Below are 56003 nucleotides of genomic sequence, written 5' to 3'. Positions count from 1 at the left end.
GGCGAGGCCCGCGGTCGGCTTCCCGAAGAGCCGGAGCCCGTCGGCGACGCCGAACAGTTTGATGATGTCGGCCGAGAAGCACAGCGGGTCCGCGATGAAGTCAGCTGCGGTCTGCGGATCGCGGCTCAGCCACTCGAATCCGTTCGCACCGTCGCCGGCCCAGTGGGCGTTGAGGTCGCCGCTCTCCATGTGCCGGAAGGTGCGGAACGCGCTCCCGCTCAGCACAAGGGCATCCCACGCTTGTGGGTGCTCGTTCAGGATCCTCTGCGCCATCAGGGATCCCCACGAGTGGGCGTACATCACGACGGGAAGGCCGGGGTGCCGCTCCCGGATGATCCCGGTGAGCTGCAGCACCTCGGCCTCGGTGGCGACGAGCCCGCCGGGGCCCAGCTTGCCGAGCCTGCGGAGGTCGCCGCCGGTCTGCCTGCGGCCCGTTTCGCCGTGGCCGCGGTGGTCGTCGGCGTAGACGGCGAACCCGGCGCCCGCGAGGTGTGCGGCGAAGGCGTCGTAGCGGCCGGCGTGCTCACCGATGCCGTGCGCGATCTGCACCGCGGCGATCGGCTCGTCGGGAATCCAGGAGTACGCGCTGATTTCGACGCCCTGGGCGTCGGTGTAGCTGAACTCGGATCGCGCGAACGCGGGCCGGTGGGTCTCGTGCTCGGGGGTCATGCGCCCATTCTGGCGCGTCGGGCTGGGTGTCGCCAGCGCGGCGTCGAGCGCCGGGGTGTGCCAGGATCCTCGACGCGATCGGGGATCGCGGATCCGGGATCAGCGCTGCAGGCGGAACGCCTCTGCACCGTCGACCACGGTGAGCGCGGCCGACTTGTCGAGGAGCGTGGCGGGATCGTCGGTGATGGGGTTCGCGTCCCAGACCACGAAGGTCGCGCGGTACCCGCTCGCGATGCGCCCGAACTCGCTGTCCCGACCGGTCGCCCACGCTGGCCCTAGGGTGAACGCCTCAAGCGCCTGCTCGGGGGAGAAGACGCGCTCCGGGTTGTAGGGCGCGCGGGCCCGGTCCAGCGCGGACTTCGCGGTGAGCGCGATGAACAGGTTGTTCGGGGCCTCGTGCGGCCCGGTCGGGGCGTCGGTGCCGAGAGCGAGCGCGACGCCGGATTCGCGGAACTTGTGCCACGGGAAGCCGTTGACGGCGCGCTCGTCGCCGAGCACGGCCTGCCAGTTGTCGAGCACGGCCGGATCGCAGTGCACGGGCTGCATCGAGGCGGTCACGCCGAGTGCGGCCATGCGGGCGATCGTGTCGTCCGCAACGTACTCGAGGTGCTCGACGCGGGCGCGACGGTCGGCGCGCGGGCCGTTCACGCGGATGCACTCCTGCACCATGTCGAGGGCGATCGTGCTCGCCTCGTCGCCGATCGCGTGCAGCGCGAGTTCGAGGCCGGCAGCGTCGGCGGCGACCGCGACGGGGAGCGCGAACTCCCGTTCCCAGATGGGACCGGGCATCGCCCCGTTCTTGTAAGGGGCGCGCATTGTGGCGGTGCAGGCGTCGATGACACCGTCGAGGATGAACTTCACGCCGGCGATGCGCAGCCAGCGGTCGCCGTAGGCGGCGGAAACCTCGTCGCGGATCCGCGCCACCTTCGCCACCTCGGCGAGGTCCGTCTCGAGATCCCCCGATGCGGTGAGCAGCCAGTGCGCGTTCACCGGGAAGGGGAGCCGGCCGTCGCGGTCAAGGAGGCGGCGGTACGCGCCGAGCTCAGCGTCGCCGAACGACATTTCGGTCGCCGCGGTGACCCCGGTCTCGAGGTAGGCATCGAACGCCGCCTGCAGGAAGCCGTCGCGGTCCGCGTCGGTCGCCACCGAGTCCAGGTAGCCCCACCCGTACTTCACGGCGGCGGTCTCGAGCAGGAAGCCGGTGGCGTCGCCGTTCTCGTCGCGCACGATCTCGCCGCCGACGGGATCGGGGGTGTCCCGGGTGATGCCCATCGCCTCGAGGGCGGCGGTGTTCACCCACGCGGAGTGCAGATCGTTCGCGTCGAGAATCACGGGGACGTCGGCCACGGCGGCGTCGAGCATCGCGGCGGTGGGATGCTCGCCCGGGCCAAAGATGTCGAACATCCAGCTCACGCCGAGAACGCGCGGGGCGTCTGGCTCGGCGGCGCGGCGGGCGGCGAGCCGCTCCTGCACCTCGGAGACGCTCTTCGCGTCGCGCAGCTGCACCTTCGACAGCGCCTCGCCGAGCATGAGCATGTGCGAGTGCCCCTCGGTGACGCCCGGCGTCACGAGCGCGCCGCCCAGATCGATCTCCTCGGCCCCCTCGCCGGCCGCGAGCCGCACCGCGTCGAGGTCTCCGGCCGCGACGATCAGGCCGTCCCGCACCGCGAACGCCTCGCGCATCGGAACGCTCGCCTCGCCCGTGAACACGGACGCGTTGCGGAAGAGTGTGGTGGGGGAGGACATGCGGTGGCTCGCTTTCTCGGGGCGGTGGGCGGAGACGAGGATCCTGGGCGCTGCCAGGCCGGACTCCGAACTCGCGTGCGCGGCGTCGCGCACCGGTTCCGATGCTACGCGGTTCGGGCGCGCGGGGCAGCCTGACAGACGCCTGCCTGATCGCGGTGAAAATCGGGGAGGCTCTGAGGTGCGGCTGTCTACACTGACCGCGTGACTCCCCGCTCGCTGCCCTCCCGCTCCGCTCCGCGTCGCTTTCGCGCCCGCGCGATCACCGCGTCCGTCGCAATCCTCGTCTGCGGGATCGCCGCGGTCGGCTGCTCCGCCTCGCCGCCGCAGCACAGTGAGGCGGTCAGCCCGGATACCGCGGACACCGCGGCGAACCCTGAGAGCGTGCGGGTGACGAACCTCACCGTTCCCGGGTGGGCGAGCGCCGATGAGGTTTCCGGCGCGACGGAGGACGAGCCGAATCGCACGGGGTCCGAGAAGATCCCGGTCCGCCAGTACGAGCCGAGCGGGAAACCGTGGGCGGTGCTCGTGTGGGCGCACGGCGGATCGTTCCTCGCCGGTGATCTCGATGGCCCTGAGCCCGACTGGGTGGCCCGCCAGTTCGCGGCGCTCGGGATCCGCGTGTACACGGTCGACTACGTGCTCGCGTCGGACACCGTGAAGGCCCCAGCCCCGGCGAACGATGTCGCCGCGGTCCTCGGCTGGGCGGGGGAGCAGAGCGAGCTCCCGCTCGCGGTCGGCGGGGCGAGCGCCGGTGGCCAGCTCGCGGGGTATGCGGCCCTCGAGCGGAACCTTGCGGCCCGCGGGCAGCACTCGGCAGCGAGCGGCCATCCCGGCCGGGGTGTGGCGCGGGCGCTGCTCCTCGAGTATCCGACGCTGCACCGGGTGCAGCGGGAGGATCCGGAGGTTGCCGCACTGGTCAAGGACCTGCCCGATGCGAAGCGCGAGGACGCCGATCTCGTGGCCCAGATGTATGACTACTATCTCGGTCCGGTCAGCGACGCGGACGTGGCATCGAAACACCTGGTCATGGGGGAGTTGCCCGCCGGGACGCTGCGGGCGCTTCCGCCGACCGTGATCGTCAACGCCGAGGCCGACGACCTGCGCCCCTCGGGCGAGGAGTTCGCCGATCAGCTGACGAGCGCTGGGGTGCGCGTGGCCACCTCGCTCCAAGCGGACACGACGCACGGCTATCTGAGCTTCCCGGAAGACTCTCCGGAGGCCGTCACCGCGTCGACGGAGACGATGAACACGCTCGCTGCGGGGCTGCGGGCGATCGTCGAGTGAGGGGCGGCTGGCTACTCGCCCTTCGCGCTCCTCCTGGCCCGCCACTCGTCGGCCAGCATCGCGTACAAGACCCCGTCGATCCAGCCGAGATCGCGGTGCAGGGACTCGCGCACCGCGTAGTACTCGCGCCGCATCCCCACGCGATCCATGAGGCGCCACGATGGCTCGTTGTCCGCGAAGGCGCCGGCCTGGACGCGGCGGAGCCCGAGGTCCTGGAAGCAGAGCCCCAGCAGGTCCTCAACTGCCTCGGTGGCGAGGCCGCGTCCGCCGGAGTCGGGGTGGAAGACCCAGCCGATCTCCGCCTGCACCTGTGTGGCCCGCTCGGCCACCTCGCGCTGTGCCCAGGCGTCCTCGATGTGCAGCATGAGGTTCCCGATCACGCGACCCTCGTGCTCGACGATCAGGAAGTCCGCGAGCTTTGCGGGGAGCGTGGCGTCCCAGTCCTCCCGGTCGACGGGCGCCCAGCCGAGCCACTTGCCCACCTCGGGGAGCCGCCAGAACTCCCACAGCGCCGAGGAGTCCGCGGGAGTCGCGAGCCGGATCGTGAGGCGTTCTGTCGAGCGCGGCCACGCCTGGGAGAGGAGCCTCGGCGCGGGGCTGCCGAGCGCACTCGATTCCGTGGTCGATTCCGTGGAAGACATGTGAACAGGGTAATCGGCGGCGCAGGCCGGCGCGGGATCCGGCCCGCGCAGAAGCTCCGCCTTGCCCGGGGCCTCTGCCGCAGACGAGTGCCGGGTGTTCTCGGCGCTCCCGCCGCTCCCGGCGCTCCGTTCGCCGCTCGATCCGGCTGCTCAGGCGCGTCCGGTGCCCGGCGCGGGCCGGAGCTCGCCGGCATCGATGCGCACGGGCAGCCGGTTCTCGGCGGGAGGGAACGGGCAGGTTGCCGCGGCGGAGTAGGCGGCGGGCGGGTTGACGGCCCGGTTGAAGTCGATGACGAGCGTTCCGTCCGGGCCGGGTTTCACGTCGACGAAGCGCGCGGCGGGGAAGGTCGCGTCTGCTCCGCTCGCGTCGGCGAAGATCGCGCGCAGATCGTCTCCCTCGAACGACCCGAACAGGGTCAGCTCGACGGTCGCGTCGCCCACGCTGAAGCGGGCGATCCCCGGCGAGGAGTAGTGCTGTTGCCGATCGGGCCCCGCTGCGGAGGAAACGCTCACATCCGCGCGCGGACGGGCCTTGAACTCGGCGCTGATCAGCCATTTCTCACTCGGAGCGAAGGTGGAGGTTCCCGCGTAGTCGGCGCGCGCCTGCGAGGCAGGGTCGCGCGGCCGGACCGCGATCTGGCCGCTCCGCGCGGCGACCTCGACCCGGATCGATCCCCAGCCGAGCAGCTCCGACTCGGTCCCGGTGAGCGGACCGAGTTCGACCCGGCCCTCGACCGGATCTCCTGAGCCGAGCGTCACCCCGTCGGCGGCGCTGAGCTCGACGATCACGAGCCCGTCGGCGTCGGCGCGCCACACCCCCGGCAGCCCGGGAAGGGTGCGAGGTTCGCGGGAGAGCCAGAAGATTGCGGTCGGGGAGAGCGGCCCGTAGGGGTGCCGGCGTGACTCCTCGACGCCGGCGTGCCAGCGCGCATGCGCCTCGGCGAACGCGGGATCGCTGGCGCCCGTGGCGCCTTCCGCAGAGCCCGCCGGGCGTTCGAATTCGGTGCTGCCCTCGCTCATGATTCCTCCTCGGCGTTTCGACCATCACAGCACAGACGCCGAGCGTGCGCACGAGGATGACTCGATGTTGCGGGCGGGGCCTTCGGGGTCTCCTTCAACGTTCACAAGATACGTTGCGCAAGATTTCTTGTGGAATTAGGATCTGGTGCATGAGGCACCGTCACGCTCACGTCAACATCACGGATCCGTCGGCACTTCGCGCGCTCGCGCACCCGCTCCGCCTCCGGATCCTGGGCTCGCTGCGCGCCGACGGACCTCAGACCGTCGGGAAGCTGAGCGGCAGGCTGGACGCAGCGCCTGGCTCGATCAGCTACCACCTCGGCACGCTCGAGAAGCACGGGCTGATCGAGCTGGCGCCCGAGCTCGCGCGGGACCGGCGCGAGCGGTGGTGGCGGGCAACCGCGGAATCGACACGCTTCGATCCCGCCGCGGCGCATGAGAATCCGGAGCAACAAGCGGCGGGTCGCGCCATGCGTACGACCATCGTGCACGGGTACGCCGCAGCCTTGCTCGCCTATCTCGAGTCTGAGGAGACCCTCGACCGCGCCTGGGTCGCGGCGGGCACGATCGGTGACTCGCTCGCGTGGCTGACCGTCGAAGAACTCGCCGAAATGAGCCGTGAACTCGAAGAACTCTCGACCCGCTGGGCGGGGCGCTCTGCGCGCGATACGGGGGGAGCCCGCACGGGTGCGCATCCAGTCACCATCCAATACGCGGCGTACCGACGACCATGAGCCTCCCGCCGTCCCGCCGAAGAGCCCCGCTCGTCGCGTTGCTCGCGGGGGACGGCTGCTCCCGAGCCGGGAACGCGGTCACGGTGGTCGCCATACCGTTGCTCGCTCTGCAACTCGATCCGTCACCGTGGTCGGTCACCATCGCGGGCGTCGCCGCAACGGCCCCGATCGTGATCGGAGGCACCATGGGCGGAGTCCTCGTCGATCGTTTCGGGTTCCGCTCTGCGAGTATCGTCGCGGATGCCGCAAGTGGGATCACCGTCCTCGCGATCCCGGTGCTCGCCGCAGCCGGCCTGTTGCCGATCTGGGTGCTCCTGCTCCTGGTGTTCGCATCGAACCTCCTGGATGCGCCGGGGAACGCCGCCAGGTTGAGTCAGCTCCCCGAACTTGCCGCGCTCGCCGGCGTCCCGCTCGAGAAGGCCGCCGCCGCCCAGGCGACGGTGTCACGAACCGCGGCCATGCTCGGAGTCTCCGCGGCCGGCGTGGTCGTTGCCTTCGCGAGCGCAGCTGGAGCGTTGCTCCTCACCGCTGGGGCCTTTTGCTGCGCGATTCTCCTGACGGTGCGATGCATCCCGCGGTCCGATGCGCCCGCAAGCACCGGGCCGCGTTCGAGCAACAGGGAGGGAATGCTGGCGGGATTCGCGTTCATCTGGCGGACGCCGCTCTTCCGCGCGGTGGTGATGATGGTGGTCCTCACGAACGCGATCGACATCGCCGGCGCCACGGTCCTCAGGCCTCTCTACGCGGATCGGACGGGCGACCCGAGCGTGCTGGGGCTGATGGCGGCGTGTATTGCCGGGGGCGGACTCGTCGGGGCGGCTGCCTCTGGGCTTCTCGGCGACCGGGTTCCCCGGCGGCCGCTGTTCCTCGTCCTCTTCGTCCTTGCCGGGGCGCCTCCGTATGTGATTCTCGCGTGTGAACCCCCGCTTCCGGTGGCGCTTGGCGCGCTCGCGATCGCAGGGCTGGCCGGTGGGCCCCTCAACCCGCTCATCGATTCGGCGATCTTGCATCTTGTCCCGCCCGGGATCCGCGCGCGGGTGCTGGCGGCGATCTCAGCCTGTGTGACGAGCGCGATGCCGCTGGGGAGCTTCTTCGCGGGTGCGGCGGTCGGGGGCTTCGGTCTGGACGGGGCGATGCTGGCGGCAGCCGCGCTCTACATTGCAGTGCTCGCCGCGACGGGATTCGGGGCACGATGGCGGGAGTTCTGAGATGACCGCCTCGGACGGCCACCGCGGGCCTCGACCCCGGCGCTTCCGCGTGCCACGATGGGAGCACCGGCGGCTCCGCGCGCAGCTCGCGGGCGGGTGAGCCGCCAGGATCCGGAGGCTGTCATGCGATTTCTGCTGCTGCATCACGAGACCGAGGAGGACCTCGCGGCGCGTCCCGCCGAGGAGGTCGAGTCCGCTGTCGCGTTCGCGGCCCGCTTCGAGGACGAACTGGCGGCGCGATCGGAGCTGGAGTGGGGCGAGGTGCTCGGTGCGGACGAGGCGGCGATCGTGGTGTCGCCTGGCGGTTCGGTTGAACCGGCGAGTGCCGGACCGGGGGCCGTGCGAACCGGGTCGGGCGCGGGATCAGCGCCGCTGTTGCGGCGCGTGTGGGCCGTCCGTGTCGCCGATGAGGCGCGTGCGCGTGAGCTCGCCGCCGACCTCGCCGACGGGATCGCGGCTCGGATCGAGCTGCGCGAGTGTCTGCCGGCGTCGCAGCGTCCGTAGTATCGAGATATGGCTCTTGAGCATCCCGGGACGCTGCGCGGCCGCATCGTCACCCTGGAACCCTTGTCGCTGGACCATCTGCGCGGGCTCCAGGAGGCGGCGCGCGACGGCGAGCTGTGGAAGCTCTGGTACACGTCGGTGCCGGAACCGGCGGGGATGGCGGCCGAGATTCGGCGTCGGCTCGAGCTGCAGGAGCGGGGCTCGATGATCCCGTTCGCTGCGAGGCGAAACGACACCGGGGCGATCATCGGGATGACGACGTTCATGAACATCGATGCCGCGACGCCCCGGGTCGAGATTGGTTCCACGTGGAACGGGGCGAGCGCGCACGGTTCCGGCACGAATCCGGAGTCGAAGCTCCTGCTTCTGGACCACGCATTTACCGTGTGGGGGTGCCCGGCCGTGGAGTTCCGCACGGATTTCCACAATCATCAATCGCGCGCGGCGATCGCCAGGTTGGGGGCGAAGCAGGACGGGATTCTGCGTTCGCACCTGCGGCGGCCCGCCGGGTATGTGCGCGACACGGTGGTGTTCTCGATCATCGCGAGCGAGTGGCCGGGTGTGCGGATCGGCCTGGAGCGGCGGGTGGCGGCGCATCTTCCTGACGGCGAGGATCCTGGCCGGCTCGGCTGAGCAACTTGTCGCTTCCCGTGACGGTACGGCTCCCCAGCGATCGAGGGCCCGTACCCCCCGGTGGGACCCCCGATCAGGAACTCAGTCTGCCAGAGCCGGGGTCGCTGTGCCACGGGAAGTGTGAAGCGCCCGGATCGACGTCTGGCGTTCTTCTCGCATTCACCCGGAACTGGAGGGCGCCTCGGTGCGGGTGTGGGCCCAGACGACGGCCTGGATCCGATCACGAACCCCGAGTTTCTGCAGCACATTGGAGACGTGGGTTTTGACGGTTGCCTCGCCGAGGAACAGCTGCTTCGCGATCTCGCCGTTCGAGCGGCCGAGTGCGAGAAGCTCGAGAACCTCGCGCTCTCGCTCCGTGAGCCCCGCCGCGGCAATCGCCTCGGCGAGCGGGTCGGTTTTGCCCCCGCTCGGCTCCGGCTCAGGCTCAACTTCCCCCTCCGGGCCCGCCGCCGCCGCTGGCTCGCCCGCGCCGCTCCCGGTGAGCGAAGCGGGGGTGTGTGTAACGGCGGGCGCGAGTGCCCCACCGGCGGGCGCGAGCGCCTCGCCGGGGGCCGCCGATGGCGCGTCGATTTCACCGGAGCCGCCCTCGGCCGACAGCCGCGCGAGGACCGCACGCGTGACATCCGGCCCGAGGAGGGCGCGGCCGGCCGCGAGCTCCCGCACCGCCTCGATGAGCTGTTCGGCCCTGGAGGTTTTCAGCAGGAACCCGCTCACGCCGGCCGCGATCGCCTCGAAGAGGTAGCGGTCATGACCGAACGTCGTGAGGATGAGGATGGCAGGCCCACCCGCAGAGACGTCGCCCAGAATCTCTCTCGCAGCCTCGATTCCATTCATGATCGGCATCTCAACATCCATGCAGATCACGTCGGGGGAGAGTTCCGCGGCGAGTTCGACGGCGCGCTGCCCGTTCTCGGCCTCGCCCACGATTTCGAAGTCCGGCTCCGACTCGAGGATGATGCGGAAGCCGGAGCGCACGAGGCCCTGGTCGTCGACGAGCATGATCCGGATCATGCGGCTGCTCCGCTCAGGATCTGGGCCGCGGGGGCCTCCGGCCGTTCGCTGAGGGGGACGCGGGCGCGCACCATGAATCCGCCGCGCTCGCGCCGTTCCGTGTGGACCGAACCCCCGACGGCGCCGATCCGCTCACGCATTCCACGAAGCCCGAGCCCCGATCCACCGCTGCTCCCTGGCGTCTTCGGAAGTTCACGGCGAACGCCGTCGTCGCCGATCTCCACCTCGACGGCGTCCCGCTCGAAGCGCAATCGCACCTCAGCGGAGGCGCCGCGTCCGGCGTGCTTCCTGACGTTCGTGAGCGCCTCCTGCACCACGCGATAGAGCGCAATATCGACGAGCATCGGAACCGGCCGCGGCTCGCCGGCGATGATGAGCGTTGCTGGCACCTCCGCCTGCTGCGATTCTGCGACGAGATCAGCGAGATTCGCGAGCCCGACCGTGGTGGCGCCGTCGCCGTGATCCGGTGATCTGAGGGTGCGCACGAGCCCTCGAAGCTCCTCGATCGCGGTCTGTGCGCTGTCCTCGACGACGCCGAGCGCCGACACCGTGGCGTCCGGGTTCCGGTCCAGGGTGCGTCGGGCTGCTCCGGCCTGGATGCCCATGACCGAGACATGGTGCGCCACGACATCGTGGAGTTCACGGGCGATCGCGATCCGGTCGAGGGCGACGGCCTGCGCCGCGCTCGTCTCGCGCTCGCGCTCGAGCTCCCGGCCCTGCGCCTCGAGCCGGGCCTGCAGGCGGGCCGTGCGCCAGGCGCGCTCACCGAAGATATACGCGCCGCCGAAGTAGAGCAGGTTCGTGATGATCTGCAGGACGGCAAACGTGGCGTAGGCGGAGAAAAGCCCCGATCGAGAGAAATTCGGCAGGGTCTCGGTCGAGGACGAGGACACGATGAGTGAGACGACGAGCCAGATCATGAGCGCGGTGGCGAGGCCGAGCTGCGTCCAGAGCGCGACGGAGCGGCGAGGCTCCCACGCGCCCACGGTGTAGAGCGCGAGGAACAGGCAGATGTTGACGATGAGCACCTCGGGCACCGCGAACTGCCCAACGACGAAGAAGCCGATCGCGACCACGACCGCGACGGGCGCTGGGGCGACGCGTCGGAGCGCAAGCGGCAGGGTGCAGAGCGCGAGACCCAGGATCCACACCCAGAGCTCGGCGGGCTTCTCGTAGTACCCCATGCGGTGGTAGAGCAGCGAGGTGGTCGTGGCCGCGAGGGCGAGCGCGCCGGCGAGTGCGGCATCGCCGCGCAGCCCGGCGGTCGTGGGGCGGGGGCGCGACCAGTTGTATCCGTCTGCTCGAGTCATGTCCTCCAGCGTATGGCGGTGCGCGGAGCGCGGATATCCCCCGCGCGGGGGAGTGCTGAGGCGTTTGCCCAAATTCGATCCGAAAAGTTACGAAAAAGATTCCGTCGCCCGGCGGAGGTGCCAGTTTCAGCGCTCGAATACCGTGGAAGCAACGGGCCGGGATCCGAACCCCCGGCGCAGTACAGGAGGGAGTCGACGCGATGATTGACGTGCAGAACATCTCGCGAAGCTTCGGTGATCGCCGCGTCCTCGATGGCGTGAGCTTCGAGGTGGCAAGCGGCCGGATGACGGGTTTCGTCGGCGGCAACGGCGCGGGCAAGACGACGACGATGCGGATCATCCTCGGCGTGCTCGCGAAGGACGCCGGTGAGGTGCGCTTCGAAGGCGAGCCGATCACGGCCGAGCAGCGGTCCCGAATCGGTTACATGCCGGAGGAGCGGGGCCTCTACCCCAAGATGAAGGTGCTCGAGCAGCTGATCTACCTGGGTCGACTGCACGGAATGAGCTCGCATGACGCGAAGCGCTCGGCGCAGGGTCTGCTCGCCCGCCTCGGACTCGAGGAGCGCGAGAACGAGACGCTCGAGAGCCTCTCGCTCGGCAACCAGCAGCGCGCACAGATCGCGGCGGCCCTCGTGCACGAGCCGATCGCACTGGTCCTCGACGAGCCGTTCTCGGGCCTCGACCCGATGGCGGTAGAGGTCGTCGTCGGAGTGCTGCGGGACTACGCGGCGCAGGGCGCGCCCGTCCTCTTCTCCTCGCACCAGCTCGACATCGTCGAGCGACTGTGCGACGACCTCGTCGTGATCGGCGGGGGCAAGATCCTCGCCTCCGGCTCGCGCGAGGCGCTGCGCGCCGAGCACGCCGGGCGCGAATTCGAACTCGAACTCGCCGGCCCCGCAGCGGACGCCGGCTGGCTGCGCGAGCAGCCCGGCATCACCGTCACCCACCTCGACGGCGGCCGCGCCCGCTTCGAGGCCGCAGCGGACTCCGACGCGCAGGCGGTCCTCGCCCGCGCCGTCGCCGCAGGGCCCGACGCCCAGATCCGCAGCTTCGCCCCCGTCGTCCCCACCCTCGCGCAGATCTTCAAGGAGGTCGTCCGATGAGCACCACCGAGACCCGCCGTCGCACCGCAGGCACCGATGCCCTCGCGGGCGCCAACGGCATGAGCGGCCCGAAGGGCGCCTGGATCGTCGCCGAACGGGAAATCACCACCCGGCTCCGCAGCAAGGCGTTCCTCATTTCGACCGGAGTCCTCCTCCTCCTCGTGCTCGTGAGCGTCGTCGGGAGCGGTCTCCTCGCGAAGGCCGGTCCGATCGGCGGGCCCGCGAAGGTCGCCGTGACCGAGGAGGTCGCCTCCGATCCCGCCACGGCCGCGCTGCAGACGGACGCTTTCGCCACCACGACGGTCGCGGACCGCGCCGCGGCGGAGGAACTCGTGCGCAGCGGGAAGGTCGAGGCCGCGGTCGTCGCGGGCGGCGACACCCCTGTTCACCTGACGGTGCTCGCGAAGGACAGCGCCCCGTCCGACCTGATGATGTCGCTCTCGGCGCAGCCCGCGGTTACCCTGCTCGAGCCGACCGGCACCAATCCGATGGTCGGCTACTTCATCGCGATCGGCTTCGGCCTCGTGTTCATGATGAGCGCGATGACGTTCGGAACCACGATCGCGCAGAGCGTTGTCGAGGAGAAGCAGACCCGCATCGTGGAGATCCTGCTCGCCACCGTCAGCGCGCCGACGCTGCTCGCGGGCAAGATCCTCGGCAACTCGATCCTCGCCTTCGCGCAAGTGGCCCTGATCGCGACCCTGGCCTCGGTCGGCATGCTCGCGACCGGGCAGGATCTCCTGATGGGAGAGCTCGGCGGCGCGCTGATCTGGTTCGCGATCCTGTTCGCCTTCGGCTTCGTGCTGCTCGCCGCGCTCTACGCGGCGCTCGCCTCACTGGTCTCGCGACAGGAGGACATCGGATCGGTGACGAGCCCCGTCCTGATGCTCGTCATGTTCCCCTACATCGGCGTCATCCTGTTCAACGACAACCCGCAGATGCTCGCCATCATGAGCTACATCCCCTTCTCCGCCCCCGTCGGAATGCCGATGCGCCTCTACCTCGGCACCGCAGAGTGGTGGGAGCCGATCCTCTCGCTCGGGATCCTCGCCGTGTCCATCGCGGTCGTGCTGTGGATCGGATCCCGCATCTACAGCAACTCGATCCTCCGCACCGGGGCCCGCGTCAAGCTGGCCGACGCCATCAAGGGCTGAGGCCCGGCCACGGGGCTCCCGAACGGATCGGCCGCGGAACCGCACGGGTTTCCGCGGCCGATCCGCGTTTCCGCCCCGTGCTGCCCCGCGCGTGTGCGTCCGGTGCGCACCCGCGGCCGCTGCACGTTTTTGCCCAGTTCAACCCAGCGGCTGCGAGTGCGGGTAGCCTGAGCACGTGAGTACCGAACACGCGTCAGCGGCCGTCCCGCCGGTCGACTGGGCTGCGCTGCGCGATGCCGCGCTCGTCGCGACTGCGGGATCCTACGCCCCGTATTCGGGACTTCGCGTCGGCTGCGCCGCGCTCGTCGACGACGGCCGGATCGTGTCCGGCTGCAACGTCGAGAACGCGAGCTACGGCCTCACGCTGTGCGCGGAGTGCGTGCTCGTCGGGTCGCTTCACCTCGGGGGCGGCGGGCGTCTCACCGCGTTCGTCTGCGTCGACGGCGAGGGAAACACGCTGATGCCGTGCGGCCGGTGCCGCCAGCTCCTCCTCGAGGCCGCGGCGCCCGATTTCCGGATCGAGACCCCGCGCGGCGTCCGCACGATGCCCGACATCCTCCCCGACGCCTTCGGCCCAGAAGACCTCCCGGCGTAACCGCGCGCCGGGCCGATCACACCCGATCACACCCGATTACTCAAGGAGCGACCAGCATGATCCTCGCCTTCTCCGTTGCCCCGAGCGGCCCCGCCCGCAACGGCGCCGAAAGTCCGGACGGCTCCGTCTCGGCGGCCGTCGCCGAGGCGATCAAGGTCGTCCGCGCCTCGGGCCTGCCGCACCGCACCTCGAGCATGTTCACCGAGATCGAGGGTGATTGGGACGAGGTATTCGACGTCGTCAAGCGCGCAACCGAGGCGGTCGCCCCGTTCGGATCGCGCGTCTCGCTCGTCATGAAGGCCGACATCCGCCCCGGGTACGAGGGCGAGCTCGACGGGAAGCTCGAGCGCCTCGAGCGCGCGATCGAGCACGGGGCCGAGTAGCCGGCCTCCGCGCAGGCCCGGGGACCGGCACCGGCCGCACGCCTCCCAGGAAACTCATGGAGTGCCGAAAGAGGCTAGTCGGTGCTGACGCCGCACCCCCGCGGCGAACCGTTCCGACCGCGTGAGGGAGTGCGCCCATGCTCGAGGCCTCGATCACTGAACCGTGGCTGCTCCTCGGGGCCACCGCCCTCTGCGCGGCGCTCTCGATCTACCTCCTGATCAGGAAAACATGGAGGCGAGTCCTCGCCTCTGCTGTGGGTCTCATCGTGGGCGGCGCGATCGGCCTCGGCGTGTTCTGGTGGCTCGTCGACCTGAACGACGTGTTCGGCGTGACCCTCTCCGATTACACGCGCCTGTGGGTCGCGCTCGGGTTCGCGGGCCTGGCGCTCGCGCTCGTCAACCTGTTCCGCTCCCGCTGGTGGCGGAAGGTGATCGCGATCGTCTCGATCCCGATCTTCCTCGCCACCGCTGCCCTCCAGATCAATGCCGATTTCGGGGCCTACCAAACGCTCAATCAGGTGTTCGGCGGCGCGACCTACGGCAAGCTCTCCCTGGTGAAGGGCGAGCGCGGCGAGGTGGTGAAGGGCATGGCCGACTACTCTCGCTGGCGCCCGCCGAAGGACATGCCCCAGCACGGCAGAATGGGCGAGGTCACGATTCCCGGCACGAAGTCCGGTTTCCCCGCCCGCTCCGCGATCGTGTGGCTTCCGCCGGCCGCGCTCGTCGACCACCCGCCGGTGCTCCCCGTGCTGATCGCGATGTCGGGTCAGCCGGGGGCGCCCGACACGAACTTCACCTCTGGACATCTCGACAGGGCGCTCGACCGGTATCAGGCGTCGCACCACGGCATCGCGCCGATCCTGATCGCCGCCGATCAGCTCTCCGCGCCGGGTGTGAACCCGATGTGCGTCGACTCCCAGAAGTTCGGGAACTCCGCCACCTACATCACGCAGGACGTCCCCGACTGGGTGCGCGCGAACTATCGGGTGAGCAGCGATCCGAGGATGTGGGGGCTGACGGGCTTCTCGCAGGGCGGCACGTGCGTGACCCAGTTCGTGACCGGGTATCCGGAGCTGTTCGGGTCGGGCATCGCGACCCTCAGCCAGATCGGGCCGCGCCTGAGCTGGATTCCCGACTCGATCGCGGGTGGCTTCAACGGCTCGACCGCGGCGTTCGAGGCGGCCCAGCCGATCGCCATCATGCGGAAGCACGGCACCTACGCGGACACCATGCTGTACTTCGGCAGCGGGGCGGAGGACCAGCGGTACACCGGGTTCGCCCGCGAACTCCACCGTGAGGCGCTCGCGGCCGGCATCACCTCCGAGCTCATCCTCGAGCAGGGCGGGCACGACTGGCCCACGGTGCAGGCGGTGTTCGACCGAGCCTTCCCCGCGATGGCGAAGCGGATGGGGATCGACCGGACGTGATCATCTCGCCCGTTCGCCGTTCACCGCTCCGCCCTCCCGCTTCCCGTTCGCTGGGAGCATGCTGGACGCGGCGGCGGAGGTCGCGGCGGAGCTGAACGCGTCCGTCGCGGAGGAACCCCAGTTCACTGGGGCGGTGGCCGCGGGTGCGGAATGACCGGCGCCGGCGCTGGCGGAAATGACCCCGGGAAAGCCGGACGCGCTCCCAGGCAAATGATTGATTCGACGGTCATGCTGACACCCGCTGCCGCCCAGCACTTCCGCACTGGGCTCGAACCCCGCGAGGTGAGCCGCCGATGCCTGAGGTGCCGATCACGAACTCCGGGCTCCTCATCGGAGCCTCGCTGCTCTGCGGCTCGCTGACCGTCTACCTCCTGAGTAGCGAGACCTGGCGGCGGCTCGCCCTGACGTTCGGCGGGCTTGCCGCGGGCGGCCTGATCGGCCTCGGCGTGTTCTGGTTCGCGGTCGATGTGCGAGACCTCTTCGGGGTCACGCTCTCGGACCTGACGCGGCTGTGGGTCGTGCTCGGCTTCGCGGGGATCGGCCTCTCGATCGTCAACCTGTTCCGCACCCGCTGGTGGCGGAAGACGGTCGCTGCGATCGCGGTCGTGATCTTTGCGATGACCTCCGCACTGCAGATCAACGCTGATTTCGGGGCGTTTCAGAACCTGAGCCAGGTGTTCGGGAAGACGGATGTCGCGCCGCTTGAGGAGGTCACGGGCGAGCGCGGCGAGGTCGTCGCGGGGCTCGCCGACTTCCGGGACTGGCAGCCACCGAAGGACATGCCGGCGCACGGGCAGCGCGGGGCGGTCATGATTCCCGGCGCGACCTCCGGTTTTCCCGCGCGGCAGGCGATCGTGTGGCTTCCTCCCGCCGCCCTCGTCGATCATCCGCCAGTGCTCCCGGTGCTCATCGCGATGTCCGGCCAGCCGGGCGGGCCGTACGCGAACTTCGACTCCGGCCACATGGACGAGGCGCTGGACCGGTATCAGGCGGCGCACCACGGGATCGCGCCGATCCTCGTCGCGGCCGATCAGCTCTCAGCTGGCGACGTCAACCCGATGTGCGTCGACTCGCACACCCTCGGAAACTCGGCCAGCTACATGACCATCGACGTGCCCAACTGGGTCAGGGCGCACTACCGGGTGAGCTCCGATCCGAAGATGTGGGGACTGACCGGATTCTCGCAGGGCGGCACCTGCGTCTCCCAGTTCATGGCGGGTCACCCGGAGATCTTCGGTTCCGGGATCGCGACACTGAGCGAGATCGGTCCCCGTCTGAGCTCGATCCCCGAGGCCGTTCAGAAGGGATTCGGCGGCTCGCAGGCCGCGTTCGACGCTGCCCAGCCGATCGCGATCATGCAGGCGCACGGCCGCTATCGCGACACGATGCTCCTCTTCGGCTCGGGCGAGAAGGATCAGCGCTACACGGGGTACGCCCGCGAGCTCCACGCCGCGGCGCGGGCCGCCGGGATGCAGACCGAACTCATTCTCGAACCGGCCGGGCACGATTGGCACACCACGCAGGCGGTCTTCGACCGGGCCTTTCCCCTGATGGCGGCGCGCATGGGGATCGATCGCGTCGGTCGCTGAGTATGGCGCCTCAGCGGCCAGCGGGGTCTTCCGGCACCGTAATGTCCGCGACGATCGCGCCGTAGGCGCCGATCAGCTCGTCGGCGTCGACGAAGAGGCTGTGCCCGTGCGCGCCAGCGCCGAGGGCGACCCTGCGGCCGACGATCGTCTCGTCGGCGTAGACGGGCCACGCCGTCGTGCTGCCGATCGGGGTGATCGTGCCGCGCTCGAAACCGGTGGCCTCGAGCGCGAGCGCCGGCTCGGGCATGCGGAGCTTGTTGACGCCAACGAGCGCGCGCAGTTTCGGCCACGAGATCGCGCGGCCGCCCGGCACGAGCGCGAAGAGGTAGCTGCCGTCCGATCGCTTCACGACCAGGGTTTTCACGATCTCGAACGGCGCGATCCCCAGGAGTGCCGCCGCCTCCTCGAGCGAGTTCGCGTCGGGGCGTTCCCGGATATCGATGTCGAGGCCGCGCTCCGCGGCTGCGGCGCGGACGCGGTCGAGGGAATCGGACATGCTGGCTCCTCGGGAATCGGTGATGCCCCATCCTCGCAGAAGGGGCTGGGCTTCAGGCGCCGAGGTAGGCGAGCACGGCGAGCACGCGGCGGTTGTCGGTTCCGCTGGGCGGGAGGCCGAGCTTGTCGAAGATCGCGGAGATGTGCTTCGTCGTCGCGCTCTCGCTGAGGAACAGCCGCTCGCCGATGGCGGCGTTCGAGCGGCCCTCGGCGAGGAGCTGTATCACCTCGGTCTCGCGGGGCGTGAGCGCGGCGAGGCCCGACGAGCGTCCCTGCCCGTCTCCTGTCCGTCGGCCCGGCGTCTGCTCGGTGGCATCGCCCCCGATCAGCGAGGCGATCACGGTCGGATCGATGACCGTCCCGCCGTCGGCGACGCGCTGCATCGCGTCGAGGAACTCGCGCGGATCCGAGACCCGATCCTTGAGGAGATAGCCGACCCCGCCCGCGCCGTCGGTGAGGAGCTCCCGCACGTAGAGCCGCTCGACGTACTGCGAGAACAGCAGCACGGGCAGCCCTGGGCGGGCGGAACGTGCGGCGAGCGCGGCGCGCAGGCCCTCGTCGGTGCCGGTCGGCGGCATACGGATGTCGACGACCGCGAGGTCGGCGTCCCACTCCGCAAACACCCGCTCGAGTTCCGGGCCGCTCGCCACGGACGCCACGACCTCGTGCCCCGAGGCCTTGAGCAGCAGCGCGAGCCCCTCGCGGAGCATCGCGAGGTCCTCCGCGATCACGACCCGCACGGGACCTCCACGGTGATCCGGGTCGGGCCGCCCGCGGGGCTCGACACCGTCAGCGTGCCGTCGAAGGCCGCGAGCCGCTCGGCGAGGCCGGCGAGGCCGTGGCCCGGCGTCTCCCGCGCCCCGCCAGCGCCGTCGTCGAGCACGACGAGCTGCAGGCGCTCCGGCGATTCGGTCGCCGTGACCGTGATCCGTTCGGCGCGCGCGTGCTTCAGGGCGTTCGTGACGAGCTCGCGCGCGGCGAAATACACCGCGGACTCGATGTCGGGGGCGTAATTCCCGCTCAGGGCCGCGTACGCCGTGACCGAGGTGGAGCCGGGACCCGCGGAGCCGGAGGCGATGGCGAGGTCCTCGAGTGCGGCGGCGAGCCCCCGATCGGCGAGCACCGGCGGCCTGATCCCCCGCATCAGCGCCCGCAGTTCGTCGAGCGCGGCTGAGGCGTCCCCGCGGGCCTCCTCCACGATCGCGCGCGCCCGATCCGGATCCGAGTCCCACAGCGCGTCGGCCGTGCCGAGTCGCAGGCCGATCGTCGCGAGCTGCGCCTGCGTGCCGTCGTGCACCTCGCGCTCGATCCGCTTGAGCTCGGCGGCCGCGTCGCGTCGCGAACCCGCGCGGCTGCGGGTGAGCTGATCGACGCGGGCGCGGAGTTCGGTGCGCCTGCTTCCGATCGCAGCCGAGGAGAGGCGCGCGTGCTGGCGAAGCCAGAACGTCGCGGTCAGCCATCCGACGATGACGAGCAGGAGGCCGAGGGTCATCGCCGCGACCAGGCTCATGCCGTCGGCGACCCGCACCCACAGGTACCACTCGTCCGGTTGCCAGCCCATGATCACGGTGAGCAGTGGCGCGACGAGGAGGCCGCGCAGGCCCTCACCGATGAGGAGGAGCGGCATGGTCGCCACGATGATCCCGACGAGCGACTCGACGAGTCCCCACCACAGGAGCTGCCAGGCCTCCTCCGAGGCGAGGAGGCGGATGCCCTCGGTGCGACGGAGCTTCTCCAGGACACCGTCCGCGGGGTCCGCGGGTTCTTCCGGGCGCGCGGGCAACTCCGGGAGCCTGAGCGGGCGGCCGAGGTACGGCTCGCACCGGGCCGAGACGCGCACGAGTTGCCGGTGGAGCGCCCGGTACAGCGCCGGGAGGACGAGCAGCCCGACCCAGAGCCACGACAGCCCGATGGCGGTCGCGATTCCGAGGATCAGGACCGCCACGTACAGCAGTTCGCCCAGCAGGATCAGCGCGTCGAGAAGCGCGCGGCCGCGGGCGCGAACCCGGTCGGCGAGGCGGTTCTGCCGCGCGCTGGGGGGCGTGGGCTGCGCGGTCATGCGTCCATCTTTCCACTGGGAGCGTATTCCGTGACGGAGGGTACGGCCGCGAGTTTTCCCCGCGGGGCGGGGGAGGTCGCCGCGCGAGCCGCCGCTCGCAGCGATCCCTGAACCGAGCCCCGGGCCGCCTGCCGCGCGCGGAACCGCTGCGCCGCGAGCACCGCGAGGCCGAAGGGCAGCAGGTAGAGGATGGGCAGCGGGATCGCGCCGCGCGTCGCCGCCTCCTGGTCGAGGCCGAGGAACAGGGTGATGTTCACGATGCCGTGCATCACGCCGGCGATGATCCCGCGCTGCAGGGGGTTCCCCACGGCGATCTTGCCGTACACGATCGACAGGCCGACGCAGGAGAGGGTGAACATGATCGTCGAGAGCACGCTCGCGAAGATCTGCACGTGCCAGAACGACCACAGCACGCCCGTCACGATGCAGGACGCGAGCCAGTTCATCCGCGTCGCGAGCAGCGGCTGCAGGAAGCCGTGCCAGCCGATCTCCTCGCCGATCGCGCCGACAATCTGCAGCGCGACGAATAGCGCGACGAGCCAGCCGGAGTGGAACGGCTGATCCGAGCGAAGATCCTGGGTCAGGGCTGCCGTCGCGAGCAGCATGGCGGCGTAGCCGGCGATCGCGAGCAGGGCGATGCCGAGGCGCCCCCAGGCTCGACGATGCGAGACCCGCGGCGGGAGAAATACGCTGCGCCGCACCCGGGGCAGCGCGAACAGCAGGAGCAGACCGATCGTCGGTGCGAACTGGACAATCTGGATCAGATCCGGATCGATGCCCGCGAACTGCTGGATCACGTTGAGCGCGCCCGAGACGAGCAGGGTGACCACGTACCAGGCGCAGACGATCGCGAGCACGGGACGGTCGCGCGCCGGGACGCGGCGCCGGGATGCGCCGCCCGGATCCGCGCCGCGCCGTGTCGGGGCTGGCGCGACGTCTGATTCGGTCTGCGGTGCGGAGGGGTGCCTGGGGCGGATGTTGTGCATGCTTCCAGGGTTCCGTCGGGAGCGAGCCGGCACCACGCAGAAAAGTCCCCGGTCAGGGTGGGGGAAACTGCACTATTCGCCTGAAAAAGACCACAGGGCTAGCGTCTCGGCCACACGGTGAGCGGTCCAGCCTGGGACCCGCTTCGGATAGGCCTCACAAGCTTCACCGGCATCATGACTTCGCTGGACCGGATCTTCGTTGGCGACCGCGACGTGCGAATATCCCAATCAGTCCGCAACTGTGTCCTGAACCTGGAACCACCAAACCACCGGGAAGGAGTCCCCGCATGAAGCAGCCCAGTGCGCGGCAAGTCTTTACGGGGGAGGCGCTCATCCACGGGGTGATGTGGACCCGTACTTCACCGACGCACTCGTGGAGTGCGCAAGCCACTTCCGGTACGGAAGCGACCGTTCTGAACCGGCTGAAAGCTGACAGCGTCTTCTGGCGCGAAAGGCCATCACTTGGCAGTGGCGTTTACGCCACCACACACCCGAAGACCCTGGCGGCGGACAGCGCCCACACGAACGGTCAGTCTCCATACGCGGCCGACAAACGTGCCCGCCAACTCACGGCGGCTCATGATTCGACCGCGCATGTCTGAGCGTCTCGGGCCCCTCACTGCGACGAGCGAGGGCCTCGCTATCGGCGACGTTCCCGGACGCAACGTGCTCCTTGCCCGCCAGCGGATCGTGTACCGCGATGGGGAAGTTGCCCTGGAGCAGTTTTCATGGGAGTCCCTGGAACGCCTGGATCTGAAAGTGCCCGTTACGCGATGGCTGCATCCCTGGATCGGCGACTTCGTACTGCCGCTCGCGTTCGCGGCGGTGGCATGGGTCATCGAAATGCCTGAACCGAAGACGGTCTCGCTTGAAGTGAGTAGTGGGGATTTACGCCGATCCTTCGAACTCGCGCCCCACCACGCCGTCGGCTACTCGCGGACAGGGGCGCGCCGCGCTCAGGCACTTGTCCGCGATCTTCTCGGCAGCGCGGACCTCCGCCGGGACCTTGATGACTCGCGGTCGCTGCTGAGACAGGTCCGACCGCCGAATCCAAACTGGTAGGGCCCGCGCCCGCGGGCGCAGCGATCCGCCGGGTGCGAGCCAACACCACGGATAAAAGCCCCGGTCAGGGTGGGGGAAACTGCACTATTCGCTAGCGGAACCCGCGCGGCAGGTGGACCGTCGTGACGGCGGTGTCGCTGCTCACGTTGCGGGTGACGAGGAAGCCCCCGGAGAAGGAGGGCGCCAGGTTGGTGCCCGCTTCCGTGTCGAAGGCGGTGTCGATCCGGCCCACCTCGCTGCCGTCGTTCTTGAGGATCTTGAGCGTGTCGCCGAGGGCTGTCGGGCTGACGGCGACGGTTGATCCGTCTGCCGTGACGCCCCAGTACGCCGTGCCGACGCTGAAGTCGGTGAACGGGGCGCCCGTCGCGGTGAAGACGTAGTCGAGGGGGGCTTCGAGTGCCGAGAGCACCGGTGCGCCCGTCCGGTCGACCGCGAGCGGAGCGGACGGATCCGCGAAGGACTGCAGCGCGTACCGGGCGCCCGCCGCGACCGAGGGCAGCCTCGGGGCCGCGGGAGGGAGAGAACCGAACTGCACGGCTTCGCCGGAGAAGCGGTACGCGCGTGCGGCGCTCTCTGACTCCGATCGGTAGGCGTAGCCGTCGCGCGCCCACGACACCTCGCTGAGTGCCCGGGGCTGGAAGGTCGTGCGGGTCGAGCCCGTTTTCGCGTCGAGCACCCAGGCCCGCTCGGTGCTTTCGCAGCCGATTGCCTCGCCGAGGAGCAGGCAGCGGGCCTTGATGGTGTCGGCGGGAACGGGTTCTGACCACTCGACGGCGCCGTCTGGGGTGATCGCCGTGATCTTGTTGGCGTCGCGGTCCTGCAGGAGCACGACGAGCCGTGACTCGTCCGCCCCGATGAGCTCGACGTGCCCGGAGTATTCGGTGAGGGCCTCTGACGTGATCCGCGCGGTGCCGGTGCGGGGATCCACGAGCTCGGCCGTGAGCTCGTGCTTTCCGCCCGGCTTGGCCGTGCGGACGCTGAGCAGGGCCGCGTCGGCGGTCGTGGCGTCCTCGCCGCAGGCGGTCTGGTCCCGCTGCCACAGCTGCTTTCCCGTCGCGAGGTCGGTTCCGGTGGCGTGCACGCTCGTGGCGGTCGTGGCGGAGGTGACGGCGACGCCGTCGGCGATCCCGCACAGATCCTCCGGCGACTCCCACGTCTCGCCGAGGCCGTCGGCGTAGCCGGGGTGGAGCCAGGCGCTGTCGGGTGCCGCGGGGGCACTCGTTCGCGACGCATCCCCGCCATCCTGCTCGCCGTCCGGCCCGATCCCCGGCGGGGGCCCGCCGACGAGGGTCCGAACGCCTCCCGCGACGAGGATGCAGCCGGACAGTGAGAGGCCGAGGGCCGTCGCGAGGGCGAGGGCGAGCGCACCCGCGCGGGCGGCGCGTCGCCTTCCCGGAATCTGGTGGCTCATCAGCTGTTCCTCCACTGGGGTCAGATAGCAGCACCCTAGCCGACGGCCGCGGCAGCGCGCGCGGGCGCAGCGCGCGGGGTATTCCCTCGTTCCGCGCTGGGCGGAAGCGTCGCCACCGGACCTGACCAGGGACTATCCTCCGAATCATGAGTATGAGCGGTGGTGGCGGGCGCGGGACGCGAGTGTCCGGCGGCGACATCGCCGCGCAGAAGGAGCGCAACCGGGAGGCGCCGGTCATCGCGAACCTCGGTGGCCGGATCGCCGCGCTGTTCCGGCCGTATCGCGCAGCGCTCGCGGTGATCATCGGCCTCGTGCTGATCACGGCCGCGCTCGGAATCCTGCCGCCCCTGCTCACCCAGCGGGTCTTCGACGACGGCCTCTTCCCCAAGGCGGGCGGCCCGAACCTCCCGGTCCTCGGCTGGCTCGTCGGCGCGATGATTCTCGTGTTCGTGCTGTCCTCCGGGATTGGGATCTGGCAGACCTTCCTCACGGCGCGGGTGGGCAACCGCGTGATGGGCGATCTGCGGGTCAAGCTGTTCGCGCACCTGCAGGCCATGGAGCTGGGGTTCTTCACCCGCACGAAGACGGGTGTGATCCAGTCGCGGCTGCAGAACGACGTCGGCGGCGTCGCGAACGTGCTCACGAACACGGTGTCGAACATCGTCGGCAACACGGTCACGGTGATCGCGGCGGCCGTGGCGATGGTGCTGCTGAGCTGGCAGCTCACGATCATCGCGCTCATTCTGCTGCCGGTGCTCGTATTCGCGCAGCGTCGCGTCGGTCAGGTGCGGGCGCGGATCGCGGGGCGCACGCAGGAGTCGCTGTCGGAGATGTCGGCGATCACGCAGGAGGCGCTGTCGGTGTCGGGCGTGCTGCTCGCGAAGACGTATTCGAGGCAGGGCGCGGAGACGGAGCGCTACGCCGCGGAGAATCGCACGCAGATCGAGCTGCAGGTGAAGCAGACGATGAGCGGGCAGGTGTTCTTCGCCGTTGTGCAGGTGTTCCTGTCGGCGGTTCCCGCGATCGTGTACCTCGTCTCGGGCTGGATCATGGCGCGGGCGCAGGGGACCGGGTACGACCCGGGGATCACGGCAGGCACGATCGTCGCGTTCACGACAGTGCAGTCGCGGCTGCTCTTCCCGCTGATGGCGCTGATGCGGATCGCGCTCGACCTGCAGACCTCGAAAGCCCTGTTCGCGCGCATCTTCGAGTATCTGGATCTGCGGCCAGCGATCGTCGACGCGCCCGATGCTGCGGAGCCGTCGGACGAGCCGGGTCTCGCTGGCCGCGTCGAGTTCACGGACGTGACGTTCCGGTACCCGGACGTCGGTCTGGACGATCGCCCGACCCTCGACCGGGTCTCGTTTCACGTGGAACCCGGGGAGTTCGTCGCGTTCGTCGGCGCGTCGGGCTCGGGGAAAACGACGATCGGGAACCTCGTGCCGCGGCTCTACGACGCGAGCTCTGGCACCGTGAGCTACGCCGGAACCGACGTGCGCGACCTCAAACAGGAGTCCCTCATGGACCGGATCGGCGTCGTCACCCAGGAGCCCTACCTCTTCCACGCGTCGATCGCCGCGAACCTCCGCTACGGACGCCCCGACGCGACCCAGGAGGAGCTCGAGACGGCCGCCAGGCTCGCGAACATCCACGACACGATCGAGAGCTTCGCCGACGGCTACGACACGGTCGTCGGCGAGCGCGGCTACCGCCTCTCGGGCGGTGAGAAGCAGCGCATCGCGATCGCGCGCGTGCTCCTCAAGAACCCGAACGTGCTCGTGCTCGACGAGGCGACGAGCGCGCTCGACACGGTCAACGAGCGGGCCGTCCAGCGCGCCCTCGACGACGCGCGCAGCGGCCGCACCACGATCGCGATCGCGCACCGGCTCTCCACCGTGGTGGACGCCGACCGGATCTACGTCGTCGGCGCAGGACGAATCCTCGAGCAGGGCACCCACGCCGAGCTCCTCGCGCTCGGCGGCAGCTACGCCGAGCTCTACGCGCAGCAGCAGTAGGGTTGGGGCCGCGCGGCGAATGGGCTGCGACCCGGCGGGCCGGAGCAGTACACTCACCGCGTGAACGCCATCACCCAGTCCAGCAAGCTCGCGGGGGTCCGCTACGACGTGCGGGGCCCGATCCTGCAGGAGGCCGAACGCCTCGAACGCGCGGGCAGGCAGATCCTGAAACTCAACATCGGGAATCCGGCGCCGTTCGGATTCGAGGCGCCGCCCGAGATCGTCGAGGCCGTCAGGCGCGCGCTCCCCGTGGCCCAGGGCTACAGCGACTCGCGGGGCATCCTCCCCGCACGCGAGGCGGTCGCAGCGTACTACGCGGGGGTGGGGGTGCCCGACATCGGGCCGGATGACGTGATCATCGGCAACGGCGTCAGCGAACTCATCTCGCTCGTCCTGCAGGCCCTCGTCGGACCGGGCGACGAGATCCTCGTCCCCGCACCCGACTACCCGCTGTGGACCGCGCAGGTCACTCTCTCCGGCGGGCGGGCCGTGCACTACCCGTGCGACGAGTCGAACGGCTGGATGCCCGATCTCGCCGCGGTCGAGGCCCTCATCACGCCCGCGACCAAGGGGCTCGTGCTCATCAACCCGAACAATCCCACCGGTGCGGTCTACTCGGCGGAACTCGTCCGCGGCTTCGCCGCGATCGCCGAGCGGCACGGCCTCGTGCTCATGTCGGACGAGATCTACGAGCACATCCGCTACGACGGTGCGCACCACGAGCACTCAGCGCCGCACGCGACGGGCACCCTCTGCCTCACCTTCGGCGGCCTGTCCAAGGCGCAACGCGTTGCCGGGTACCGGGCCGGGTGGCTGCTCGTCTCCGGCGACCGGGAACTCGGGCGCGACTTCCTCGAGGGGCTCACCCTGCTCGCGAACATGCGGATGTGCTCCAACGCGCCGGCCCAGTTCGCCATTCCGGCGGCGTTCTCCGAGGCCTCGCTGTGGACGGGGATCGCTGAGCTGTGCGCGCCGGGAGGGCGACTCCGCGAGCAGCGGGACACGGCCCACCGTCTGCTCACCGAGATTCCGGGGGTGAGCTGCGTGGCGCCGAGCGGGGCCCTGTACCTGTTCCCCCGGCTCGATCCCGAGCGCTACCCGATCGCCGACGATCAGGAATTCGTGATCGAGCTGTTGCGGGCGACCAGCGTCCTCGTGACGAACGGCCGGGGCTTCAACCTGCCCACACCCGACCACCTCCGCTTCGTCTCGCTTCCGGCGGTGTCGGTGCTGAGCGAGGCCATCGGCAGGATCGCCGAGCACCTCGACGCGATCAGGATCGACTGAGGAGTCCCAGATGAGCGTACGGATTTTCGCCGTTGGAAAGAAGCATGAGAGCTGGGTTTCCGAGGGGATCGGCCGCTACGAGAAGCGGCTGCGCAAGCCCTTCGATGCGTCGTGGCAGTTGCTCTCGCACTCGTCGCGGAATGGCGAGGCCGCGCGCGCGGAGGAATCCGAGCGGATCCTCGCGAAGCTCGGGCGCGACGAGTTCGTCCTGCTGCTGGACGAGCGCGGCAGGAACGTGGATTCGCTGGCGCTCGCCGCGACCCTGCGCGGGGCGTTTGACGCGGGACGCTCGGTGACGGTGCTGATCGGCGGGGCGTTCGGGGTGGACGATCGGGTGCGATCGCGCGCGGACTTCGTGTGGAGCCTGTCGAAGCTCGTGTTCCCGCATCAGCTCGTGCGCCTGATCCTCGCGGAGCAGCTGTACCGGGCGCAGGAAATCGCCGCGGGGCGGCCCTACCATCACGTCTAAGTTCCCGTTCCTGACAGTTTTCTTCGCCCTGCGCGAATAACGTGCACAATGGTGTGCAAGTTATTACACTGGTGGTCATGAGTACCACCACCCCCGCGCGTCGCCGCGATGCCGAGGCCAATCGCGAAGCGATCCTCGAGGCCGCCGAGCGCATCATCTCCGGCGATCCGGCGGCGTCGATCGACCTGATCGCCCGCGGCGCAGGCCTCACCCGCCGCGCCGTCTACGGCCACTTCGCCGACCGCACCGCGCTCGTCCACGAGGTCATCGCGCGCTGCGCCGAACGCATCGCCGGCATTGCCGTGCGCAACCGCGCCGAGTCCCTCGCCTCCGACCCCATCCTCGCGATCGCCGACCTCGCCGACGCGCTCTGGCGCGAGGCCGATCGCATCCGCGTCGTCGCCGCCCTCGCCCGCGATGGCGAGCACGGCGACGCCGTGAACGAGGCGCTCCGGCCGCTCCGCGAGCGCCTGCTCGAGGTCTGCCGCACCGGCCGGGACCAGAACGTCGTCCGTGCCGACCTGCCCGCCGTGCAGACCGCGCGCCTCCTCGAGGAGGTCGCCCGCGGGGCGATCCTCGGCACCGATGACTCGGACCCGCAGCACTTCCCCACGGCCTCTCTCGCCGTGCTCGGCGCCGCCGGCTGCGGCTGGCGCGAGGCGGACGCCGCACTCACCCGCCGCGCTGCCCTCCGTCAGGAACGGCAGGCCGCCGCGTGATCATCGAGCTGAAAGACGTCGCGAAGGGCGGCAAGTCGCGCGCGCTCCCGCCCACGAGCGTGGAGTTCCGCACGGGAGAGGCGACGCTCGTGCAGGCCGAAACCGAGCAGCGACCCACCGTGCTCGGGCTCATCGCGACCGGGCGCATGCGGCCCGACTCTGGCGAGGTGCTCGTCGACGGCAAGCGGGACACCCGGCGCCTGCGCCGCGCGTGCGCGCTCGTCGACGCCCCGATCGTGAGCGAACCCGACGCGGAGGTCCCCTCGGTGGGCGTCGTCACCGAAGAACTCATGTTCGCCGGCAACGCCGCGAACCCCATCACTGCCCGCCGCTGGATGGCCGACCACGATTTCGCGGACCTCACCATGGTCCCGATCGGCCAGGTCGAGCCGTCGCGACGCATCCGCATGCTCGCGGAACTCGCCGCCGATCGACCCGGCGTCGAGGCGCTCGTGATCGTCGCCCCCGATCGCCACGGCGGACGACCGCGCGCCTGGTGGCGCGTCGCCGAGGACCTCGCGGAGCGCGGCTACGCCGTGCTCGTGGTCGCCGGCCGCGCCTCGTGGGAGAACCTGACCGGAGAAGTTGAGGCCGTCGTATGAAAATCTTCCAGATCGTCACCGCCGAATTCCGGCGTCTCCTGTCCACCAAGATGTCCGTGCTCGCGCTCGTCGCGCTCATCTGCGTGCCGATCCTCTACGGCGGCCTGTACCTCTGGGCCAACCAGGACCCTTACGCGAAGCTCACGAACGTCCCCGTCGCACTCATCGTCGAGGACGAGGGCGCGAACGTCGCGGGAAAGCACCGCACCATCGGGCGTGAGGTCGCCGACGAACTCCTGAAGAGCGACACCTTCGACTGGCACGACGTCGACGAGCGCACCGCCAAGGCTGGGCTCGACGACGGCGGCTACGACTTCGCCGTCAAGATTCCCGCCGACTTCACCGAGTCGATCACCTCGATCCAGGGCAAGGACCCGCACGCCGCCGACATCGTGCTGCTCACGAACGACGCGAACAACTACCTCGCCTCCACGATCGGCAAGCAGGCCGTCGAGAAGATCCGCACCACCGTCGCCGAGAAGGTCGTCGACGAGGCTGGCCTCACGATGCTCGACGCCCTGAACACGATCCGGATCAGCCTCGTCGACGCCGCCAAGGGCGCTGGTCAGCTGCACGACGGCCTCGGCGACGCCGTCGACGGCGCGGGCAAACTGCACGATGGCGCCTCGAAACTGGCTGATGGCAACGCCCAGATCCACGACGGGGCGAAGCAGCTCGCGGCGGGCAACGCGCAGCTCTCCGACGGGCTCGTCACGCTCACGGACGGCGCCCAGCAGGTGCACGGAGGCACGGCGAAGCTCGCCCAGATCGCCGACTCGATCGACGACGAAGTGCAGGGCGCAGCAGGCAAGCTCCCCGGCGTTCGCACCGACATCCAGAAGCGGCTCACGGATCGCGGCTACACGCAGGCCGAAGTGAACGACGTGCTCGCCGCAATCGACCCGATCGGCAGCGACCTCACCGCCGCGGCCGGCCGCGTGCAGAACGCCCGCTCCGAGATCGATCGCCTGAACAGCGGCGCCGATCAGGTCGCCGGCGGAGCGGCGCAGCTCTCCGCCGGAGCCAAGACCGCGGCGAGCGGATCGGCGCAGCTCGCGGACGCCACGGGCACGGCGGCGGCCGGATCGGCCGAGCTCCGCGACGGCATCGGGACCCTGCAGACGGGACTCAAAACCGCAGAGGACGGCGCGGGGAAGCTCGCGACGGGCCTTTCCGACGGCGCGAAGAAGATCCCGGACACCGACGAGGCGACCCGAAAGGCGCAGGCCAAGACGCTCGCGGATCCGGTCTCGATCTCGAACAACGCGATCACGCAGGCCCAGAACTACGGGGCGGGGCTCGCCCCGTTCTTCGCCGCGCTCGCGGCGTGGATCGGCATCTACGCGCTGTTCCTCATCGTGAAGCCGATCTCGAAGCGCGCCGTGACAGCGTTGAACGCCCCGATCAGAGTCACGATCGCGGGGTGGGCGACCCCCGCGCTGCTCGGCGCGCTCCAGATGCTCGGACTGTTCGGCGTGCTCGCGATCACGCTCGGGTTCCAGTTCGCGAATCCGCTCGCGACGTTCGGATTGCTCGTGCTCGCCTCGGCGACGTACACCGCGATCATTCTCGCCCTCAACGTGTGGCTCGGTTCCGTCGGGCAGTTCATCGGCCTGATCCTGATGGTGCTGCAGCTCGTCACCGCGGGCGGCACCTTCCCGTGGCAGACGCTGCCGGCCCCGCTCGCCTCCCTGCACCACATCCTCCCGATGGGGTACGTGGTGGACGCGATGCGGCAGGTCATGTACAGCGGAGCGGGCTGGGATCGCGTGGGCGCCGACATCGGCGTGATCGTGATCTGGCTGCTCGCGGCGCTGCTGGCCGCGGTGATCGGCGTGGGCCGGATGACGCGGCGGCAGACGCTGCGGGATCTGCAGCCGAGCCTGATCGGGTAGTTTTCGGCGGGAGCCGGGCTGTTTCCCGGCGGTGCGGGGCGTGCTGCTGGCGCGCGTCCCGCACCGTTCCCGCACCCCTCATGAATGTCAGTGGTCACCCGTACCCTGGCCGCATGAATCCCTTCCGCATCTCCACCCGGTTGCAGGCGCCAGCGCGTCAGCGGCCGGGTGGCCGTGCGCCCGGGCGGGAGGTCTTGCCGCTGCGCGCGGCAGCGGGGCCCTCCTCCGGCAGTGAGGGATCGGGCGGACCGGGGTCTGCTGCGTCTGCGTCTGTCCCGTCTGCGTCTGCCAGGTCTGCGTCTGCTGCGTCCACGCCGGCTTCGCCGCAGCCCCATGCTTCTCCGCAACCCGCTGCGCCGCCGTTGGGGGCCGCACCCGCGGAGTCTGGCGCGTTCCCGGTGCCGTGGCGCATCTCGGCCCGTTCCGCCTCCGGGGTGATCGAACTGGAGCACTGCGGTGCTGCCCCGTTGCACTCGGTGCGTCTCGCGCTCGCCGGTGGCGGCATGCTCGGGCTGTCGCTTCCGCGCACGGTCCAGCCGGGGGAGCGGGTTCGCGCGGTGCTCCGCGGCTCCGACGCGGAGCGCGCCCTCGGCACCGCCGATGCGATGCTCGTGCTGCGCTGGTTCGAGCCCGACGGAAGGGAGCTGCTGTGGCCCATCTCGTTGTGATGCGATCGAGCCGCCAGCCGACGCCTGCGCGGCGCCGGCTGGTGCGCCCGGTTCACCCGGCGCGCACCCCGATAACTGGGCTTCCGAGTCCACTCAGCGACACGCCGATGACGGTGCGCCGCAGAAAATTCTTCCGGCCTGTGGGAGGTGTGGATAACCCGGGAAAAGGGGCGGAACCGCGCCGAAAGTTCTCCCCAGGACGGGGTCGAAATCGGTGGAGAGCCGGTGTAAAACTACAAAGATGTAACTACATCATCTTGTGGTCGCCGCGGGTGTGGTTCACTATATGTAGTGCCTCGGTCGGGGCACGAAGGTTTTTGAGGAGGGACGTGAGATGGCCATTACGGTATACACCAAGCCGTCGTGCGTGCAGTGCACCGCGACGTACCGAGCGCTCGACAGCAAGGGCATCGAGTACGACGTACTCGACCTGTCCGAGGACGCGACGGCGCTCGAGACGGTGAAGGAGCTGGGCTACCTCCAGGCTCCCGTGGTGGTCACTGAGGACGAGCACTGGTCGGGCTTCCGCCCCGACAAGATCTCGGAGCTCGCAAGCCGCCTCGCGGACTAACCCCCGCACGTCGAAACCGCCCGCGGCCGCACGAGGAAAGATCCTCTGCGAGCCGGGGGCGTTTCAGTAGGTCGAACATCCCAGCAGTGTCGAAGTTCCGCTCCAAACGGAGGTGGTGAGCATGGCAGACCTGGTGTATTTCTCCAGCGTCTCCGGTAACACGAAACGATTCGTCGAGAAGCTCGGAATGGATGCCGAACGGATCCCGTTGTACTCAAGGGAAGATCCGCTCGTCGTCACCGAACCCTACGTCCTGCTCCTGCCAACCTATGGCGGCGGTCCCAGCACCAAAGCCGTCCCCAAGCAGGTGATCCGGTTCCTCAACGACGAGCGAAACCGGAAGTTGATCCGCGGCGTCATGGTCGCGGGCAACACCAACTTCGGCGAGGCCTACGGACTCGCCGGCGACATCGTCGCGAGGAAGTGCCAGGTGCCACTCCTCTACAGATTCGAACTCTTTGGAACCCCGGACGACGTGACCGCCGTCCAAGAAGGATTGGAACAGTTTTGGAAGCAGCAGTGATGGAACAGGGCTTCGAGTCCTCCAAGATCAGCGACATGGATTACCACTCGCTGAACGCGATGCTCAACCTGTACGACGCCGACGGCAACATCCAGTTCGACAAGGATCGCGAAGCCGCGCGGCAGTACTTCCTGCAGCACGTCAACCAGAACACGGTGTTCTTCCACAACTTCCAGGAGCGCCTCCGCTACCTTGTCGACAACGAGTACTACGAGCGCGAGCTGCTCGAGCAGTACCCCGCGGAGTTCATCGAGGAGCTCACCAACGAGGCCTACGCGATGAAGTTCCGCTTCCCGACCTTCCTCGGCGCCTTCAAGTTCTTCACCTCCTACGCCCTCAAAACGTTCGACGGCAAGCGCTACCTCGAGCGCTTCGAGGACCGCGTCGTCATGGTCGCGCTCGGCCTCGCCCAGGGCGACCAGGAGCTCGCCCGCGGCCTCGTCCGCGAGATCGTGTCCGGCCGCTTCCAGCCGGCAACGCCCACCTTCCTCAACCTCGGCAAGGCGCAGCGCGGCGAACTCGTCTCCTGCTTCCTCCTCCGCATCGAGGACAACATGGAGTCGATCTCGCGCGGCATCAACTCCTCGCTGCAGCTCTCGAAGCGCGGCGGCGGCGTCGCCCTGCTGCTCTCCAACGTCCGCGAGTCTGGCGCCCCGATCAAGAAGATCGAAAACCAGTCCTCCGGCATTATCCCCGTCATGAAGCTCCTCGAAGACAGCTTCAGCTACGCCAACCAGCTCGGTGCTCGCCAGGGCGCCGGCGCGGTCTACCTGTCGGCCCACCACCCCGACATCATGAAGTTCCTCGACACCAAGCGCGAGAACGCGGACGAGAAGATCCGCATCAAGACCCTCTCCCTCGGCGTCGTCGTCCCCGACATCACCTTCGAACTCGCGAAGAAGAACGAGGACATGTACCTCTTCTCCCCATACGACGTCGAGCGCGTCTACGGCGTCCCCTTCGGTGACATCTCCGTCACCGAGAAGTACCACGAGATGGTGGACGACGCGCGGATCAAGAAGACCAAGATCAGCGCACGCCACTTCTTCCAGACCGTGGCTGAGCTGCAGTTCGAGTCGGGCTACCCGTACATCGTGTTCGAAGACACGGTCAACCGGGAAAACCCGATCAAGGGCCGCATCAACATGTCCAACCTGTGCTCCGAGATCCTCCAGGTCAACACCCCGACCACCTACAACGAGGACCTCAGCTACGACCACATCGGCAAGGACATCTCCTGCAACCTCGGCTCGATGAACATCGCCACCGCGATGGACGGCGGCAACCTCGGCGAAACCGTCGAGCTCGCCATCCGCGCGCTGACCGCGGTCAGCGATATGAGCCACATCTCCTCCGTCCGCTCCATCGAGGACGGCAACGATCAGTCGCACGCCATCGGCCTCGGCCAGATGAACCTCCACGGCTACCTCGCCCGCGAGCACGTGCACTACGGCTCCGACGAGGGCATCGACTTCACCAACATCTACTTCTACACGGTGCTGTTCCACGCCCTCACCGCCTCCAACCGCATCGCGATCGAGCGCGGCCAGAGCTTCGGCGGCTTCGCCGACTCGAAGTACGCGAGCGGCGAGTTCTTCGACAAGTACACCGACGGCGTCTGGGAGCCCGAGACCGAGCGCGTCCGCGAACTCTTCGCGAACGCCGGCATCGAGATCCCCACCCAGGATGACTGGCGCGCGCTCAAGGCCAGCGTCATGGAGCACGGCATCTACAACCAGAACCTGCAGGCTGTGCCCCCCACCGGCTCGATCTCCTACATCAACAACTCGACGAGCTCGATCCACCCGATCGCGTCGAAGGTCGAGATCCGCAAGGAAGGCAAGCTCGGCCGCGTGTACTACCCGGCGCCGTTCATGACGAACGAGAACCTCGAGTACTACACCGACGCCTACGAGATCGGCCCCGACAAGATCATCGACACCTACGCCGCGGCAACGCAGCACGTCGACCAGGGCCTCTCGCTCACCCTGTTCTTCAAGGACACCGCCACCACGCGCGACATCAACCGCGCACAGATCTACGCGTGGCGCAAGGGGATCAAGACGATCTACTACATCCGGCTCCGCCAGCTCGCGCTCGAGGGCACCGACATGACCGAGTGCGTCAGCTGCATGCTGTAACCCAGGGTGCGGGCCCCGCAAAACTGGGGGGTCCGCACCGCCGGAGCCGCAGGTAGGCTCAATGCGGTGGCCGTAGCGCGCGGCCCCCGCGCACGACTTCGACACGCAGAACCGTCACAGGAGAGAAGACGATGAACTTCAAGTTGGGTCACGCGGTCCAGGCCATCAACTGGAACCGCATCCAGGACGACAAGGACCTCGAGGTGTGGAACCGCCTCGTCAACAACTTCTGGCTCCCCGAAAAGGTGCCGCTCTCCAACGACGTCCAGTCGTGGGCCACGCTCACCCCCGAGGAGCAGCTCCTCACCATGCGCGTCTTCACCGGCCTCACCCTGCTCGACACGATCCAGGGCACCGTCGGCGCCGTCTCGCTCATCCCCGACGCGATCACCCCGCACGAGGAGGCCGTCTACACGAACATCGCGTTCATGGAGTCGGTGCACGCGAAGAGCTACTCCTCCATCTTCTCCACCCTCGCCTCCACGCAGGAGATCGACGACGCCTTCCGCTGGTCCGCCGAGAACCCGCACCTGCAGAAGAAGGCGCAGATCATCGTCGACTACTACGAGGGCGATGACCCGCTGAAGCGGAAGGTCGCCTCGACGCTGCTCGAGTCGTTCCTCTTCTACTCCGGCTTCTACCTGCCCATGTACTGGTCGGCGCACGCCAAGCTCACCAACACGGCAGATCTCATCCGCCTCATCATCCGCGACGAGGCCGTCCACGGCTACTACATCGGCTACAAGTACCAGCGCGGCCTCGAGGGCGTCAGCGAGGAGCGCCGCCAGGAGCTCAAGGACTACACCTTCTCCCTCCTCTACGAACTCTACGAGAACGAGGTGCTCTACACGCAGGCCCTCTACGATCCCGTGGGCCTCACCGAGGACGTCAAGAAGTTCCTCCACTACAACGCCAACAAGGCGCTCATGAACCTCGGCTACGAGCCGATGTTCCCCAAGGAGATGACCGACGTCAACCCGGCCATCCTCTCCTCCCTCTCCCCGAACGCCGACGAGAACCACGACTTCTTCAGCGGCTCCGGCTCGAGCTACGTCATCGGCAAGGCAGTCGCCACCGAGGACGAGGACTGGGACTTCTAAACGAGGGTCTATATAAGATCTTTTCACGCCCCTGATCCGCGAATTTCCGCAGGTCAGGGGCGTTTTCGTGTTTCCAAACCTAAAGACAAAAGGACGCCACTGCCGAGAATGGCAGTGGCCGATTTGTTTGGCCTACTTTGCCTGCAAAGACCTTGATGGGAGTTTGATGTGCTGCGCGTGGCCTGGCTGACTGCGCGATCAAAATTGCTCGCGGAGGAGTGCGTTGGCTATGCGGGCCGGGGCGGACGAGAAAATCTCCGGCAGCCATGTGCCGCTCTTGGGCTGTTGCACTTGTTCCTTTTTCTCGGCCGCTACCGGAGCCAAGGTGAAAGTGCCCGCATCATCACGGAGTCTTTCGGGAACGGGGTCGCTCTTGCTTGATCTGATGGGACGCCTTGGGGATCAACGCCTGCGGCAGAAGTGCGGAGCGGCGAAATGGGGAACGAGTTGTCCAGGACTATCTGAGTACTATCTGAGTGATGTAGCAAGTTGCAGCCCCGTGAGGAAAGCGCTCGCCGTTACCCGATAGTGTCACGCAGCTTGGTGAGCACTCAGTGGCGGCACGTGTCGTTCCTGCATGTTGCATAGACCAAATGAATCTCGTCTGTTGGTTGAAATGCTCCATTCGTTCTTGTTGAACACCTCGCGAGCCAGAGCCCGGTCGCAATCTACTCGTGAGGCAGACTCGGGGCGCTGGTAAAACAAGAGGGTCCCGCTTCTGCTCAGCTAAGCTGAGTTGCGGTGTCACCAGGCCTTCTTCTGCACAGGAACGAGAGACAGCGATGTCATTTGAAACTCCACAATTCCAACTCGCTGAATACGTAAAGTGGGCGCGCGACGGAAAATTGCAGCTTCCTGATTTTCAGCGTGAATATAAGTGGGACGATGAACGGGTGCGTCAGCTCATTGTGACCGTGCTGAGGGGCCACCCGATGGGTATCGTGATGCTGTTGCAAACTGGAAACGAGCAGGTACGTTTCAAACCCAAACCGATCGCTGGCTCGGGGGCACCGCGAGATGTGACTCCTGAATGGTTGTTACTTGACGGGCAGCAAAGGCTTACTTCGCTCACACAAGCGTTCAGCGGCGAGCGCGTCGTCGCAACTCGCGATGTGAGGGGCAAGCTCATGGACCGCCGCTACTTCGTTGATGTGCGAGTCTCGGTCGAGGGCGATGCTCGAATTGATGACGCCGTAATTTCACTTCCGGCCGACGGGATTGAGCGCACCAATTTTGGACGTGAAGTCAAGATTGATCTTTCAACGCCAGAGAAGCAGGTGGCAGCAGGAATGGTGCCGGTGAGTCTTTTTCTCGACACCTTTGCGCTCTTCGAACACGTCAGGAGAATCGCCGGGAGGGATGCAGGGGACGCTTTCATCAATGAAGTCGTGCAGCCGACTTCGGCATATCGAATCCCGGCTATCTCACTTGATCGACGCACGAGCAAAGCAGCTGTCGCGACCGTGTTTGAGAAAGTCAACACGGGAGGCGTTCCGCTAACTGTTTTTGAACTCTTGACTTCTACTTTTGCCGGAGACGCAGAGTATTTTGAAGAGCACGGGAAAGACTTTCGCTTGAAAGACGACTGGGCGGACATCGAAAGGAGCTTTGCCCAGTACCCGGTGCTCGCCGACACCCGCAGTGTCGAGTTCTTACAAGGCGTGAGTTTGCTGGAGACGCTGCGGCGCAACAGGGAAAGCACGGCACAGCGACCGCCTGCGGTCTCAGCCAAACGAGAAGATCTCCTCAAACTCGAGCTGCCGTCGTATCTTGCATGGCGAGACAAGCTTCGCAAGGGATTCCTGTGGGCCGCACGCTTTTTGGTTGACCAGTGCGTCTTTGATACTCGCTTCCTGCCATATTCAACGCAGATTGTTCCACTTGCGGTGGTGCGAGTGTTGCTTGGCGATCAGGCAGATTCACACGGAGTGCAGGCTCGCCTACGCCGTTGGTACTGGTCAGGCGTACTCGGCGAGAAGTACGGATCATCAACCGAAACCCGGTTTGCACGAGATGTTGAACAGGTGCCAGGGTGGGCCTCTGGTGAGACTGAGGTGTTGCCATTGACAGTAGCTGACGCGACTTTCAACGAATGGCGTTTGTACACGTTGCGATCACGAAATTCTGCTGCCTACAAGGGTATTTATGCCCTGCAGGTTGCGAAGGGTGCGGTTGATTGGATAGCGAATCATCGCTTTGACCTACAGACGCACAAAGACCTTGCGACCGATATTCACCACGTATTTCCGAAGGCGTGGGCAGTCGAACATGGAATTGAGCTCGAACAATATGACAGCATCGTGAACAAAACACCTCTCGCCGCACGCACCAACAGAGCAATCGGTGGTGTCGCGCCATCGCAGTATCTAACGCGCGTTGAGCGCGAGTCGCGGTTGTCCCGGGCAGAGGTCGATGAGTTACTAATTACACATGGGCTTGACGCGGCGGCGATGCGCGCTGATGACTTTGAGGCACATTTTGCTTATCGGCGCGAATACCTCCTCAAGCTTGTTGAAGAAGCAATGGGGTCTCCTGTGCAACGTGAAATCACTACTGCGACAAATAGCGCTGTTGTAGCCAAAGCTGCTGGAGCAGGGTTTGACCTTGATGACGAGATCGGCGATACCGGCGACTGAATTTCAGTTCTCAGGTCTTTGGCCTGAAGGCGCTTCGCGAGTCGTCTCGGCGGGCGAAGAGACAGCGGACCTGCCGGGTCCGAGCGCTAGAATTGACCCAGAGGAGGGAGGCATCATGAGCGCGTCAGAGCCTGGCGTAATTCAGCGTCGGTTACGTGCGGTGACTGACGCCCGGCGGTCATCCGAGCTTGAAGGATCGCGGAGCACGGAGGAAACTCGATGTGACCAGGATGCCTACGTGCGCGGCGAGATCGACATAGATCAGCTGGGGCGGCGCGTGCGCGAACGATACGGGATTTCTTGACCGAATTGCGGCCCTGGGAACGCGGAGATCATGAAGCCCGGTGGAACGGATATTTCATCAACCCTGATGCCACGGTGCTACGTAACTTACTCGGTGTCGAGGACGCACTGGTTCTTGCAGATGCTGAGAATGATCTCGTTGAGTACCGCATCGCCGAGCTCCGTGAGTTGCCGGGTCTCGTGCGACGCAGCTTTGACCTGTTGCACCTGCAAGCTCTACATCGGCAGTTGTTTCAGGATGTGTATGAGTGGGCTGGTGAGCTTCGCACTGTCGGGCTTGCCAAAGGCGGCGGTGAGTCATTTGTCCCGCCAGCAAGTATTTGGATGCCGGTGGACCATGTTGCTCAGAGGGTTCGGGAGTCCGACTATTTGCGCTCGATGACAACTGATGAGCTTGTGCTCGAAGTCGCCTATTTGTATGACTACCTCAATTACGCCCACCCGTTTCGCGAAGGCAATGGTCGGACCCAGAGAGAATTTTTTAGCCAGCTCCTAGCGAAGTCGGGGCGAAGCCTGGACTGGCGGCTCATTGGGATGGGCGAGCTTCACGGAGCCTGTCACACTGCTCGTAACGATGGCGACTTGGAACTGCTGGTAAGAGTAATTCACGCTGTCCTCGTTGACAGAGCTGAAAACTGAACTCGACCAGTGGAGCAAGGAATGTCCTGGGCAGCCTTGTGGAACTGAGTTAGCGCGCCAACTCATGATCGCCCGCTCGGAGATTCCTAGATCCAGCGATCATTGAGGGATCAAGTGCCTTCCGGGGCGCCCCCGGAGGCCCACGCCTCGCCGGAGACGTCCAGTTCCCGCGCCATATCGGTGATGAAGCGCGCCACGACCTCGCGCTCCGAGGGTGTGAGCCGCGCGGCCGCGTGGAAGCGCTTCGCCTGCTGGCGGCCGACGGTTTCGATGGCCGCCTCGCGCGTCGACGGGGTGACGGCGAGGGCGATCGCCCGCCGGTCATCCGGGTGAGTTGAGCGGGTGATGTGGCCGGCGCGTTCGAGACGGTCGAGGAGTTTCGTCGTCGACGCGGTCGAGATGCTGAGGTGGGCGGCGACCTGGCCTGGGGTGGCGATTGCGCCTGAGTTCCCGGTGACGATGAGGAAGTGGATCGCGCGCATGTCGTTGCGGCCGAGTTTCATGTAGGCGAGCGAGGCCTCGGAGAGGCGTTCTTCTGCGGTGCGGAGCGCGTGGAGGGCGGCCATGATCTCGCCGATCTGACGCATGGAGTCGGCGTCCATGCTGGATCGATCGATGAGCCGGCTGTCCGGATCATTCGCGTCGACGTCATAGATTCGCGGGGCGTCTCCCGATCTTGGCCAGGACTCGGACATGGTGCTATATTATCCCAAACGATCTATACACCTTGGCTAGTAAACTAACTTGGCTAGGTAAAAATGGGGGCGGTCATGAACACGGATCTTGCACAGGCGGACCCGAATCCGAAGCACGGACGCTCGCGAGGCGGCCGCTGGGCGAGGATCCTCATCCCTGCGCTCCTGATCCTGGTCTGGGTGGGCGTCGGGGGGATCGGCGGACCCTACTTCGGCAAGGTGAGCGAGGTCTCCTCCAACGAGCAGACCGCCTACCTGCCGAGTTCCGCCGACGCGACGCGGGTGCAGGAACGCCTCGCAGAGTTCCGCGACTCGGAGGCGATTCCCGCCGTGGTGGTGCTCGCGGGTGAGCGCGAACTCACCCCGGCGCAGCTCGAATCGCTCGGCAAGACCGTCGCGGACCTCCCCGACACGGTTCCCGGGGTGACTGACGACATCTCACCCCTCATCCCCTCCGAGGACGGCAAGGCCGCCCAGGTGTTCGTACCGATCGAGAGCAAGGACGATGTGGGTGACACCACGGCGGCGATCGGGGACAAGCTCCGCGCGGCCGCGCCGGAGGGCATCGCGGTCTATGTGACGGGCCCGGCAGGGTTCACCGCCGATCTGGTCGCCGCGTTCTCGGGCATCGACGGACTGCTCCTGGGCGTCGCGCTGCTCGCGGTGTTCGTGATCCTCGTGGTCGTGTACCGCTCGCTGCTGCTGCCGGTCGCGGTCCTCACCACGAGCATGATGGCGCTCACGGTCGCGCTGCTCGTCAACTGGTGGCTCGCGAAGTGGGGCCTGTTCATGCTCTCCGGACAGACGCAGGGCATCCTGTTCATCCTGGTGATCGGTGCGGCAACCGACTACTCGCTGCTGTACGTGTCCCGGTACCGCGAGGAGCTGCGGAAGACGCAGGATCGAGGCACGGCCACCCGGAACGCGCTGCGCGGATCGCTCGAGCCGATCCTCGCCTCGGGCGGCACCGTGATCGCGGGGCTGCTGTGTCTGCTGCTTTCCGACCTGAAGTCCAACAGCTCGCTCGGTCCGGTCGCAGCGGTGGGGATCGTGTTCGCGATGCTCGCTGCGCTGACGCTCCTGCCGGCGATCCTGTTCGCGTTCGGGCGGGCAGCCTTCTGGCCGAAGCGTCCGCGCTACGAGCCGGAGGTCGTCGCCGAGGAGCACGGGATGCCGACGGGCCTGTGGGCGCGCCTCGCGCGGATCGTCCGTGCGCATCCGCGAGCGATCTGGGTGAGCACGGTGCTGGTGCTCGCGGTCGGCGTCGTCGGCGCTTCGCAGCTCGAGGCGAACGGCGTCCCGCAGTCCGATCTCGTGCTCGGGTCAAGCGAGGCCCGCGACGGCCAGCGCGCGCTCGGCGAGCATTTCCCGGGCGGATCAGGAAGTCCGATGTACGTCATCACGCCGGAGGACGAACTCGAGCAGACGGCGAGCACGCTCAGGGGGCTCGACGGAGTCGACAGCGTCGCCGTCGCGGCCGCCGACTCGCCGAGCGGGACCGCCGCGGTGACCGCCGAGGGGATCCAGGCGCAGGGCCCTCCGGGCACGCCGGCCCCGGAGCCGACCGTCTCGCACGGGGACGTCCTCCTGCAGGCCACGCTGAGCGCCGCGGCGGACTCGGAGGAGGCCGAGTCGGTGGTTCGTGCGGCCCGGGCCGAGTTCGACGAGTCGAGCACCATCGTCGGCGGCGTCACGGCAACCGCGGTCGACACGAATGACGCCTCGATCCACGATCGCACGCTCATCATCCCGGTCGTGCTGCTCGTGATTCTCCTGATCCTGATGGTGCTCCTGCGCTCGATCGTGGCCCCGCTGATCCTCATCGCGACGACCGTGCTGTCCTTCGGCACGGCCCTCGGGGTGGCGGGCCTCGTGTTCACGCACGTGTTCCAGTTCCCGGGAGCGGACCCGGCGGTGCCGCTCTACGGCTTCGTGTTCCTCGTCGCGCTCGGTATCGACTACAACATCTTCCTCATGACGCGCGTACGGGAGGAATCGATCGCGCACGGCACGCGCGAGGGAATCTCGCGCGGCCTCGCGATCACGGGCGGCGTGATCACCTCAGCCGGCCTCGTGCTCGCGGCGACGTTCGCGGCCCTCGCGGTGATTCCGATCCTGTTCCTCGCGCAGATCGCGTTCATCGTGGCGTTCGGCGTGCTGCTCGACACCTTCATCGTGCGATCGCTGCTCGTGCCGGCGCTCGCGACCGACATCGGCCGTAAGGTCTGGTGGCCGTCGCGGCTCGCGCGGGGCGGCGAATAGTCCGGACCGGCGCGGCGGTGTGCCGCGGGGCGGGGACGGATCGGCCTACGCCGCCGCCCCGGCGACGAGCGTCGCGATCAGGGACACGGTCATCGCGATGATCAGGGCGTTGAACGCGAAGGACAGGGAGGTGTGCACGCGCACCGCCGTGAGGCTCGCGCTCGTGCGCGGAGTGCCGGCCGACATCGCGCCGATCGCCGACACCATGATCCCCATCGACAGGAACTCGGGGAAGCCGGGATCCTCGCGAATGTCGAACTCGATCGTCTCGCCCACCGCGTTGAGGCGCAGATACCTCAGCGCGAACGCATAGGCCACGGTGGCCCAGGCGAGCCCCACCGTGAGGAGCACGAGCGCGGTGAGCCAGATCCCGCCGCTGCGCGCGCCCACGATCGCGGCGGCGATGGCCACGGCGAGCGCGGCAAAGGCCGCCATCATCGCGAAGCTCTCGGCCGACTGCACGCCGAGCGCGCGGGCGTAGCCGCTCGGCCTCTGCCTGCTCTGGGTCGCCGCGATCAGCTTGAGCTCCTCGGCCGGGGTGCGCGAGAAGATCCGGTGCGTCCAGACGAGGTAGACGATGAAGAACACGGCGAAGGATCCGCACACCCCGGCGAAGATGAGCTCAGGGCTCGTGATCTCGAATCCGCGGTCGAGCCGAATGCCGAGGAGGGCGAGCGCGAGGAACGGAATCGAGGTGATGGTCGCGATCACGGTGCGGAAGCCGTCGTCGAAGCGGAGCGGGATATCTCTCGGGGTTCGGCGGCTCAACATCCCCGCAATCATATCGGCCCGGATCGAAAGTGGGTCGCGTGATCGCGCACCGCGAGGCGAGGGGGCGTACCCTGGCGTCATGAGCGCGAGTGACACCCCCGACCGGATCGGCGACCTCCCGAAGATCGGCCGCCCGGCCACGCGCGCTCTCGCCGCCGCTGGCCTCACCTCGCTCGCCGACGTCGCGGCAGCGGGATCGGCCAGGCTGCTCGCGCTGCACGGGGTCGGGCCTCGGGCGATCCGGATCCTGAGCGAGGAGCTCGAGGCGCGCGGGATGGAATGGGGCGAGGGGGAGCCGGCGTAATCGCGGGCTCACCCCTCACCCCTCACCCTTCACCCGCAGGGCTCACCCCTCCCGAACCCCGCACCAGGACGCGATGAACAGGGCCATCGACTTCGTGCAGCGTCGCACCGACTCGATGCTCACTCGCTCATCGAAGCCGTGGATGCTCTCGGACACGGGGCCGTAAACGAGGGTCGGCATGTCGCCGTAGTTCACGAAGACGCGACCGTCGAGGTAGCCGGGCGTCGTGAAACTCGTGAGCTCTCGATCGAAAGCCGCGCGGTGCGTCTCCTCGAGGAGAGCCTCCGCATCGCTGCCCGGCTCGAGCACGTACCCCTCGGCGTAGAAGCCGTCGGGGGTGAGGCGCACGTCGAAGGACGGCCGTGACCCGTGGACGCCCTCGGAACCGGCGGCCGCCGTCTCGACGCAGCGCACGATCTCCGCCCACGCGTCGTCGGCGGTCGTGCCCGGGTAGGTGGCGACGCGCACGCGCAGCTCGCACCAGGCGGGTACGCTCGACGGCCAGTCGCCGCCGCTGATCCCGCCGATATTGAAGTTGATCGGGTGATCCAGATCCTCGAAGTACGGGTGATCACCCCGCTGCGAGTTCCACTCCTCCTCGAGCTCGCGCAGCGCGCCGATCACCTCGTAGGCGGCGTCGATCGCGTTGAACCCGTTCGCCATCTCGCGTGGATGCGTCGGGTTGCCCGACACTCGCACCGTGAACCACAGCACGCCGACGTTCGCCCGGACCAGGGAATCCTCCTCCGGCTCCGAGATGATCACGGCGTCAGCCGTGTACCCGCGCAGCAGCGCAGCGAGTGAACCGTTGCCCGTGCACTCCTCCTCGACGACGGACTGCAGGTGCACGCGACCCGTGAGCTCGAGACCGGCCTTACGGATCGCATCGAACGCGAACAGGTTCGCGATCAGGCCCGCCTTCATGTCGCCGGCGCCGCGACCGTACATCCAGCCGTCGCGGATCTCGGAGTCCCACGGCGACCGCGACCACTGCTCCTCGGGCCCCTCGGGCACCACGTCGATGTGCCCGTTCAGGATCAGCGACCGGCCGGACTCCTCTCGAGGGCGATAGGTGCCGACGACATTGGTCATCACGCTGTAGTCGACCGTCGGCTTGCCGAACCCGGGGTGCGCGCGCAGCTCCTCCGAGTCGATCGTCCAGCGGTCGATATCGAGGCCGAGGTCGCGGAGTTGCTGCTCGATGAGGTCCTGCGCGGGCTCCTCGCCTGCCCGCAGCGATGGGGTTGCGACGAGTTCGGCGGTGCGCTCGAGCTGGGCATCGAACTGGGCGTCGACGGCGGCGAGGATACGGGTGGTGAGGTCTTCGGAAAGCATGGGGTCCTCTCTGACGGTCGGAACCGGCGGGCGGCGGTGCCCTGCGCCGGATATTCCGAGCCTAGATGTCAGAATGCAGCGCCAGAGGTGTGAAAGTGAGCCGATTTCGGCTCAGAAGTGTGCAGATGCACCCGAGGAGGGCGGGGGGCCGGCTGCGTCGTCGCCGTCCGCACCCGGCGCCGACAGGAGCACGAGCGCGATCGTCGCGTCGCGCGGAATCGTGACATCGAGCCCGGTGACGTCCTCGAAGGAGCGGAGCCGCTTGAACACGGTGTTCCGGTGGAGAAACAGCTCCTCCCCGGCTTCTTTCACCGAGCCGGAGCGGAGGAACGCGTCGACGGTCTCGCGCAGGCGGGCACGCTCACCCGGATCGGTGCTCCGCCATCGCCCCAGCACCTCACCCTCGAAGCCAGCGACCAGGCGGCCGAGCTCTTCACCCAGCAGCGCGGGGAACGCTGATCGAAGCGTCGCCACCCCGGTACGAACCTCCGCTTCGCACAGCCGCCTGGCGAGTCGCGACGCGTGGGCCAGCGCCCCGACGCCGTACACCCGGGAAATGTAGGCGGCGTGGATCGGTAGCCGCGCGATCGCCCAGTCCGCCTCGCCACGGCGCTGTCGGAAGACGAAGAGCAGGTCGCCGTCCTCGTAGCTGAACACCCCTGCGGACCCGCGCGCGGAAGCCACTGCGTCCGGCAGATCCGTGCGCGGGACAGCCAGCAACTCGAACTCGCCATCGACCGGAAGCCCGAGCGTCTCGGCCGCGACGGCCCGCTCGGGTTCCCCCGCCGTGCCGGAGAACAGCTCGGCGAGGGCACGCTCCCGCGCGGTGCGATGAAACTGGGCCATGATCTGCGCTTCGTCGAGATACGCTGCCTGCACTTCCGTCGCGTATCCCTCGACGACGGTGATGATCCGCTCGCCGTTTCGCGCGAGCACGTCGATCAGGTCGGGTTCGGCGGCGCGGTGGAGCGCGCGCCAGAGCAGGCGGAAGTTGATCCGCACGCCCTCCGAGAGCACCGGGAGCGGGACACCTTGGCGCGCTCGCCTGCGCCCGAGCGACTCCGGGAATCCTGGCGCGGGGTCCGCGGGGTCCGCGGGGTCCGCGGGATGGATCTCGCTGCCGGTGGAGCGCCCCTCGGGGGCCGCGAGCCGAGCGAGGAACACGTCGAAGGCCTGCAGCGCGGTGCGCTCGAGGTCGTCGGCCGGCACGGGACCGCGCTCGTATCCCGGTGAGGCGGCGAGTTCCGCGAGGAACTCCGTGAGGAGCACGGGGATGTCCGCGCGCACCCGTGCGAGGAGGTCGGACCAGTCGGATGGGCTCATGCTCCTATTGTTGCCTCGTCGCATGTGCGGCGCGCGGCCACCCCCGATCTCGGATCGGAAGGGCCCCGCGCCGCGCGAAATCTCGGTCAGTGTGCCGCGGGCGCGGGCGCCGGTGCGGCGGCCGAGGTCGCAGACGGCGCGCGAACCAGGCGCACGATCCCGACGATGACCAGGACGATCCCCACGACCGAGAGGCCGACACCCGCGAGCGTCCACCAGCCCAGCGGGCCGAGCACGCTGCCGACGGGGAACGGTGGCGCGGTCAATACGTCGGCGGTGGTGGCGCAATCGATCCGCACGGAGCCGCCCTGTTCCGATGAGACCTGCGCGAACGAGACGTAGTTCGTGCCGTTGACGAGCGTGTTGAGCGAGGTGCGCGGCGCCTCGGCCACCGCGGCGGTGGCGGCATCTCCGGTCACCGCGCACGCGCTCGGGTCGATCGATGCGACCGCCTTCTCCGGTGCGAGCAGGAGAATCTCGCCACCGGCCGGAATCTCGATGGGGGTGCTCGGGTGAACGCGCTCGACCTGGCCCGCGAAGTCGAGCGCGGTGGGAATGAGCGAGAGGCCCCCGATCGTCAGCCCGAGAGCGGGTCCAAAGACGACGAGGATCGAGCCGACGATGAGCGTGATGATCGCTCCCACCCTGTTTCGGGGCGCGGGAGCGCTCTGCGGTGCGGGAGCGCCGTGCGGTCCGGGAGCGCCGAGCGTGCTGGGGATCGGCGTTCCTTCGGCCGGTGCAGGGTCGGTGTGCATGTGCATGGTCACTTCCTGTTCCTTTCGGCGCGATCATCGCGCTCATCGGGTGTGGACGGGGAGGCATCCCAGCCGGGGTGCCGCGAGGTCCAGACGACGGCCTGGACGCGATCGCGCACACCGAGTTTCGCGATGATGCGGGACACGTGGGTTTTCACGGTGCCCACCTCGACGAACAGTCGAGCGGAGATCTCCGCGTTGCTGAGCCCCTCGGAGAGCGCGCGGAGCACGTCGCGCTCGCGCTCGGTGAGCGGGGGTTCCGGGGAGAGCGAGGAGTCGGGCGGCGGAGACCGGCGGGCGAACTCGCGGATGACGCGCCGGGTGACCGCGGGTGACACCAGGCCGTCACCCGCCGCGGCCGCGCGCACCGCGTCGGCGAGTTCGTGCGGGGCAGCGTCTTTCAGCAGGAAACCGGCTGCGCCGCGTTCGAGGGCCCCGAAGACGTACTCGTCGAGGTCGAAGGTCGTGATCACGACGACCGGGATCGCCGGATCGGCGTGCGGGCCGGCGAGCGCGGCTGTCGCGGACAGCCCGTCGCCGCCGGGCATCCGGATGTCCATCAGCACGACGTCGGGCCGGTGCTGCGCGGCCAGGGCGACCGCCTCGGGGCCGCTCCCCGCCTGCGCGATCACGGAGATGTCTCCGGCGCGTTCGAGGAGGATCGCGAGCGAGCGGCGCACCGAGGGCTGGTCGTCGGCGAGCAGGACGGTGATCATGAGCGGGTCTCCGTTCGTGGTTCGGTCGTGGCCCCCGGCAGCCGGAGCTCGGCGCTCCAGTGACCGCCGGACACGGGGCCCGCGTGAAACGAGCCGCCGACGAGCCTGGCTCGTTCCGCTGCTCCGATCAGGCCATATCCGGTTCCCTCAGTGCTCGGGCCGGGGTGAGGCACGAGGGCGTTGCGCACGGTGAGCGCCACCTCTCCGGCTGCTGATCTCAGGTCGACCGTTACGGGCACGCCCGCTGCGTGACGATCCGCGTTGAGGACGCACTCGCGGAGGACGCTCAGGACGGTCGAGGCGGCCGCGTCGCTGACGGGCTCCGCGACGGCGATGACGCTGGTGATCCGCGCGCCCCGGGAGTCGGCCAGCTCCGCGAGCGCAGCTGCCGCCGCGTCTCCGAGCGGGAGCCCATCGCCGGTCGGGGTGCCTGCCCCGTCCTCGGCGCCGCGGAGGGTGCGAACGACGGTGCGCATATTTGCGAGTGCGCGAGCGGTCTTCTCCTCGATCTCGGCGAGCACGGGATCCGCGCCGTCGACCCGCAGGACGCGCACGGCGAGCAGCGCGTCCATGAGTTCGTGGGCGGCGAGGTCGTGCAGATCGCGGGCGAGGCGGTTCCGTTCGTTCGCGACCGCCTCGGCGTGAACCGCGCGCGCGTGGGCCTCGACGATCCTCGAGTGCTCCTCGGCGTCCCGCGCCCGTTTCGCCTGGAACCGGAATCCGAGGCCGAGCGCCGCGCACGCGATGAAGAAGAACCCCACATCCGCGATCATCGCGAGGGCGACCTCCGGCGCGGTGATCGAGATTCCGGCCCGGACCGCGAGCGCAACCTTCAGCGCCGCGCACAGGGCCCAGCCCACGCCGATCCAGGCGGCAGCCCGTGGGATCGGAGCGTACGCCGTGAGCGCGAAGACGCAGAACCAGAGCGCGAGCGTGAGACCGCCGTTGCCCGCGTACCCGCTTGCGAGGGCACTCAGGATGTAGACCGCGAGCACCGCGAGGTACACGCGGACCGGGAACTCTCGATGCCACCACAGCAGGCCGGCCGCGGCAATGTTTGCAACGAGGAACCCCAGCTGGGCGGGCGTGGCGATCGGTTCGGAGGAGGGGATCGCGGTGAGCGCCCAGAGGTAGAGGGCGCCGGTGAGGGCGCTGAGGCCCCCGACCGTCGCAACGACGACGAGGCGGCCACGGCGTGTCTGCGCGGGTGCTGGCTGCGTCATACCTCAATCATTGCGGGTGGTCACGAAATGCGCGTCTATCGGAGGACGGATATTCGCGGGCGCGCCGAGGGACGCCGGACGGGTGCGCCTGGCGTCCAGGGCGCTGACGCGCCGCCCGGATCCACCGCCCCATCGGGACTACCCTGGAGGGATGCACCTGAACGAGACGCGCGCCTGGAACCGCTTCTACGCGCCCGGCACCCCGATCGACATCGAGCCCGTCACCGGTTCGCTCTCCGACCTGCTTGATGAGCGCTGCGCGCAGTGGGCGGATCGCGACGCGATCAGCTTCTTCGGTCGCACCGTCACCTACCGGGAACTGGGGGAGCGCGTCGCGCGCGTGGCGCAGGGACTCTCGGATCTCGGGGTGCGGGCCGGTGACCGGGTCGCGCTGATCATGCCGAACGCCCCGCAGCACGTGATCGCGTTCTACGCGGTGCTTCGGCTCGGCGCGATCGTCATCGAGCACAACCCGCTCTACACTCGCGACGAGCTGGAGACCCAGTTCAGGGACCACGGCGCGAGCATCGTGATCGCGTGGGACAAGGTCGTCGCGACGCTGCAGTCGCTTCCGGCCGACCTCGGAATCCGCACGATCGTCGCCGTCGATGTCACCCGGGCGATGCCGTTCGGCACGCGCCTCGCCCTGCAGCTGCCGATCGCGAAGGCCCGCGAATCGCGCGCGAAGCTCACGGAACCGACCACGGGGACGGTCGCCTTCGCCGCGCTCGAGCGTTCGCAGCCGCTCCCCGCCAGCCACCCGCGCCCCCGCCGCGACGACATCGCCTGCCTGCAGTACACCTCCGGCACCACGGGCGTGCCCAAGGGCGCCATGATCTCCCACGGCAACCTCTGGGCGAACGCCCGTCAGGGTGCGGCCTGGATGCCCGATTTCACCCGGGGTGAGGGCAGCATCTACGGGCTCCTCCCCATGTTCCACTCCTTCGGCGTGCTGCTCTCGGTGATTTACTCCGTGGAGACGGGGTCCCGCGCGGTGCTCTTCCCGACGTTCGATCCTGAGCTCGTCTCTCAGGCGGCGAAGCGCTTCCCGCCGACGTTCATCCCGGCCGTTCCTCCCATGTTCGATCGGCTCGCCCGCGTGGCCCGCGATGGGAAGCTCGACCTCAGCCAGGTCGTCTACGCGATCTCGGGCGCGATGACCCTCACCCCCGCGATCGTGAAGCGCTGGGAGGACCTCGCCGGAAGTATGCTTAATGAGGGATACGGGCTCACGGAGACCAGCCCGGTGGCGCTCGCGAATCCCTTCTCCGACGCGCGCAGGATCGGCGCGATCGGCATTCCATTCCCCTCGACGGATATACGCGTTGTGGATCCCGAAAACCCCACCGAGCAGGTGGCTCTGGGCGAGGTGGGCGAACTGCTCATCGGTGGGCCGCAGGTGTTCCAGGGCTACTGGAACCGGCCCGAGGAAACCGCTGCGACGCTGCTCGATGGCGGCTGGCTGCGCACGGGCGACCTCGTCGTCCAGGACGAGGACGGCTTCGTCACCGTGGTGGACCGCAAGAAGGAGCTGATCATCACGGGCGGCTTCAATGTGTCGCCGAGCGAGGTCGAGCGCGTGATCAACGCGGTGCCCGGCGTGGCCGAGTGCGCCGTCGTCGGCGTGCCGCGCGGGGGCGGCGCAGAGGTGGTGACGGCCGCGGTGATCCTCGAACCGGGAGCCACCTTCGATGAGGGTGCGGCACGGGCCGCGGCGCGCGACCACCTCGCCGAGTTCAAACGACCGAGCACCTATCTCGTGTGGGAGGAGTTGCCGAAGTCCCTGATCGGGAAGGTGCTGCGACGCCGGGTGCGTGACGCGCTGATCGCGGATCGCCGGGCGGTGCGGGCGATCGCGGAGGACGACGAGTAGCGGCGCAGATCCCCGTGAGGATCTGTGTCTCGATCGGGGGCCGTGGCCGGGTGCTTCGGCCGGGCGCTGCCACCGGGCGCCGGGACCGGGCGTCCGGATTGCGCGCCGCGATCGGCCCCTGATCAGGCCTCGCGTGAGAATACCCGCCCGAGCACCTTGTCGATCACCACGTACACGTAGGCGACGGCGAGCAGCGCGACCGTGAGCGCCGCAACCCAGCTCGCCACCCCGCCGACCCCGAGCGTCGCGACGTCGAGGAACGGGTAGGCGAAGGTGTCCCCGGACTCGAAACGCCCGCCGAATCCCCCGTAGATCAGCGCAAACGCGAGATACGCGTAGGGGATCAGGACCCACAGCAGCGGATCGAACCAGCGGATACGCCCCTTCGGCGTGAACAGCAGCCAGTCGAGGATGATCAGGCACGGGGTCACCACGTGCACCAGCGTGTCGGTGAGCGTGAACGGCGGATCGTCGCCGCTGCTCGGGTCGTACGTCGGCACGAGCACGACGATGTAGATGAGCATCGTCACCGTGATCGCGTGCATGAGTGCCGCCGCCCAGCGGGCGGAGGGCGTGCTGGTCCCGCCACGTCCTCTGGCCCTGAGATCTCGGGCCGTTCCGGTCGCCGCGATCACCATCCAGATCAGGCAGAGCAGGTTGCTGAGCTGCGTGAAGTACAGCATCGCGAGCCAGTTCGGCTGCGCGGTGAAGAGGTCGAGACTGCGGGCCAGCCCGAGCGCGATGACGAGCGCGGCGAGCACGCGGAATACCAGCGCGATCCCACGATCCGCGACGGCGCCGCCCGCGACCAGTGGAGTGTCCGTGGTGCGCGCGCCGATGCTCATGCGTCGAATCTAGTCACGGTGGCGATCCGTTGGGAAGAGCGGATCCCCGCGCGTCTTTCGGGCCGGACACGTCGGGGGCTTCGCGCCGTCGAGGCTCGCCCCTCCGCCGCAACTCGCGCGACTCGCGCGTTTCCGATGCCCGGCGATACTAAGCTGTGGTGATCGGCGCGGCTGCCCAGCCCGGTTTCGCGTCGGCTCACCGATTTGGAGGCGGAGACCTGATGACGGACATCGATGCGCGGCGAAGGGGCCGCCTCGACCAGAGCGTGATCGTCGACGCTGTGCTCGCGCTGGCGAGCGACGAGCGGGACTCGCGGATCACGTTCAAACGGCTGGGGGAGGCGCTCGGGGTTGACGCGACCGCGATGTATCGGCACTTCCGGAACAAGGAGGAGCTCACGAAGGCCGCGCTCGATCGGCTGTCGGGGATGGCCGTCGAGGATGCGCGCGCGGTTCCCGGGAGCTGGCGGGAGCGTCTCGAGCGGCACATGATCCGGAACGCGGAGCTCAGCCTGAAGTATCCGTCGGTCGCGGCGGAGTGGGCGCTGGTTGATCCGGGCGGGCCCGGCGATCTGGCGTCGGACGAGCACATCCTCGAGACGCTCTCCGAGGGCGGGCTCCAAGGGGAAACCCTGCTCAGGGCCTATGCGGCGGTGTCCGGCTTCACGCTCGCGCAGAGCGCGGCGCTCGCCCAGGACGCGCTCAACGACGGCAGCGGGGTGCGCGACGGCTCGATCCCGTGGGTGACGGGTTTCGGCGGAGCGGATCTCGGACCGTATCCGAACGTGCGCGAACACCGGGACGCGCTGCTCGCGATGAACGGGATCTCGGTGTACCGCGCGGGAATCCAGGCGATCCTTGACTCGGTCGAGCGCTGGGCGCACGAGGGCGCCGGCGCGGCAGCTGGCGAGTAACCGGGACGATCCCGGGCAGCCGGGCGAAGGCCCCGCCCCTGCGGTCCGCTCGCGCCGCCGGCAGGCGCCGGCCCCTTGGCGGGCCGAGTATTCTTGATCCGTATCCCCGTTCCACGGAACACGGGGCGGACAAGGAGGAATCGGTGCCCGAGCCCGCGGAAGCCCAGCTGCCGGAGGCGGTCGACGGGTCGCTCGCACGGAGCGGCGTGGACGGATCCTTCGATGCAGGCGAGGCGATCGAGCTCACGCGGGCGCTGATCCGCGAGGCGTGCGTGAACGATGGCACCCCCGAGTCCGGTCAGGAGATCCGCAACGTGCGCGTGCTCCAGCGATTCCTCGCGGACGCGGTGGCCGCGGGCCGCGTGGAGACGCAGGTACTCGAGTCCGCGCCGGGGCGAGCCTCGCTCATTGCGCGCGTGCGCGGCACCGACCCCGGGGCCCCGTCGCTCGGTCTGCTCGGGCATCTCGACGTCGTCCCCGTCGACCCCGAGGGCTGGAGCCGCAATCCCTTCGGCGGCGACCTCGTCGACGGCGAGGTGTGGGGTCGCGGCGCGGTCGACATGCTGTACCTGACCGCAGCCTTCGCGGTCGTGCTCCGCGAGGTCGCGCTCGCGCCGGAGCCGCCACGCGGTGATCTCGTGCTGCTCGCGGTGGCCGACGAGGAGGCCGGCGGCGAGTACGGCATCCACTGGCTCGTGCAGAACCACCCGGACGCGATCCGCGTGGACGAGGCCCTCAGCGAGTCCGGCGGCATGCGCATGGGGCGTCACGTCGCGATCGAGGTCGCCGAGAAGGGATCGGCCGGTCGCCGGCTTATCGTCCGCGGAAAGCCCGGTCACGCATCCATTCCTTATGGCGCGGAGAGCGCGGCGTACCGCGTGGGCGAGGTGCTGCACCGCCTGCGCGAGGTGATGCCGGTCGCGGAGCTCGGGCCGCTGTGGAGCGCGTTCGTGCACGCCAGGATCGACGACCCCGAGATCGCCGAGCGGCTGCTCGATCCCGTGCGCATCGACGCGGTGCTGCCGCAGCTCGGCGGGATCGCGGGCTACGCGCACGCCGTGTCACGCGTGACGATCTCTCCGACGGTGCTCCGGGCCGGCGCGGTGCACAACGTGATCCCGGCGGTCGGCACGATCGACCTCGATATCCGCACGCTGCCGGGCACGACGGACGAGAACGTCGATGATCTGCTGAGCGCCGTTCTCGGCGAGTGGGCCGAGGATGTCGAGATCGAGCACCTGCGCGGTTGGGCCGCCACGAGTTCGCCCACGGACACCCCGCTGCTCGCGGCGATCGGCCGCGCGGTCGAGGAGGTTGCCGGGGCCCCGATGGTGCCGATCATGGCCGCGGGCGGTTCGGACGCCCGCGTGCTGCGGGAACTCGGTATTCCCGCCTACGGCTTCGGCGTCCTCGGCGAGGACTGGAGCTACGAGCGCTACCGCGAGGGCGTGCACGGTCACGACGAGCGGATCGACGCGCGCTCGATCGAGCTGTCGCTCGCGGCGCTGCGGAGGATCGTCGCGGACCGGGTGGGGTGAGGCCCCGCGGGTGACGCCGCGCGGGTGACGCCCAGCGGGTGAGGCCCCGCGGGTGACGCCCAGCGGGTGACGCCCTACGACCACCCCACCACGATCCGAGCCGCTTGCGTCGGCACGAGCGGGTCCACTCCCGTGAGCTCCGCGAAGCGGCGAAGGCGATTCGCGATCGTGTTCCGGTGGCAGAACAGCTCCGCCGCCGACTCTCCGATGCTTCCCGTGCGCAGGTAGCTGCGCACGGCCTCCTCGAGTCGCGCGCGCTCGGCGATCCCGCAGGTGCCGAGGGCCGCGTTGACATCGTCGAGGATCGGCCGGCCGGAGGCCAGGAGGCTGCGCGCCGCGAGTCGCGCCCAGCCCCGCGTCAGCGTCATGGCGCCGGTCTCGTGGGTCTTGAACACCCGCGCAAGGTCGCGCGCGGTATCGGCGGCGTGGCGAAGCTCGGGCAGGCCGGCGGAGGCGACGGCGAGTCCGATGCGGGTGGTCGCCCTGATGCGCTCAGCGGATTCCTCGAGGCGCGATCCGGGCAGCATGTCCCTGCGGAGGAAGGCGATGAGCTGGTCGCCGAGGTGCATCGTGAAGACCTCAGCGCCGACGCGCTCGAGCTCGGCGATGCTCACGCGGAGCGGGGCGATGTCGTCGCCGCGTGCTGCCACGACGACGAGGGGCTCGGCGAGGTCGAGACCGAGCTCGTCTGCGATGTCGCGCAGCCGCTCCTCGCCGGGTGGCGGATCCTGGAAGAGGGCTGCGATCAGGCCGCGCCGCACCGAGGCCGCTTCGTCTCGCATGCGCTGCGTCTCGGCGACGTAGGCGCGTTGGGTCTGGCCGGCGTATTCGTCGACGGTGTTGAGCACGATCCCGGTGTGGCGCACGAGGAGCTCCGAGTCCTCGTGCGTGGCGACGCGGGTGAGGCCGGCCCACAGGATCACGAAGTCGAGCCGGATCGCGGACATCAGCGAGGTGACGGGGATCCCGGCGCGGGCGCGGGAGACGCCGACGTCGCTCGCGACCTCGAGGGTGTCGTGGAGGCCGCCGGCACGAAGGGCATCGAGGAGCCCTTCGAAGGAGAGCCGGCCGGTGCGGCGGACCTCGGAGAGCGGAACCGGGGGCGGGTCGTAGCCGGGGATGCCGACGACGGACTCGACGAATCGTGCGGTGAGTTCGTCGAGGTCGAGTCCGTCGAGCAGCTCGAGCCAGCGCGTGCGGTCGGACTCGAGTGGCTGATCACGGAGCCCCTTGGTCGATTTCTCGGGCATATCTCCAGGGTATGTGCATTCGCACACCTTGGGGATCGAAATCAAGGGTATTCGACCCCGTTTTCCGGGCAATTCTCCTGAGATGCTCATTGGGAAGCCGTCTGTTCTTGACGGCTCCCTCGGAACAGACGGATCCCGCATCCTCAACGGAGAGAAAACATGAGCGAGAAATTGCCTACGGCGACCATTGAGTACGCCGCAGTCCAGGAGTTGAGCGTCAAGGACGCCAACAAGGTCGCCCTGGGCGCCCTCATCGGTACCGCACTCGAGTGGTATGACTTCTTCCTGTTCAGCGCCGCCGCCGCGCTGGTCTTCAACGTCCAGTTCTTCGCGACGGAGAACGCGACCGCCGCGGCGCTCGCCTCGTTCGCGACGTTCGGCGTCGGTCTCGCCGCCCGCCCGATCGGCGGCATGATCTTCGGTCGCATGGGCGACCGCATCGGCCGCCGGAAGGTGCTGATGATCACGATCGTCGGCATCGGCATCGTGACCGGTCTGATCGGCCTCCTGCCGACCTACGCCGCGATCGGCATCGGCGCGCCGATCCTGCTCGTGCTGCTCCGCGTGCTGCAGGGCCTCTTCGTCGGCGGCGAGTGGTCGGGCGCGATGACGATCGTCGTCGAGAACGCGCCGCTGCACCTGCGCGCCCGCTACGCGGCGATTCCGCAGATCGGATCGCCGATCGGCACGATCCTGTCCTCGGGCGGCTTCTTCATCATGACGCTCATCTTCTCGAAGGCGAACTTCGACGCGTTCGGCTGGCGCATCCCGTTCCTCATCGCGCTCCCGCTCCTGCTCATCGCGGTCTACATCCGGAGCAAGCTGGAGGAGTCGCCGGTGTTCCGCCAGCTCGAGGAGTCGGGCGAGGTCGTCAAGAGCCCGGTGCTCACCACCTTCCGCGACAGCTGGAGGCAGATCATCGTCGGTATGGCCGCTGCCCTGCTCGGCGTCGGCGGTTTCTACCTCGTGACCGCGTTCTGCGTCTGGTACGGCGTTAACGTGCTCGGCTACGACTCGACCCTCATGCTCCTCGGCAGCATGGTTGCGGCGTTCGTCGAGATCTTCATCCTGATCTGGGGTGGCAACCTCGGTTCGAAGTACGGCGCGAGCAAGGTCATCCTGTGGGGCGGCATCCTCTCCGCGGTCGTCGCGGTCCCGGCCTTCATCATGCTCTCCTCGGGGAACCCGGTGCTCGTGGTCCTTGCGATGACGCTCGCGGTCGCCGCGCTCTCGCTGCCCTACGCGGCGTCCGGCACGGTCCTCACCGGCCTCTTCCCCGCGAAGACGCGCTACACCGGCGTGGGTCTCGCGCAGAACATCGCCGGCATGCTCTCGGGCTTCATCCCGGTCCTGGCCACGGGCTTCGTCGCCTCGGCGGGCGACCACTGGTGGCCGGCGGCGGCGATGCTCATCTTCCTGTCGCTGTTCACCGCGGTCGCCGGTGCGATCGCCCCGCGCCTGAGCGTGAGCCTTCCCGGCTTCAAGCACTAGGCACGACCCACTGAATCGGCCGAGCAGGCCGAAACGGCGGGGGGGGGGGCCCCCCCCCCCCCCCCCCCCCCACGTTTTTCAACACCCACCGAGGTGCCCCCAACCAGTGGGCCGAC

General features: G+C 68.6%; 53 protein-coding genes (1 of these 53 running past the window's edge). 33 read left to right on the top strand and 20 right to left on the bottom strand.

Annotated elements, in window-relative coordinates; genetic code table 11:
- Both JD292_RS07275 and JD292_RS07270 read right to left on the bottom strand, forming a co-directional pair.
- On the bottom strand, window positions 1-669 hold the 5' portion of the coding sequence (locus tag JD292_RS07275; protein ID WP_200132084.1) for an alpha/beta fold hydrolase. 219 nt of this gene lie to the left of the window's left edge; the window shows 669 of its 888 coding nt (coding positions 1-669); it begins with the start codon at window positions 667-669; its stop codon lies off the left edge, out of view.
- Between the two features lie 99 nt (window positions 670-768).
- Entirely contained in the window at window positions 769-2415 is a 1647-nt protein-coding gene (locus JD292_RS07270) for an amidohydrolase (protein WP_200132247.1), read from the bottom strand.
- A 201-nt stretch (window positions 2416-2616) separates the two neighbouring features.
- On the opposite strand from JD292_RS07270, the gene JD292_RS07265 reads away from it, so the two are divergent.
- A complete protein-coding gene (locus tag JD292_RS07265; RefSeq protein WP_369411184.1) occupies window positions 2617-3699 on the top strand; it encodes an alpha/beta hydrolase in 1083 nt (360 codons plus the stop codon).
- A gap of 11 nt (window positions 3700-3710) precedes the next feature.
- On the opposite strand, the gene JD292_RS07260 is transcribed toward JD292_RS07265, so the two are convergent.
- On the bottom strand, window positions 3711-4340 hold the full coding sequence (locus JD292_RS07260; protein ID WP_200132083.1) for a GNAT family N-acetyltransferase: 630 nt from the start codon (window positions 4338-4340) through the stop codon (window positions 3711-3713).
- Window positions 4341-4490: 150 nt separating this feature from the next.
- Window positions 4491-5360 (bottom strand): DUF1684 domain-containing protein, encoded by an 870-nt coding sequence (locus JD292_RS07255; RefSeq protein ID WP_200132082.1) that lies wholly within the window; start codon window positions 5358-5360, stop codon window positions 4491-4493.
- A 149-nt stretch (window positions 5361-5509) separates the two neighbouring features.
- Here JD292_RS07255 and JD292_RS07250 point away from each other — a divergent pair, with 149 nt between their 5' ends.
- From JD292_RS07250 to JD292_RS07235, 4 genes are all read left to right on the top strand, one after another.
- The gene (locus JD292_RS07250) at window positions 5510-6094 is read left to right on the top strand and encodes an ArsR/SmtB family transcription factor (protein ID WP_200132081.1); all 585 of its coding nucleotides are present in this window, start codon (window positions 5510-5512) and stop codon (window positions 6092-6094) included.
- The gene (locus JD292_RS07245) at window positions 6091-7302 is read left to right on the top strand and encodes an MFS transporter (protein ID WP_200132080.1); all 1212 of its coding nucleotides are present in this window, start codon (window positions 6091-6093) and stop codon (window positions 7300-7302) included. The genes JD292_RS07250 and JD292_RS07245 overlap by 4 nt, the downstream gene beginning before the upstream one ends.
- A gap of 123 nt (window positions 7303-7425) precedes the next feature.
- Entirely contained in the window at window positions 7426-7806 is a 381-nt protein-coding gene (locus JD292_RS07240) for a YciI family protein (RefSeq protein WP_200132079.1), read from the top strand.
- Window positions 7807-7815: 9 nt separating this feature from the next.
- Window positions 7816-8439 (top strand): GNAT family N-acetyltransferase, encoded by a 624-nt coding sequence (locus JD292_RS07235; RefSeq protein ID WP_200132078.1) that lies wholly within the window; start codon window positions 7816-7818, stop codon window positions 8437-8439.
- A gap of 159 nt (window positions 8440-8598) precedes the next feature.
- On the opposite strand, the gene JD292_RS07230 is transcribed toward JD292_RS07235, so the two are convergent.
- Window positions 8599-9450, bottom strand: coding sequence for a response regulator (locus tag JD292_RS07230; RefSeq protein ID WP_200132077.1), 852 nt, complete (start codon window positions 9448-9450; stop codon window positions 8599-8601).
- Window positions 9447-10760, bottom strand: a complete 1314-nt coding sequence (locus JD292_RS07225; protein ID WP_200132076.1) for a sensor histidine kinase — start codon at window positions 10758-10760, stop codon at window positions 9447-9449. Before JD292_RS07225 ends, JD292_RS07230 begins: the two co-directional genes overlap by 4 nt.
- A 200-nt stretch (window positions 10761-10960) precedes the next feature.
- Between JD292_RS07225 and JD292_RS07220 the strand changes: the two genes are divergently transcribed.
- From JD292_RS07220 to JD292_RS07195, 6 genes are all read left to right on the top strand, one after another.
- The gene (locus JD292_RS07220; protein WP_200132075.1) at window positions 10961-11863 is read left to right on the top strand and encodes an ABC transporter ATP-binding protein; all 903 of its coding nucleotides are present in this window, start codon (window positions 10961-10963) and stop codon (window positions 11861-11863) included.
- Entirely contained in the window at window positions 11860-13017 is a 1158-nt protein-coding gene (locus JD292_RS07215; protein ID WP_200132074.1) for an ABC transporter permease, read from the top strand. Before JD292_RS07220 ends, JD292_RS07215 begins: the two co-directional genes overlap by 4 nt.
- 175 nt (window positions 13018-13192) lie before the next feature.
- Complete coding sequence (locus JD292_RS07210; protein ID WP_200132073.1) at window positions 13193-13612, top strand: cytidine deaminase; 420 nt, start codon at window positions 13193-13195, stop codon at window positions 13610-13612.
- A 56-nt stretch (window positions 13613-13668) separates the two neighbouring features.
- Window positions 13669-13995 (top strand): thiamine-binding protein, encoded by a 327-nt coding sequence (locus JD292_RS07205; protein WP_200132072.1) that lies wholly within the window; start codon window positions 13669-13671, stop codon window positions 13993-13995.
- Between the two features lie 137 nt (window positions 13996-14132).
- Window positions 14133-15422 (top strand): alpha/beta hydrolase, encoded by a 1290-nt coding sequence (locus JD292_RS07200; protein ID WP_200132071.1) that lies wholly within the window; start codon window positions 14133-14135, stop codon window positions 15420-15422.
- Between the two features lie 293 nt (window positions 15423-15715).
- Window positions 15716-17011 carry an alpha/beta hydrolase gene (locus tag JD292_RS07195; RefSeq protein ID WP_200132070.1) on the top strand — a complete coding sequence of 432 codons (1296 nt, stop codon included), beginning with the start codon at window positions 15716-15718 and terminating at the stop codon, window positions 17009-17011.
- Between the two features lie 10 nt (window positions 17012-17021).
- On the opposite strand, the gene JD292_RS07190 is transcribed toward JD292_RS07195, so the two are convergent.
- The 4 genes from JD292_RS07190 to JD292_RS07175 are packed head-to-tail and all read right to left on the bottom strand — an operon-like array spanning window position 17022 to window position 20551.
- Complete coding sequence (locus JD292_RS07190) at window positions 17022-17507, bottom strand: aminoacyl-tRNA deacylase (RefSeq protein ID WP_200132069.1); 486 nt, start codon at window positions 17505-17507, stop codon at window positions 17022-17024.
- Window positions 17508-17559: 52 nt separating this feature from the next.
- Window positions 17560-18246 carry a LuxR C-terminal-related transcriptional regulator gene (locus JD292_RS07185; RefSeq protein WP_200132068.1) on the bottom strand — a complete coding sequence of 229 codons (687 nt, stop codon included), beginning with the start codon at window positions 18244-18246 and terminating at the stop codon, window positions 17560-17562.
- Window positions 18234-19565, bottom strand: a complete 1332-nt coding sequence (locus JD292_RS07180; RefSeq protein WP_200132067.1) for a sensor histidine kinase — start codon at window positions 19563-19565, stop codon at window positions 18234-18236. Before JD292_RS07180 ends, JD292_RS07185 begins: the two co-directional genes overlap by 13 nt.
- Entirely contained in the window at window positions 19562-20551 is a 990-nt protein-coding gene (locus JD292_RS07175; RefSeq protein WP_200132066.1) for a CPBP family intramembrane glutamic endopeptidase, read from the bottom strand. Before JD292_RS07175 ends, JD292_RS07180 begins: the two co-directional genes overlap by 4 nt.
- Before the next feature lie 287 nt (window positions 20552-20838).
- Between JD292_RS07175 and JD292_RS07170 the strand changes: the two genes are divergently transcribed.
- The gene (locus tag JD292_RS07170) at window positions 20839-21153 is read left to right on the top strand and encodes a hypothetical protein (protein WP_200132065.1); all 315 of its coding nucleotides are present in this window, start codon (window positions 20839-20841) and stop codon (window positions 21151-21153) included.
- The gene (locus tag JD292_RS07165) at window positions 21146-21613 is read left to right on the top strand and encodes a hypothetical protein (protein ID WP_200132064.1); all 468 of its coding nucleotides are present in this window, start codon (window positions 21146-21148) and stop codon (window positions 21611-21613) included. The genes JD292_RS07170 and JD292_RS07165 overlap by 8 nt, the downstream gene beginning before the upstream one ends.
- Window positions 21614-21704: 91 nt before the next feature.
- On the opposite strand, the gene JD292_RS07160 is transcribed toward JD292_RS07165, so the two are convergent.
- The gene (locus JD292_RS07160; protein WP_200132063.1) at window positions 21705-23024 is read right to left on the bottom strand and encodes a hypothetical protein; all 1320 of its coding nucleotides are present in this window, start codon (window positions 23022-23024) and stop codon (window positions 21705-21707) included.
- A gap of 146 nt (window positions 23025-23170) precedes the next feature.
- Between JD292_RS07160 and JD292_RS07155 the strand changes: the two genes are divergently transcribed.
- The 14 genes from JD292_RS07155 to JD292_RS07090 all read left to right on the top strand — a co-directional run bounded on the left by JD292_RS07155 (window position 23171) and on the right by JD292_RS07090 (window position 38592).
- Complete coding sequence (locus JD292_RS07155) at window positions 23171-25039, top strand: ABC transporter ATP-binding protein (protein ID WP_200132062.1); 1869 nt, start codon at window positions 23171-23173, stop codon at window positions 25037-25039.
- A gap of 60 nt (window positions 25040-25099) precedes the next feature.
- The gene (locus JD292_RS07150) at window positions 25100-26326 is read left to right on the top strand and encodes a pyridoxal phosphate-dependent aminotransferase (RefSeq protein ID WP_200132061.1); all 1227 of its coding nucleotides are present in this window, start codon (window positions 25100-25102) and stop codon (window positions 26324-26326) included.
- A 10-nt stretch (window positions 26327-26336) separates the two neighbouring features.
- The gene (rlmH, locus tag JD292_RS07145) at window positions 26337-26795 is read left to right on the top strand and encodes a 23S rRNA (pseudouridine(1915)-N(3))-methyltransferase RlmH (protein ID WP_200132060.1); all 459 of its coding nucleotides are present in this window, start codon (window positions 26337-26339) and stop codon (window positions 26793-26795) included.
- 77 nt (window positions 26796-26872) lie between these two features.
- On the top strand, window positions 26873-27514 hold the full coding sequence (locus tag JD292_RS07140) for a TetR/AcrR family transcriptional regulator (protein ID WP_200132059.1): 642 nt from the start codon (window positions 26873-26875) through the stop codon (window positions 27512-27514).
- Entirely contained in the window at window positions 27511-28116 is a 606-nt protein-coding gene (locus JD292_RS07135) for a P-loop NTPase family protein (RefSeq protein ID WP_200132058.1), read from the top strand. Before JD292_RS07140 ends, JD292_RS07135 begins: the two co-directional genes overlap by 4 nt.
- Window positions 28113-30011, top strand: coding sequence for a YhgE/Pip domain-containing protein (locus JD292_RS07130; RefSeq protein ID WP_200132057.1), 1899 nt, complete (start codon window positions 28113-28115; stop codon window positions 30009-30011). The genes JD292_RS07135 and JD292_RS07130 overlap by 4 nt, the downstream gene beginning before the upstream one ends.
- A 434-nt stretch (window positions 30012-30445) precedes the next feature.
- Window positions 30446-30679 carry a hypothetical protein gene (locus JD292_RS07125; protein WP_233613875.1) on the top strand — a complete coding sequence of 78 codons (234 nt, stop codon included), beginning with the start codon at window positions 30446-30448 and terminating at the stop codon, window positions 30677-30679.
- A gap of 334 nt (window positions 30680-31013) precedes the next feature.
- Complete coding sequence (nrdH, locus tag JD292_RS07120) at window positions 31014-31250, top strand: glutaredoxin-like protein NrdH (protein WP_200132056.1); 237 nt, start codon at window positions 31014-31016, stop codon at window positions 31248-31250.
- Window positions 31251-31371: 121 nt separating this feature from the next.
- Window positions 31372-31773: a class Ib ribonucleoside-diphosphate reductase assembly flavoprotein NrdI gene (nrdI, locus tag JD292_RS07115; protein ID WP_200132055.1), complete on the top strand. Its 402-nt coding sequence runs from the start codon at window positions 31372-31374 to the stop codon at window positions 31771-31773.
- Window positions 31773-33914 carry a class 1b ribonucleoside-diphosphate reductase subunit alpha gene (nrdE, locus tag JD292_RS07110; protein WP_200132244.1) on the top strand — a complete coding sequence of 714 codons (2142 nt, stop codon included), beginning with the start codon at window positions 31773-31775 and terminating at the stop codon, window positions 33912-33914. Before nrdI ends, nrdE begins: the two co-directional genes overlap by 1 nt.
- Window positions 33915-34045: 131 nt before the next feature.
- Window positions 34046-35014: a class 1b ribonucleoside-diphosphate reductase subunit beta gene (nrdF, locus tag JD292_RS07105; protein ID WP_200132054.1), complete on the top strand. Its 969-nt coding sequence runs from the start codon at window positions 34046-34048 to the stop codon at window positions 35012-35014.
- A gap of 782 nt (window positions 35015-35796) precedes the next feature.
- Complete coding sequence (locus JD292_RS07100; RefSeq protein ID WP_200132053.1) at window positions 35797-37650, top strand: DUF262 domain-containing protein; 1854 nt, start codon at window positions 35797-35799, stop codon at window positions 37648-37650.
- On the top strand, window positions 37622-37954 hold the full coding sequence (locus JD292_RS12460; RefSeq protein WP_369411183.1) for an antitoxin VbhA family protein: 333 nt from the start codon (window positions 37622-37624) through the stop codon (window positions 37952-37954). The genes JD292_RS07100 and JD292_RS12460 overlap by 29 nt, the downstream gene beginning before the upstream one ends.
- Entirely contained in the window at window positions 37951-38592 is a 642-nt protein-coding gene (locus JD292_RS07090; protein WP_200132051.1) for a Fic/DOC family protein, read from the top strand. Before JD292_RS12460 ends, JD292_RS07090 begins: the two co-directional genes overlap by 4 nt.
- A 110-nt stretch (window positions 38593-38702) precedes the next feature.
- Here JD292_RS07090 and JD292_RS07085 read toward each other — a convergent pair whose 3' ends face one another.
- On the bottom strand, window positions 38703-39287 hold the full coding sequence (locus tag JD292_RS07085) for a MarR family winged helix-turn-helix transcriptional regulator (RefSeq protein WP_200132050.1): 585 nt from the start codon (window positions 39285-39287) through the stop codon (window positions 38703-38705).
- Window positions 39288-39362: 75 nt separating this feature from the next.
- On the opposite strand from JD292_RS07085, the gene JD292_RS07080 reads away from it, so the two are divergent.
- A complete protein-coding gene (locus JD292_RS07080) occupies window positions 39363-41549 on the top strand; it encodes an MMPL family transporter (RefSeq protein ID WP_200132049.1) in 2187 nt (728 codons plus the stop codon).
- A gap of 45 nt (window positions 41550-41594) precedes the next feature.
- On the opposite strand, the gene JD292_RS07075 is transcribed toward JD292_RS07080, so the two are convergent.
- On the bottom strand, window positions 41595-42320 hold the full coding sequence (locus JD292_RS07075; protein ID WP_200132048.1) for a DUF1345 domain-containing protein: 726 nt from the start codon (window positions 42318-42320) through the stop codon (window positions 41595-41597).
- Window positions 42321-42399: 79 nt separating this feature from the next.
- On the opposite strand from JD292_RS07075, the gene JD292_RS07070 reads away from it, so the two are divergent.
- Window positions 42400-42624: a helix-hairpin-helix domain-containing protein gene (locus JD292_RS07070; RefSeq protein ID WP_200132047.1), complete on the top strand. Its 225-nt coding sequence runs from the start codon at window positions 42400-42402 to the stop codon at window positions 42622-42624.
- 42 nt (window positions 42625-42666) lie between these two features.
- Here JD292_RS07070 and JD292_RS07065 read toward each other — a convergent pair whose 3' ends face one another.
- The 5 genes from JD292_RS07065 to JD292_RS07045 form a co-directional block, all read right to left on the bottom strand.
- Complete coding sequence (locus JD292_RS07065) at window positions 42667-43959, bottom strand: ArgE/DapE family deacylase (protein WP_200132046.1); 1293 nt, start codon at window positions 43957-43959, stop codon at window positions 42667-42669.
- Window positions 43960-44070: 111 nt separating this feature from the next.
- A complete protein-coding gene (locus tag JD292_RS07060; RefSeq protein ID WP_200132045.1) occupies window positions 44071-45282 on the bottom strand; it encodes an RsbRD N-terminal domain-containing protein in 1212 nt (403 codons plus the stop codon).
- A gap of 86 nt (window positions 45283-45368) precedes the next feature.
- Complete coding sequence (locus JD292_RS07055) at window positions 45369-46049, bottom strand: hypothetical protein (protein WP_200132044.1); 681 nt, start codon at window positions 46047-46049, stop codon at window positions 45369-45371.
- Window positions 46046-46753: a response regulator gene (locus tag JD292_RS07050; protein ID WP_200132043.1), complete on the bottom strand. Its 708-nt coding sequence runs from the start codon at window positions 46751-46753 to the stop codon at window positions 46046-46048. Before JD292_RS07050 ends, JD292_RS07055 begins: the two co-directional genes overlap by 4 nt.
- Window positions 46750-47976: a sensor histidine kinase gene (locus tag JD292_RS07045; protein ID WP_200132042.1), complete on the bottom strand. Its 1227-nt coding sequence runs from the start codon at window positions 47974-47976 to the stop codon at window positions 46750-46752. The genes JD292_RS07050 and JD292_RS07045 overlap by 4 nt, the downstream gene beginning before the upstream one ends.
- A 151-nt stretch (window positions 47977-48127) precedes the next feature.
- On the opposite strand from JD292_RS07045, the gene JD292_RS07040 reads away from it, so the two are divergent.
- Window positions 48128-49849, top strand: a complete 1722-nt coding sequence (locus JD292_RS07040; RefSeq protein WP_200132041.1) for a long-chain-fatty-acid--CoA ligase — start codon at window positions 48128-48130, stop codon at window positions 49847-49849.
- A gap of 122 nt (window positions 49850-49971) precedes the next feature.
- Here the strand turns inward: JD292_RS07040 and JD292_RS07035 are convergent, their stop codons facing one another.
- The gene (locus JD292_RS07035) at window positions 49972-50694 is read right to left on the bottom strand and encodes a Pr6Pr family membrane protein (protein ID WP_200132040.1); all 723 of its coding nucleotides are present in this window, start codon (window positions 50692-50694) and stop codon (window positions 49972-49974) included.
- 221 nt (window positions 50695-50915) lie between these two features.
- On the opposite strand from JD292_RS07035, the gene JD292_RS07030 reads away from it, so the two are divergent.
- Both JD292_RS07030 and JD292_RS07025 read left to right on the top strand, forming a co-directional pair.
- Window positions 50916-51608, top strand: coding sequence for a TetR/AcrR family transcriptional regulator (locus JD292_RS07030; protein WP_200132039.1), 693 nt, complete (start codon window positions 50916-50918; stop codon window positions 51606-51608).
- A 143-nt stretch (window positions 51609-51751) separates the two neighbouring features.
- Window positions 51752-53146 (top strand): M20/M25/M40 family metallo-hydrolase, encoded by a 1395-nt coding sequence (locus tag JD292_RS07025; protein ID WP_369411182.1) that lies wholly within the window; start codon window positions 51752-51754, stop codon window positions 53144-53146.
- A gap of 74 nt (window positions 53147-53220) precedes the next feature.
- Here JD292_RS07025 and JD292_RS07020 read toward each other — a convergent pair whose 3' ends face one another.
- Entirely contained in the window at window positions 53221-54396 is a 1176-nt protein-coding gene (locus tag JD292_RS07020; protein ID WP_200132038.1) for a PucR family transcriptional regulator, read from the bottom strand.
- Window positions 54397-54555: 159 nt separating this feature from the next.
- On the opposite strand from JD292_RS07020, the gene JD292_RS07015 reads away from it, so the two are divergent.
- Window positions 54556-55887 (top strand): MFS transporter, encoded by a 1332-nt coding sequence (locus tag JD292_RS07015; RefSeq protein WP_200132037.1) that lies wholly within the window; start codon window positions 54556-54558, stop codon window positions 55885-55887.
- Window positions 55888-56003: the final 116 nt, after the last annotated feature.

It is taken from the genome of Leucobacter edaphi, assembly GCF_016522535.1.
In the GTDB taxonomy this organism is placed as follows: Bacteria; Actinomycetota; Actinomycetes; order Actinomycetales; family Microbacteriaceae; genus Leucobacter; species Leucobacter edaphi.
The sequence above is the reverse complement of the archived record's forward strand: the minus strand, read 5'-3'. Positions and strand labels throughout refer to the sequence as shown.

What these genes read in the sequence shown, in the direction of transcription:
- JD292_RS07270 (WP_200132247.1), bottom strand. Translation starts at nt 2,415, where the DNA reads ATGTCCTCCCCCACCACACTCTTCCGCAACGCGTCCGTGTTCACGGGC.
- JD292_RS07260 (WP_200132083.1), bottom strand. Translation starts at nt 4,340, where the DNA reads ATGTCTTCCACGGAATCGACCACGGAATCGAGTGCGCTCGGCAGCCCC.
- JD292_RS07255 (WP_200132082.1), bottom strand. Translation starts at nt 5,360, where the DNA reads ATGAGCGAGGGCAGCACCGAATTCGAACGCCCGGCGGGCTCTGCGGAA.
- JD292_RS07250 (WP_200132081.1), top strand. Translation starts at nt 5,510, where the DNA reads ATGAGGCACCGTCACGCTCACGTCAACATCACGGATCCGTCGGCACTT.
- JD292_RS07245 (WP_200132080.1), top strand. Translation starts at nt 6,091, where the DNA reads ATGAGCCTCCCGCCGTCCCGCCGAAGAGCCCCGCTCGTCGCGTTGCTC.
- JD292_RS07240 (WP_200132079.1), top strand. Translation starts at nt 7,426, where the DNA reads ATGCGATTTCTGCTGCTGCATCACGAGACCGAGGAGGACCTCGCGGCG.
- JD292_RS07235 (WP_200132078.1), top strand. Translation starts at nt 7,816, where the DNA reads ATGGCTCTTGAGCATCCCGGGACGCTGCGCGGCCGCATCGTCACCCTG.
- JD292_RS07230 (WP_200132077.1), bottom strand. Translation starts at nt 9,450, where the DNA reads ATGATCCGGATCATGCTCGTCGACGACCAGGGCCTCGTGCGCTCCGGC.
- JD292_RS07225 (WP_200132076.1), bottom strand. Translation starts at nt 10,760, where the DNA reads ATGACTCGAGCAGACGGATACAACTGGTCGCGCCCCCGCCCCACGACC.
- JD292_RS07220 (WP_200132075.1), top strand. Translation starts at nt 10,961, where the DNA reads ATGATTGACGTGCAGAACATCTCGCGAAGCTTCGGTGATCGCCGCGTC.
- JD292_RS07215 (WP_200132074.1), top strand. Translation starts at nt 11,860, where the DNA reads ATGAGCACCACCGAGACCCGCCGTCGCACCGCAGGCACCGATGCCCTC.
- JD292_RS07205 (WP_200132072.1), top strand. Translation starts at nt 13,669, where the DNA reads ATGATCCTCGCCTTCTCCGTTGCCCCGAGCGGCCCCGCCCGCAACGGC.
- JD292_RS07200 (WP_200132071.1), top strand. Translation starts at nt 14,133, where the DNA reads ATGCTCGAGGCCTCGATCACTGAACCGTGGCTGCTCCTCGGGGCCACC.
- JD292_RS07195 (WP_200132070.1), top strand. Translation starts at nt 15,716, where the DNA reads ATGCCTGAGGTGCCGATCACGAACTCCGGGCTCCTCATCGGAGCCTCG.
- JD292_RS07190 (WP_200132069.1), bottom strand. Translation starts at nt 17,507, where the DNA reads ATGTCCGATTCCCTCGACCGCGTCCGCGCCGCAGCCGCGGAGCGCGGC.
- JD292_RS07180 (WP_200132067.1), bottom strand. Translation starts at nt 19,565, where the DNA reads ATGACCGCGCAGCCCACGCCCCCCAGCGCGCGGCAGAACCGCCTCGCC.
- JD292_RS07175 (WP_200132066.1), bottom strand. Translation starts at nt 20,551, where the DNA reads ATGCACAACATCCGCCCCAGGCACCCCTCCGCACCGCAGACCGAATCA.
- JD292_RS07170 (WP_200132065.1), top strand. Translation starts at nt 20,839, where the DNA reads ATGAAGCAGCCCAGTGCGCGGCAAGTCTTTACGGGGGAGGCGCTCATC.
- JD292_RS07165 (WP_200132064.1), top strand. Translation starts at nt 21,146, where the DNA reads ATGTCTGAGCGTCTCGGGCCCCTCACTGCGACGAGCGAGGGCCTCGCT.
- JD292_RS07160 (WP_200132063.1), bottom strand. Translation starts at nt 23,024, where the DNA reads ATGAGCCACCAGATTCCGGGAAGGCGACGCGCCGCCCGCGCGGGTGCG.
- JD292_RS07155 (WP_200132062.1), top strand. Translation starts at nt 23,171, where the DNA reads ATGAGTATGAGCGGTGGTGGCGGGCGCGGGACGCGAGTGTCCGGCGGC.
- rlmH (WP_200132060.1), top strand. Translation starts at nt 26,337, where the DNA reads ATGAGCGTACGGATTTTCGCCGTTGGAAAGAAGCATGAGAGCTGGGTT.
- JD292_RS07140 (WP_200132059.1), top strand. Translation starts at nt 26,873, where the DNA reads ATGAGTACCACCACCCCCGCGCGTCGCCGCGATGCCGAGGCCAATCGC.
- JD292_RS07130 (WP_200132057.1), top strand. Translation starts at nt 28,113, where the DNA reads ATGAAAATCTTCCAGATCGTCACCGCCGAATTCCGGCGTCTCCTGTCC.
- nrdH (WP_200132056.1), top strand. Translation starts at nt 31,014, where the DNA reads ATGGCCATTACGGTATACACCAAGCCGTCGTGCGTGCAGTGCACCGCG.
- nrdI (WP_200132055.1), top strand. Translation starts at nt 31,372, where the DNA reads ATGGCAGACCTGGTGTATTTCTCCAGCGTCTCCGGTAACACGAAACGA.
- nrdE (WP_200132244.1), top strand. Translation starts at nt 31,773, where the DNA reads ATGGAACAGGGCTTCGAGTCCTCCAAGATCAGCGACATGGATTACCAC.
- nrdF (WP_200132054.1), top strand. Translation starts at nt 34,046, where the DNA reads ATGAACTTCAAGTTGGGTCACGCGGTCCAGGCCATCAACTGGAACCGC.
- JD292_RS07100 (WP_200132053.1), top strand. Translation starts at nt 35,797, where the DNA reads ATGTCATTTGAAACTCCACAATTCCAACTCGCTGAATACGTAAAGTGG.
- JD292_RS12460 (WP_369411183.1), top strand. Translation starts at nt 37,622, where the DNA reads ATGACGAGATCGGCGATACCGGCGACTGAATTTCAGTTCTCAGGTCTT.
- JD292_RS07085 (WP_200132050.1), bottom strand. Translation starts at nt 39,287, where the DNA reads ATGTCCGAGTCCTGGCCAAGATCGGGAGACGCCCCGCGAATCTATGAC.
- JD292_RS07080 (WP_200132049.1), top strand. Translation starts at nt 39,363, where the DNA reads ATGAACACGGATCTTGCACAGGCGGACCCGAATCCGAAGCACGGACGC.
- JD292_RS07075 (WP_200132048.1), bottom strand. Translation starts at nt 42,320, where the DNA reads ATGTTGAGCCGCCGAACCCCGAGAGATATCCCGCTCCGCTTCGACGAC.
- JD292_RS07070 (WP_200132047.1), top strand. Translation starts at nt 42,400, where the DNA reads ATGAGCGCGAGTGACACCCCCGACCGGATCGGCGACCTCCCGAAGATC.
- JD292_RS07065 (WP_200132046.1), bottom strand. Translation starts at nt 43,959, where the DNA reads ATGCTTTCCGAAGACCTCACCACCCGTATCCTCGCCGCCGTCGACGCC.
- JD292_RS07060 (WP_200132045.1), bottom strand. Translation starts at nt 45,282, where the DNA reads ATGAGCCCATCCGACTGGTCCGACCTCCTCGCACGGGTGCGCGCGGAC.
- JD292_RS07050 (WP_200132043.1), bottom strand. Translation starts at nt 46,753, where the DNA reads ATGATCACCGTCCTGCTCGCCGACGACCAGCCCTCGGTGCGCCGCTCG.
- JD292_RS07045 (WP_200132042.1), bottom strand. Translation starts at nt 47,976, where the DNA reads ATGACGCAGCCAGCACCCGCGCAGACACGCCGTGGCCGCCTCGTCGTC.
- JD292_RS07040 (WP_200132041.1), top strand. Translation starts at nt 48,128, where the DNA reads ATGCACCTGAACGAGACGCGCGCCTGGAACCGCTTCTACGCGCCCGGC.
- JD292_RS07035 (WP_200132040.1), bottom strand. Translation starts at nt 50,694, where the DNA reads ATGAGCATCGGCGCGCGCACCACGGACACTCCACTGGTCGCGGGCGGC.
- JD292_RS07030 (WP_200132039.1), top strand. Translation starts at nt 50,916, where the DNA reads ATGACGGACATCGATGCGCGGCGAAGGGGCCGCCTCGACCAGAGCGTG.
- JD292_RS07020 (WP_200132038.1), bottom strand. Translation starts at nt 54,396, where the DNA reads ATGCCCGAGAAATCGACCAAGGGGCTCCGTGATCAGCCACTCGAGTCC.
- JD292_RS07015 (WP_200132037.1), top strand. Translation starts at nt 54,556, where the DNA reads ATGAGCGAGAAATTGCCTACGGCGACCATTGAGTACGCCGCAGTCCAG.